We start from the raw sequence: 55,565 nt of genomic DNA, 5'->3' as shown, positions 1-55,565 counted from the left end.
TGCCCTGCTTCAGCATCGCGATGCGGTGGCAGAGCGCTTCGGCCTCTTCCAGATAGTGCGTGGTCAGGAGGACGGTGTGGCCTTCGCGGTTCAGGCGCGCGATGAACTGCCACAGCGTCTGGCGCAGTTCGACGTCGACGCCGGCGGTGGGCTCGTCCAGCACGATGACCGGCGGGCGGTGCACCAGCGCCTGGGCGACCAGCACCCGGCGCTTCATGCCGCCCGAGAGCTGGCGCATGTTGTTGTGGGCCTTGTCGGCCAGACCGAGGTTGAGCAGCAGCTCATCGATCCAGTCGTCGTTGTTGCGCACGCCGAAGTAGCCGGACTGGATGCGCAGCGTCTCGCGCACGCTGAAGAACGGGTCGAAGACCAGTTCCTGCGGCACGATGCCGAGCTTCTTGCGGGCCTCGGCATAGTCGTCGACGACGTCATGGCCGAGCACCGAGACCTGCCCCCCGCTGGCGCGCGAGAGGCCGGCGAGGATGCTGATCAGGCTGGTCTTGCCGGCGCCGTTGGGGCCGAGCAGACCGAAGAACTCGCCGGGCTGGATGTCGAAGCTGACGCCGTCCAGCGCGCGGAACTGGCCGTCGCGGTAGGTCTTGCTGACGTTGCTGAAACGCAGGGCGGGCGGACCGCCGGCCGGCGCGGGCATGGCGGCCGACTGTTGTGGGGGGCTTGCGGGCATGGGCGGCGATTGTAGGCAGCGGGCCCGGCCCGCGCTGGCCTGGGGTCATGACAGAATGGCCCACCTCCCCCACCCTCAACGCCCCTGGGCCCATGGCCACCAAGAAGCCGCGCCGCACCGCCGAACGCATCCTCGAAGTCACGCTGGACCTGTTCAACCGCTTCGGCGAGCCGAACGTGTCCACGACGCTGATCTCGGCGGAGCTCGGCATTTCGCCCGGCAACTTGTACTACCACTACCCGGCCAAGGACGAGCTGATCAACGCGCTCTTCAACCGCTACGACAAGGCCTTGTCGGAGCTGCTGGGGGCGGTGGGCAACGTGCGCAACGTGGAGGACGCCTGGCTGTTCTTCCACATGCTGTTCGAGCTGATCTGGCAGCACCGCTTCCTGTACCGCGACCTCAACGACCTGCTGTCGAAGAACCGCAAGCTGGAGACGCACTTCCAGCACGTGCTGGAGCAGAAGACGCAGGCGATGGTGGGGATGCTGGGGGGCCTGCAGGCCAGCGGCGCGCTGACGATGCAGGTCCGCGAGGCGGTGCCGACGGCCAACGCGATGGTGGTGCTGCTGAGCTACTGGCTGAGCTACGAATACGTGCGCGATCCGCGCAACGCGCTGGAGCCCGACCGCGCCGGCGAGGCGCTGATGCGCGGCGCCTTCCACGTGCTGGGACTGCTGCTGCCCTACCTGGAACCGACCTCGCGCGACCACCTGTTCCAGTTGGCGGGGAAGTACCAGCCGCAGGCGGGCGGCGGCACGGCCTGACCCCGGCTGGCGGACACGCCAAGGAACGCGTCAAGGAAGGCGCCGAAGTTCGCGCTGAAGAAGACGCCCGCTAACACCGCGACTGGTCGCGGTCCTCCGAACAAACCCTGGATTCGTGCGAAGCCGGACCCCCTGGTCGCGGTTGGCGGCGGAAAACGACACCCTATAAATTAGGGATATCGTATTCACCGACACCAAGGGACCGATTCCATGAAGCGCATCCTGACCACCGCCGCCCTGCTGGCCCTGATCGCCCCGATGGCCCACGCCGCCACCGCCGAGAACGCCGACGCCAAGGCCCTGCGCGCCGAGTGCGCCAGCCAGCACGCCGTGAAGTTCGAGCAGGCCGCCGCCGCCAACGAGTACCGCTTCGTCTACAACCGCGGCGAGTACCGCGGCGAAGCCACCAGCGGCCAGGCCGTCTCCTGCGGCCAGACCCAGTACGCCGAGTACCTGGCCAGCGCCGACCCGGTCCGCGTGATGTCCGCCTACCCGACCGCCGCGGGCCGTCCGCAGCCGGCCAAGAAGTCCTCCGCCGCCAAGTGATTTCGGAACGCCGGTTTCCGGAATGACGAACGCCGCCCTCGGGCGGCGTTTTGCATGGCGCGGTGTCCGTGGCCGCGGGCCGGGATCCGCTGCGCCGGGGTCAGTCCTTGACCTCCCACGGCAGCATCAGCGCGAGCGTGAGCAGCTGCTGAAACTCGGGCCCGAAGTGGGCCACGATGCGCTCCGGATCGGGGCACAGGCCGGCATCGGCGATCAGCCCGAACTGCACCTGGCCGGCGTAGGTCAGGATGCTGATGCCCAGGCTCATGTCACCCGCCTGCGGCGCCCAGAACATCACGCGCTCCACGGCGGAGCCGCACAGTTGCAGGGCCTGGGCCGGCCCCGGCACGTTGGTCATCAGCGCCGTCGCCTTGCGCGACAGCGTCTTCAGCATCGCGCGCTGGGCCGCCTTCTCCACCGACCCCGACGTCGCCATCAGGCCCATCGCCAAGGCCGGCTGCAGGCTGTTCTTCAGCGCCTGCGTCTGCGCATGCACGGCGTAGAGCCGCTTGACCGGATTCGTGATGCCGATCGGCAGCGGCAGTGGCACCATGCCGAAGCGGTTGCCCAACTGCCAGGCCGTCTCCAGCGGGCGTAGGTTCACCGGCACCAGCGCCCGGATCTCCTGGCCCTGGGTGTCGTCGCCGTGTTCGCGCAGGTAGAGCCCGAGCGCCCCGGCAACGCAGTTCAGCAGCACGTCGTTGACCGAGACGTTCATCGACTTGCCGACCGCCTTCACTGCATCGAGCGGCAGCGGCGCGCCCCAGGCGACGCGCTTGGCGCGACCGGCCTTGCCCTTGAGCCGCGTCTTCGCGTCGTCCGGCGCGTCGGTCAGCGCGGCGGCGTCCTTGAGGACCTGCTTGCCCAGGCGCTCCGCCGGCGAAGCCTCCGGTTGCCCGGATCCCGCGTGTTCCTGGATCTCACGCACGGTCCAGGCGTTGATCGGCTTGACCATTGCATCGGCGAGCCATTCGGGCTCGGCGGCGTCATCGACCGCCGCATTTGCGACCTTGCCCGTTCCAGCCCTTCCCGACTTGCCTGGCTTCGCTGTCGGCAAGGCCGGCGGCACGACGCCACCGTCGGTGATCGACAGCAGCACCGCGATCAGCGCGATGCCGTCGGCGATGCAGTGATGCACGCGCGCGATGAGCGCGCTGCTGCCGTCGTAATGCTCGATCAGATGCAGCTGCCAGAGCGGGCGCGCAGGGTCGAGCGGCTCGGCGGCGAGATCGGCCAGACGATCCTGCAACGCGCCTTCGAGCGGACGTCCGCGGCGGCGGTTCAGGGTCTCGGGCACGACATGGCGCGTGATGTCGACTTGGGCGTCCTCGACCCACCAGGCGCGGTCGCCGGCCTCGACGACGCGCTGCCGGAAGCGCGGGAAGCGCAGCAGCCGTTCGGCGACGCGCGCGCGCAAGTCATCGAGGGTGACATGCGGCTTCAGCAGCAGCACGCCGTGGATGATCATGCGGTTGGCTTCGGTGTCCAGGCGCAGCCAGGCGGTGTCGACCTTGGACATCGGCTCGGCGCCCTGCGGCAGGCCGTCAGGACGCTCGACGCCCCCGGTCTCCGTGCCCTTCCCGTTTCCTTTCCCATTCCCTTTTCCGTTCCCTTTTCCGTTCCCGGCAGCCTTGCCCACCGTCTTCGCGGCGGGCGCACGCGTTGCGGAGGCGGCCTCCGATGACTTGGGCTTGGCGCTACGCGGGGGAGCAGATCTGGACGCGGCGGGGGTGGGCAATGCGGTCTCCTGGACGGACTGTGCGAAGAGGAAGGCGATCGACGGAACGGGGGGACGGGATGAGTGACGGGGCGATGAAGCCGGATCATCCTTCATCTAGAGAGGCGACCCCAGTCCGAACGTGGGGGTGGGGTGGGTAACATCGCGGCCGTCCGTCCCGATTGTCGCCAACGGGACGCCCTGCTCACCGCCACGGGAGACACACCATGAGCCTGAAGGACCAATTCGACGCCGCCGTCGCCGATTCCAAGAATCTGCCCGAGCGCCCGGACAACCAGACGCTGCTGAAGCTGTACGCGCTGTTCAAGCAGGCCAGCGCCGGCGACGTCGAGGGCGACCGCCCCGGCATGACGGACTTCGTCAACCGCGCCAAGTGGGACGCGTGGAAGGCCCTCGAAGGCAAGACCAACGACGAGGCGATGCAGGACTACATCGATCTGGTCGAAGGCCTGAAGTAAGACCTCAAGTGCCGGCGCCCGCGCCGGTCAGCCCATGAGGCCGCCTCGCAAGGGCGGCTTTGTTGTTTCTGGCACCGGCTTTGCAAACCGCGATGCCGCGCGGCTCAGCGCGCCAACTCCGCCCTGCGCTCGTCCTTCGGCAGCTTCGCCAGCCGCTGCACTTCGGCATAGAAGCGCGGCCAGTCCGCGCCTTGCCGCTCAAAGAGCCGGACGAAGTCCGGGACCAGGTCCGTGTAGCTGCCCTGGATCGCCAGCGCCGGCGTGTTCAGGCCCAGCACCCAGCGATCGAACCGCGTGTCACCGCTCCAGCGGTCGCGCTTGATCGCCTCGTAATCCGCGCGCAGCTTCGCGAAGGCCGCGGCCTTGCCGGCGCGCTTCTCCTCGTCGCTCGCCGTGCTGCGGAACACCTCCTGCAGCTGGTCCCGCGTCGCCTTGAGCAAGACCTGGATCTCGTCCTGGCGGCGACGCGACTGCTCGTCGTCGCGCAGCGCCTCCGGCCGGTCCTTCAGCCAGCGCCCCACGCCGATCTGCTCGACGGCCGTCGCGAAACTTTCGTTGAACGCCGTGTCGTCGTTCGCGTACGCGACCTGATGAGCCAGCTCGTGGAAGATCATCCGCGCCAGCTGCGCCTCGGGGTAGCGGATGAAGGTGTTCAGCAGCGGATCGCCGCCCAGCCAGTTGCTCCAGCCCAGCGACGAATACGCCGGCACGCCGTAGACGTAGGGCTCGAAGCCCTCCTTGCGCAGCGCCTGCGCCAGCTCGCGCGCGTCGTTCGGGTCGAAGTAGCCGCGGTAGCCGGCGCAGCCCATGATCGGGTAGCACCAGGTCTTGAGCTGCAGGCTCAGTTCCGGCGTCGCGACGACGTTCCATACCGCCGAGCCGCGCTTCAGATCGGCGTAGCGGCGGTAGCTGTCGTTGTCCGGGAGCTTCAGCTCCGAGGAGGCGTAGTTGCGCAACGACTTGGACAGCTCCAGCTGCTTGCGCACCTCGGGGTCGAGGTCCTGCTGACCCAGCCAGTCGTCGACGGGCTTGGCCGAACGCACCAGCGACAGGTGCCCCGACAGAGACTGCCCGTAGTACGACAGCTGGGCGCAGCCGCCCAGCGCCGTCATCGCCAGCAGCAGCGGCGCGGCCAGCAGGATCAGCAGCAGTCGTCGCGCGCGCTTCGTCATGCCGCGCTCACCTCGACCAGGCAATCGTAGAAGCACGGTGCGCGGCCCAGGTCGGTGAGCCGCTGGTGGGTCACCTCGTTGACGTTGCGCCCGTCCGCGCCCAGCTTGCGCCACCAGATGCCCAGGCCGTGGACGACGCCCTCCCGCGCCCGCGGGCTCACGTCCAGCCGGCACGCGTAGCTGCCGCGGTCGTTGAACACGCGCACCCGTTGGCCGTCGGTCAGCCCGCGCGCAGCGGCGTCGCCGGCGCTCATTTCCAGCACCTGCTCGCCTTCGATGTCGCGCAGGCTCTTCACGTTCACGAAAGTGCTGTTCAGGTGGTTGCGCGCCGGCGGCGAGATCATCGCCAGCGGATAACGCGCCGCCAGCGCCGGGTCGCTGGTGCGGCTCTCGTAGTTGGGCACGTAGTCCGCACCGCGCGCATCGGCCTTGCCGTCGGCCGACGGGAAGCCACCCTCGGCGAACGGCGCCTCCGCCAGCGGCAGCTTGAACCAGCCGCGCTCGCGCAGCTGCGCCAGATCGACGTCGTCGCGGAAGGACTGGCGCAGCAGCGCCTCGTCATCGTCGTGGAAGGCGGGCTCGTCGAAGCCCATCGCCGCGGCGAGGTCCCGGAAGATCTGCGTGTTCGGGCGCGCCTCGCCGAGCGGCGCGATCGCCGGTTCGTTCAGCAGCACGTCCGTGTGGCCGTAGCTGGTGTGGATGTCGAGGTGCTCCATCTGCGTCGTCGCCGGCAGCACGTAGTCGGCCAGGTCGGCCGTGTCCGTCATGAAGTGCTCCAGCACCACCGTCAGCAGGTCCTCGCGCTCGAATCCCGCCACCACCTTCGGTGACTCCGGCGCCACCGCGACGGGGTTGCTGTTGTAGACGATCAGCGCTTCGACCTTCGGACCGAACGCGGGCGACGCCTCGCGCAGCAGGTCGTCGCCGATCGTGCTCATGTTGATGGTCCGCGAGGGGCGACCGCCGCGTAGGTCCGGGCGTTCCAGCGTCGGATTCTTGAAGGGCGCGAACCAGCCCGAGCTCGACAGCAGCAACCCGCCCGCGCGATGGCGCCAGGCGCCGGTCAGGCACGGCAGCAGCGCGATCAGACGCACCGCGTTGCCGCCGCCGCGTACGCGCTGCATGCCGTAGTTCAGCCGGATCGCGGCCGGGGCCAGCGTCCCGTAGTCCCGGGCCAGACCGCGGACCTCGTCCGCCGTCAGTCCGCATTCGGCCGCGGTGCGTTCCGGCGGCCACTCGAGCGCCCGCGTCCTCAATTCCTCCCAGCCGTCAACATGCCGGAAGAGGTAGTCGTGACCGAGCCAGTCGTTGGCGATCAACTCATGCATCAACCCCAGCGCCAGCGCGCCGTCCGTACCCGGCAGCAGCGCCAGGTGCTGGTGGCACTTGTCGGCGGTCTCCGTCTTGCGCGGATCGATGCAGACCAGCTTCGCGCCGGCGCGCTTGGCCTGGTTCGCGTAGGTCCAGAAATGCAGGTTGGAGGCGATCGAGTTGCTGCCCCAGATCACGATCAGCCGGGACTCCGCGAAATGCGGCAGGTGCATGCCGACCTTGTGCCCGTAGGTCGCCGCCAGCCCCGCGCCGCCCGCCGATGCGCAGATGGTGCGGTCCAGGCAGGACGCGCCCAATCGGTTGAAGAAGCGGCCCGCCATCGCCTCGCCCTGCAGCATCCCCATCGTGCCGGCATAGCTGTAGGGCAGGATGGCCTGCGGGTCGCGCGCCGCGATGGCGCTCAGCCGGCCGGCGATCTCGGCGATCGCCTGCTCCCAGCCGATGCGCTCGAAACGCGGCGGCTCATGCTTCGCGCTGACACGCTTGAGCGGATGCAGCACGCGCTCCTGGTGATAGGTCCGCTCCGGATAGCGCGACACCTTCGTGCACAGCGCGCCGTGTGTGCTCGGATGCTCGGGCTGGCCCTGGACCTTCACGACCCTGCCGTCCTCGACCGTGATGCGCAGCGCGCAGGTGTCCGGGCAATCGTGCGGGCAGGCGCCCTTGACGATTCGCGTGCCGCGGTCGGCGGCCTGTGGCGGGGAGTTCACGACGGGTTCAGAGAGCACGGACGACATGCGTCAACTATTGCACAGGCGCCACACCCTTGCGATTTCTTACCCGAGAGAGCGACAACGCTGGACACACGAACCGCTAAGCTCGCAGGCCAGGAGGCCGAAATAGGTCGTGTCGAGTCTCCTGGCGCGCTTGCCTTCCTCCGGCGGACGCCACAATATCAATTCGAACCCCCTCTGGGAGTCCCCTTTGGATCGCCGCCAACTTCTCGCCTCCGCCAGCGCCCTGGGCGCGCTCGCCACCCTGCCCATCCCGTCGGCCGTCCGCGCACAAGGCAAACGCCTGGTGCTGGGCCAGTCGGCACCGCTGACCGGCGCCGCCGCCCAGCTGGGCATCCAGATGCAGGCCGGCGCCAAGCTGTTCTTCGACGCCCAGAACGCCGCCGGCGGCATCAACGGCACCACCATCGAACTGCGCACGCTGGACGACGGCTACGAGCCCGACCGCTGCAAGGCCAACACCGAGAAGCTGATCGCCGACGATGTGTTCGCGCTGTTCGGCTACGTCGGCACGCCGACCTCGGTGGCCGCGCTGCCGCTGGTCAACCAGGCGAAGATCCCCTTCGTCGCCCCCTTCACCGGCGCCGAAGTGCTGCGCGACCCGTTCAGCCCGTGGGTCTACCACGTGCGGGCCTCGTACTACGACGAGACCGCCCTGATCGTGAAGCAGCTGACCCAGCTGGGCCTGATGCGCATCTCGGTCTTCCACCAGAACGACGCCTACGGCAAGGCCGGCCTGGACGGCGTGCTGCGCGCGATGAAGCCGCTGGCGCTGCAGCCGCAGGCCATGTCCACCGTCGAGCGCAACAGCATCGACGTGGCCAAGGCCGTCAAGGACCTGGTGCAGAGCGGCTCGCCGCCCGAAGCCATCGTCATGATCAGCGCCTACAAGAGCTGCGCCGCCTTCATCCGCGCGGCCCGCAAGGCCGGCTACGGCGGCGTGTTCTACAACGTGTCCTTCGTGGGCACGCAGTCGCTGCTGGACGAGCTCGGCAAGGACGCGATGGGCGTGGTCGTCAGCCAGGTCATGCCCTACCCGTTCGGCTCGCAGGTCGGCGTGGTCCACGAGTACCAGCAGGCCGCCACCAAGGCCGGCCAGAAGTTCAACTACACCGCCATCGAGGGCTACATCGGCGCCAAGGTCATCAGCGAAGGCATCCGCCGCATGACCCGCCCGACCCGCGACGGCCTGGTCGCGGCGCTCGACACCCTGTCGAACTACAACGTCGGCGGCTTCAACGTGAACTTCAAGCCCAACAAGCATGTCGGCTCCAGCTTCGTCGAGATGACGATGCTGACCAACGACGGGCGCGTGAAGCGCTGACCTGCCCTCCCCCGGGCAGACCCGGGCCCAGGATCGCACGCCGGCGGCGGCGGTCCTCCGGCCCCACGGGTACACTGGTCCGACCACAGCGGCGCCGCCCTGAGCGGCGCCGCGGCCTTTCTGGCCCGCGGCAAGCCCGACGCTGTCGCGACGACATCGGAGTGCCCGCACATGAAGCTGATCGAACCCATCCTGGCCGACGCCCCGGCCATCGCCAAGCTGCGACGCGACCTGCACGCGCATCCGGAGCTCTGCTTCCACGAGGACCGCACCGCCGACGTGGTCGCAAAAGCCCTGACCGACTGGGGCATCGAGATCCACCGCGGCCTGGGCAAGACCGGCGTGGTCGGCATCATCAAAGGCCGTGACGGCGGCGCCAGCGGCCGTACGCTGGGCCTGCGCGCCGACATCGACGCGCTCCCCATCACCGAGCACAACACCTTCGCCCACGCCAGCAAGCACCCCGGCAAGATGCACGCGTGCGGCCACGACGGCCATACCGCGATGCTGCTGGCCGGCGCCAAGCACCTGGCGGCGAATCGCGACTTCGACGGCACCGTCTACGTCGTCTTCCAGCCGGCGGAGGAAGGCGGCGGCGGCGCGCGCGAGATGATCAAGGACGGCCTGTTCACCAAGTTCCCGATGGAGGCCATGTTCGGCATCCACAACTGGCCGGGCATGGCGGCCGGGCAGTTCGCGCTCAAGAGCGGACCGGTCTTCGCGTCGAGCAACGAGTTCAAGGTCCGCATCAAGGGCAAGGGCGCGCACGGCGCGATGCCGCACCTGGGCACGGACCCGGTGGTGGTGGCGGCGCACCTGGTGCAGGCCTACCAGACCATCATCACCCGCAACAAGCGGCCGATCGACGCGGCCGTGATCTCGGTGACGATGATCCACGCCGGCGAGGCCACCAACGTCATTCCGGAAAGCTGCGAGCTGCAGGGCACCGTCCGCACCTTCACGCTGGAGACGCTGGACCTGATCGAGCGCCGCATGAAGCAGATCACCGCGGCCACGGGCGACGCCTTCGAGGTCGAGTGCGAGTTCTCCTTCCACCGCAACTACCCGCCGACGATCAACCACGCCGCCGAGACCGAGTTCGTGCGCGGCGTGCTGACCGAGATGCTGGGCGCGCCCAACGTGCAGGAGTTCGAGCCCACCATGGGCGCGGAAGACTTCAGCTACTACCTGCAGGCGGTGCCGGGCTGCTATTTCCTGATCGGCAACGGCGACGGCAGCCACCGCGAGGGCGGCCACGGCCTGGGCCCCTGCATGCTGCACAACCCGAGCTATGACTTCAACGACGAGCTGATCCCGCTGGGCGGCTCGATGTGGGCCCGGCTGGTCGACGCCTGGTTCAAGCAGCCCCGGCCCGCGAAGGCCTGAGCGCCGGGGCCATGGCCCCCTCCGTCCTTTCCAGCCAGACAACGTCCAGCCCCCCCGCCCGATGACCGCACCGATTGCGCCCGACCAGGAAAAGACCGTCCTCGACGACACCCACCGCTGGCTGCAGCGGGCGGTGATCGGCCTGAACCTGTGCCCCTTCGCCAAGAGCGTCGAGGTCAACCAACGGCTCCGTACCGTGGTCAGCGCGGCGCGCACGCCGGAAGACCTGCTCAAGGATCTGGCGCACGAGCTGCTGTCGCTCAACCGCGCAGATCCCGACGAGACCGAGACCACGCTGGTGGTCCATCCCTGGGTGCTGAACGACTTCCTGGACTTCAACGACTTCCTCGGCGCCGCGGATGCGCTGGTCGAGGACCTGGACCTGGACGGCGTGCTGCAGGTGGCGAGCTTCCATCCGGACTACCAGTTCGACGGCACCGACGCGGACGACGTCGACAACTTCAGCAACCGGTCGCCCTACCCCACGCTGCATCTGTTGCGCGAGGAGAGCATCGAACGCGCCGTCGAGACCATGCCGGACACGGACGCGATCTACGAGGCCAACATCGAGACGCTGCGCCGCATCGGCCGCAAGGGCTGGGACGCCCTGGACGTCGAGGCGAAGCTGCCGCTGGCGCAGCGCACCACGCGCGAGGACTGAGGACCGCGAGAGGCCGCTGGCCCTCACCCCTGCCCTCTCCCGCAAGCGGGAGAGGGAGTAAAAGGGGTGCCGCGCCTACAGGTGAGAGCGGGAACCATCGGGTAGTCTCGGTGCATTCTCACTCCCTCTCCCGCTTGCGGGAGAGGGCGGGGGTGAGGGCTGCGGTCGTGGCAGGACCGATGTCCTGATTTGACCGCGACTGGTCCAGCGGCGGCGCGACGGCGAGCGCACTCGCCGGCACGATGACAACCATCAACCCACCGATGGAGTCCTCGATGACCACCGCCCCGAACGCTGCCCCCACGACCGCCGTCCTGCTGATCGACGTCCAGGAGTCCTTCCGCCATCGCCCCTACTGGGACGAGGCCACCTGGCCCGCCTTCCAGGAACGCACCAACGCCCTGCTCGACGGCGCGGCCGCCCGCGGCCTGCCGATCATCCGCATCCTCCACAGCGACGGCCCGGAGACGGCGGACAACCCGTTCTCGATGGTCAGCGGCCATGTCCGTCCGCTGGACGGCCTCGCGCAGGTGCCCATCGCCGCCGAGTTCCTCAAGCATCGTCACAGCGCCCTGGTCGGCACCGGCCTGTCCATCTGGCTGACCGAGCACGGCATCCGCCGCCTGATCGTCGCCGGCATCCGCACCGAGCAGTGCTGCGAGACGACCACCCGCCACGCCAGCGACGAAGGCTGGACCGTCGACTACGTGACCGAGGCGACGCACACCTTCCCGATCCCGCACGCCAGCGGCGTCGTGGTGGGCGTGGCCGACCTCAAGCTGCGCACCGAGGTCGCCTTGCAGGGCCGCTTCGCCGACATCGTGACTGTCGAGCAGGCGCTGTCCCGCGCCGCCTGAGCGCATACTGCGGTGATGTCCGCGATGTCCTTTTCCGATGCTCCTCCGGCTTCCCGCACCAGGACCGACGCCGAGGCCGCCCTCATCGACGTCTGGATCCTGGTCGAGCGCCACACCCTGCTGCTGGACCTGGCCGGCGCCGCGGAGGCACTGCGGCTCGCGAACCAGGCGCTGCGTCGGCGCGGCGAGCCGGAGGCGTTCCGGCTGCGCTATTGCGCCGCGAGCGATTCGGCCTCGACCTCGGTGGGGTTGACGCTCGCCGCGCTGGAGCCGCTGCCGGTGCTCGGCCAGCGGGATTGGCTGATCCTGAGCGGCCGGCGGCATCCGCATCCGGACGATCCGCCGCCTGACACCGGCGATCGGGAAGAAGAACTGCGCATCGAGCGCTGGCTGCACCGCGAAGGCACGGCGCTGCTGGCCGGCGGCCAGGGCCGGCTGCTGAGCATCTGCGCCGGCGCGCTGCTGGCGGCGCGGGCCGGGCTGCTCGACGGCCGCCGCTGCACCACCCACCACGAGGCGCTGGACGCGCTGCGGGACGCCGCCCCGCGCGCCGACGTCCAGGCCAACCGCGTGTTCGTGCTCGACGGACCGCTGGCCAGCAGTGCCGGCATCACGGCCGGCATCGACCTGGTGCTGGCGCTGATCGCCGAACACTGCGGCGAGGCGATCGCCGCCTCGGTCGCGCAGGTGATGGTCGTCTACCTGCGCCGCGGCGCGCAGGATCCGGAGCTTTCGCCGATGCTGGCGAACCGCCACCACCTGCACCCCGGGCTGCACCGGGTGCAGGACGCGGTCTGCGGCGACCCGCGCGCCGACTGGAGCCTGGCCCGCATGGCCGAGGTCGCGCATGTCACGCCCCGGCACCTCACGCGGCTCTTCACCCAGCACGGCGGCACCACGCCGCTGGACTACCTGCGCGCGATCCGGCTCGAACTGGCGCGACGGGAACTCCAGCGCGGCGTGCGCCCGGCCCAGGCAGCGCTGGCCGCCGGTTTCAGCTCGGACCAGCAGCTCCGCCGAACCCGCCGGCGACTGGGCACTGCGGCTTAACATCCTCCCTGTCACCTCCGCTCATGGAGAACCCTTGCTGGACCGCCTTTTGCCCTACGCAGGGCTAGCACAAATCACATAAATCCAAGTCAAGCGGGTTTCGTGCACTTCTGGTAACTTGCGCGCCCACAGTGAACGAGGAGCGGCATTTGAACGATTGGTTGAAGCGACTGGAGGCCCTGGATCCGGCCCGTCTGGCGGGCATGCGCCGCGGCGTGGAGAAGGAAAGCCTGCGCGCGCAACCGAGCGGCGGCTCCCTGGCGCTGACGCCGCATCCGACGGCGCTCGGTTCCGCGCTGACGCATGAAACCGTCACGACCGACTTCAGCGAATCGCAGCTGGAGCTGATCACCGGCGTGCATCCGACCGCCGAGGACTGCGAACGCCAGCTCACCGAGATCCACCAGGCCGTCTACCGCTGTCTGGGCAACGAGTTGATGTGGGCGTCGAGCATGCCCTGCCTGCTGCCCGCCGACGAGACCATCCCGATCGGCCGTTACGGCGCCTCCAACATCGGCCGCGCCAAGAGCGTCTACCGCATGGGCCTGGGCCACCGCTACGGCCGGCGCATGCAGACGATTTCCGGCATCCACTACAACTGGTCGATGCCGGGTCTGGACAACGCGGACCACTTTGCGCTGATCCGCAACTTCCGCCGCCATTCCTTCCTGCTGCTGACGCTGTTCGGCGCCTCGCCGGCGCTGTGCGCGAGCTTCGTCGCCGGCCGCGAGCACGGCCTGCAGCCGCTGGTCGACGGCACGCTGCACATGCCCTACGGCACCTCGCTGCGCATGGGCCGGCTCGGCTACCAGAGCGACGCGCAGGCGTCGCTGGCGGTCAGCTACAACAGCATCGACGGTTATGCCGCCTCGCTGCAGGACGCGCTGACGCGGCCGTACGCCGCCTATGAGAAGGTCGGCGTCGTCAATCCGGGCGGCGAGTACAACCAGCTGTCGACCACGCTGCTGCAGATCGAGAACGAGTTCTACGGCACGATCCGCCCCAAGCGCACGATCCGCTCGGGCGAACGCCCGTTGCACGCGCTGCGCGAGCGCGGCGTCGAGTACATCGAGGTCCGCTGCATGGACCTGGACCCGTTCGAACCGGTCGGCATCGCGGCGAGCACGATGCGCTTCCTCGACCTCTTCCTGCTGCATTGCTGGCTGACCGACAGCCCGAACGACACGCCGGAAGAGCTGGGCGCGCTGGCGCGCAACCAGCATCGCACCGCCTCCGCAGGCCGCGAACCCGGCCTGAAGCTGGAGCGCCGCGGCGGCGAGGTCTCGCTGCGCGACTGGGGCCGCGAGCTGCTGGCCGAATTCGCACCGATCGCCCACAAGGTGGACGCGACGCTGGGCGGCTCCCTGTACCGCGAGGCGCTCGCGCAGGCGGTCGAACGCTGGGACGATCCGGATCAGCTGCCGTCGGCCCGCGTGCTGGCGGCGATGCGCGCGCAGCACGCGTCCTCGCACCTGGCCTTCGTCGCGGCGCAGTCCGAAGCCTCCCGCCGCCATGTGCTGGAGCAGCCGCTACCCGACGGCCTGATGACGCGCTTCGACCAGTCGGCGCGCGCCTCGCTGGAAGCGCAGGCCGCGATCGAGGCGGCGGACACCATCGACTTCGAGACCTTCCGGCAGCAGTACCTCGATCCCGCGCAACTGCGCGGATGACGGTATTGCCGGGAAGCGTACGGTTGCATCACGCCAGCGCACCGATGCGGTCCGCTTGACCACTGAGGGGGACTTTCCGATCCCTCTCAGCCATGCCGCCGATTCACACCACTGCCCCGTCATCGCCCTCGCCGATCTCCGACCCACCCGATGGAGATACTGAGTGCGGCGACTTCGTTCTTGTCGATGTCGAACCGACCGTCGACGACTTCGTCTGGGTGGACGACGGCCCTACCCCTCGACCGCTGGCGTTCCGCCCGCCGGAAGACCTCACGCCGGAGCAGCGCGAACAGCTCGGCGAGCAGTTCCGGGCGCAGGCGCTGGACCATGTCCGTCAGGATTGCGAACGCACGGTCGAGGCGGACTGGCGCGCGGCCTCACGCCGCCTTCGCGGCCGCGCCGGCGGCGCCGCGCAGGCCGAAGCGTTGCTGGACCGCGTGGTGTCCCGGCTGCAGGCGTCGCGCCTGACCATCAACTTCCGTGCGGAACGGCTCCTCGGGTCGGAGTGGTTCAAGCGGGGCGAGTATCTGAACTGCTTTGCCCTCGGCGAATCGCCCGGTCAGCCTCCGGGCTATTCGGTGGGTCGAGCGCAGATGGAGGAGCACGCGCTGGGCATGCGGCGCGCGTTGAACGGCAGTCCGCTCCGCCAGTACGGCCGCTTCGAATCGGACTCCGACGCCACACGGCGACAGCGCTGGTTCCAGCCCAGCAGCCGACCGCTGTACGCGGCGCTGGACTTCCTCGATGGCCCGCGTGGCGGTGCGCGGCACTATGGCGGGTCTTTCCTGGTCCTCGCCGATCACATGAAGGACATCGCCACCTTCACGCCGGTGGACAGCTTCGCCACCCGCTTCCTGCGCGATGCCGTCACGCCGGACAAGGTGTGCACCTCGAAGCACTTTCCCCGTCTGGTGGCCCACGCACAGGAAGACCGCATCGGCTACAACTGCCTGAAGCACCTGTGCAGGGCGGCGGACGGCCTGCCCGGACCGATCCCGGCGGGCTACGGCTCAGGCGGTGCGAACAACTACATCGAGGCCCAGATCTACGGACGCATCCGGTTCGATCGGGATGTGAAGGAGATCCATGTCAGTCGCGCCGAGTTGGACTCGCTTCCGCCCGCCCGCCGGGCAAGCCTCATCGAGACCCTGAAAGAGGCCAACCAGACGATGGGCCGGCGCTTCTACCTCATCGACTGAAGGACACGACCGGGACGGTCGACGCGACCGACGTTCACCCCGGCAGCGACGAACTGCGCAACTCGTCGTGGCGCTTCTGCAACTCCTGGCGCAGCTTCTTGCGCTCCAGCGCCGCTTCCCAGCGGCGCTTCTCGTCGGGCGTCGACGGCGTGCGCGGGGGCACCGGGACGGGGCGCCCGTCCTCGCCCACCGCCACCATCGTGAAGAAGCAGCTGTTGGCGTGGCGCACCACCTGGTCGCGGATGTTCTCGGTGACGACCTTGATGCCGATCTCCATCGACGAGGTGCCCGCGTAGTTCACCGACGCCAGGAAGCTGACCAGTTCCCCGACGTGGATCGGCTGGCGGAACATCACCTGGTCCACCGACAGCGTCACCGTATAGCGACCCGCGTACCGGCTGGCGCAGGCGTAGGCGACCTGGTCGAGCAGCTTCAGGATGGTGCCGCCGTGCACGTTGCCGGAGAAGTTGGCCATGTCCGGCGTCATCAGCACCGTCATGGTGAGTTGGTGGGAAGGCAGGTCCATGGCGCGGGATCCGGCGTCGGATCGTGGAGTGGGGAAGTGGCCGCCATGGTGCCAGAGTCCGGGGGATGAAGACGGGGGACCCGCAGGTCCCTCTTCCGGCGCTTGCCGCTGACACGGGCGTCGGTTAGGGTGCGCGCAAGGAGATTCCATGGTCCAGGTCCAGCAGCCCAGCATCGTCGACACGCGCGGTGCCCAGATGTTCCCCGCGCTCGGGGTCGCCGACATCGCGCGCGTCGCGCGATTCGGCCGGTTCCGGCGCTATGCCCAGGGCGAGTGGGTCGTGCGCGCCGGCGACAGCGGCATGGGCATGATCCTGATCCTCAGCGGCGAGATCACCGTGTCGCAGCGCGACAGCCTCGGCCACGTGACGCCCATCCACCGGCACGGGCCCGGCGGCTTCCTGGGCGAGGTCGGCCAGCTCAGCGGCCGGCCCTCCTTCATCGACGCGATCGCCGAGACCGAGGTCGAGGCCGTCGACGTCAGCCCGCCGCAGCTGCGCGCGCTGCTGATCGGCGAGGCCGACCTGGGCGAACGCCTGACGCGCGCCTTCATCCTGCGCCGCGTCGGCCTGATCGAGGCCGGCGCCAGCGGCGCGACGCTGATCGGCCGCGGCAAGTCCGCGCCGGTGATGCGCCTGCGCAGCTTCCTGGGCCGCAACGGCTACCCGCACCAGCAGCTGGAACCCGACCAGAACGAGGACGCCAAGGCGCTCGCCGACCAGTACATGACCGACGGCGTGCAGATGCTGGTCATCTGCCCCGGCGGCGAGGTGCTGGTCGATCCGACCGACGACGAGGTCGCGCGCTGCATGGGCATCGTCGACATGCGCGAGCGCACCGAGCTCTACGACGTCGCCATCATCGGCGCGGGCCCGGCGGGCCTGTCGTCGGCGGTGTACGCGGCCTCGGAAGGACTGTCGGTGCTGGTGCTGGACTGCCGCTCGTTCGGCGGCCAGGCCGGGGCCAGCTCGCGCATCGAGAACTACCTCGGCTTCCCGACCGGCATCTCCGGCCAGGCGCTGGCGGGCAGAGCCTTCGTCCAGGCCCAGAAGTTCGGCGCGGACATGCTGATCCCCGCCAAGGTCACCGAGATGAGCTGCGAGCGCCAGGGCATGGAGGACGAACTCCATCTGTCGCTGGAGGACGGCCGCAAGGTACGCGCCCGCACCGCGGTCATCGCCACCGGCGCGCGCTACCGCCGTCCGGAGATCGACGCGCTGACGCGCTTCGAAGGCCGCGGCGTCTGGTACTGGGCCTCGCCGATCGAGGCCCGCATCTGCAGCCGGCAGACGGTGGTCATCGTCGGCGGCGGGAACTCGGCGGGACAGGCGGCGGTGTTCCTCTCCAACCACGCGGCCAAGGTCATCATGCTGATCCGCGGTCCGGGACTGGCGGCGACGATGTCGCGCTACCTGATCGACCGCATCCAGGGCACGGCCAACATCGAACTGCAGCCGCACCAGGAGCTCAAGGAACTCGAAGGCGGCGACGCGCTCGAAGCGGTGACCTGGCGCGACCGTCGCAACGGCCAGGAGAAGCGCCTCGCGCTGCAGCACCTGTTCATGTTCATCGGCGCCGAGCCGGAAACCGGCGTGATCGCCGAATGCGGACTGGAACTCGACCAGGCCGGCTTCATCATCACGGGCCGCGCCTGCGCCTGCCCGCTGTCCGAGTACAAGCCGGAGCCGCTGGAATCCAGCATCCCCGGCGTGTTCGCGGTCGGCGACGTGCGGTCGGGCTCGGTGAAGCGCGTCGGCGGCGCGATCGGCGAAGGCGCGCAGGTCGTCGCCAGCATCCACCAGTACCTGGCCCGCCAGGACGCGGCGCGCGCCGAACGCCTCAACCCAGCCGCCGTGGCCCGCGCGACGGTGTAAGGCCCAAGGGGCGACGCCCCTCCCTCCGTTTTCCCTCGCCGCCCCGCCCCGCCGGGGCGGCAGCGCTTTCATTTCCTCCCCGATCCACGGTGGCGCCTGCCACGCCAAGCGGCGCTTCGCCATAGAATGCGAATCGTTGTTATTTGCAAACTGGACGCCGTCCGATGCTGTCTCCCGATTCCCGCCGTGAATCCCGCCGTGAATCCCGCCGTCTCTGGACCTGGCCGATCGCGCTGGGCGTGCTCAGCACCTCCGGCCTGCTGACCGCGCTGGTCTCCGACGAGTGGGGCGACGCCTGGTCCTGGGTCGGCCTGGGCGTGCCGGTGGCCGTCATCGCCTGGTACGCCTGGCGTCCGCAGAAGGCGCGCTGAGCGCCTCGCCTCGTCCCTTACCGCTTTTGCAGCCGCTCCCTGGCCGCTCCCCAGCCGTTTTCGCTCCCAAGAAGAACTCCCGCAAGGTCCCCGTCCCATGAATCACCTCTCCCTGCGCCCGTTGGCGCTCGCCATCGCCCTCGGTCTGTCCGGCCTCGCCGCCCCCGTCGCCTTCGCCCAGGAGGCCCAGCAGAAGGACGCCAGCAAGGACGAGAACAAGGACGGCGGCCCGTCCCAGCTGCCGGCCGTGACCGTCAGCGCCACCGCGGACAAGCAGGGCCTGTCCAAGGCCTACGCAGGCGGCCAGGTCGCGCGCGGCGGCCGCGCCGGCATCCTGGGCACCAAGGACAACATGGAGACGCCGTTCTCCATCACCGCCTACACCAACGAGCTGATCCAGGACCGCCAGGCCAAGAGCGTGGCCGAGGTGCTCCAGAACGACCCGGGCGTGCGCGCCGCCCGCGGCTTCGGCAACTTCCAGGAGGCCTACTTCATCCGCGGCTTCATCCTGAATTCGGACGACGTCGCCTACAACGGCCTCTACAGCCTGCTGCCGCGCCAGTACATCGCGTCGGAGCTGTTCGAGCGCGTCGAGGTGCTGCGCGGTGCGTCCGCCTTCCTGATGGGCGCGAGCCCCAGCGGCAGCGGCATCGGCGGCAACATCAGCCTGCTGCCCAAGCGGGCGCCGGTGGAACCGCTGACGCGCCTGACGGTGAACACGGGCAGCGGCGGCTCGGGCGGCGCGGCGGTGGACGTGGCGCGCCGTTTCGGTCCGGACAAGGCGACGGGCGTGCGCTTCAACGCCGCCTACCGCGACGGCGGCACCGCCGTCGATGACGAGAAGGCCAAGACCAGCGTGGTCGCCGTGGGCCTGGACTGGCGCAGCCGCGACGTCCGCCTGAGCGCCGACCTCGGCTGGCAGGACAACCAGCTCACCCGCACGCGCCCGAGCGTCACCGTCCAGGGTCTGTCGGCGATGCCGTCGGTGCCGGACAACAAGGCCAACTTCGCGCAGCCGTGGACCTTCTCCAACGAGCGCGACACCTTCGGCACGCTGCGCGGCGAGTGGGACCTGACCGACACCGTCACCGCCTGGGCCGCCTACGGTGCGCGCCGCAGCAAGGAAGAGAACCGCCTGGCCGGCCTGACCGTCACCAACGCCGCCACCGGCGCGGGCACCTACTACCGCTTCGACAACGGCCGCAAGGACAGCGTCGACACCGCCGAAGCCGGCGTGCGCGGCAAGTTCCGCACCGGTGCGGTCGGCCACGAGTGGGTGGTCTCCGCCTCGATCTTCTCGCTGGACACCAAGAACGGCTACGCGATGGACTTCGGCAACCTGCTGCCGACCAACCTCTACAGCCCGACCTCCGATCCGCTGCCGGTCTTCTCGCCCGGCGTCTACATCGGCAACAGCGTGGACGATCCGCGCCTGAACACGCGCGTGCGCAACCGCAGCGTCGCCGTCGGCGACACGCTGTCGATGTTCGACGACACCTTCCTGCTGACGCTCGGCCTGCGCCATCAGACGCTCAAGCAGGACAGCATCTCGCCGCGCGTGCAGTGGAACTTCAACGGCGCGGACTTCGGCACGCCGGGCGGCGTGGTCACGACCTACGACCAGAGCAAGACCAGCCCGGTCGTCGGCGCGGTCTACCGCTTCACGAAGCAGCTGTCGGTCTACGGCAACTACATCGAGGGCCTGAACAAGGGCGACAGCCTGGCCGCGCAGGACGGCCTGCCGGCCCGCGACCTGGCGCCCTACCAGTCCAAGCAGAAGGAAGTCGGCGTCAAGTACGACGGCGGCCGGCTGGGATTCGGCGCCGCGTACTTCACGACGGACAAGCCGCGCGCGGTGCTGGCGCAGAACGTCGCGCAGGGCGAGGACCGCCATCGCGGCATCGAGCTGAACGCCTTCGGCGAAGCCACGCGCGACGTGAAGGTCCTGGGCGGCCTGACCTGGCTGGACGCCAAGCAGCACGGCACCGGCCTGGCCGACACCGAGGGCAAGTACACGCTGGGCATCCCCCGCATCCAGGCCAACCTCGGCACGGAATGGGAAGTCCGCGCGTTGCAGGGCCTGGCGCTGGACGCCCGCGTGGTCCACACCGGCAAGGCCTACGCCGACAGCGCCAACCGGCTGACCGTGCCGGCCTGGACGCGCCTGGACGCCGGCGCGCGCTACCTGTTCGAGGTCCAGGGCACGCTGCTGACGCTGCGCGCGCGGATCGACAACGTCACCAACCGCAAGTACTGGGCCTCGGCCGGCGGCTATCCCGACCAGAGCTACCTGGTGGTCGGCCAGCCACGCAGCTTCAACCTGAGCCTGGCCGCGGACTTCTGAGGACACGACGATGCTGAGCTCGCGCGCCATCCGGGTCTGGACCTGGCTCCACAAGTGGACCAGCCTGGTCTGCACGCTGTTCATGCTGCTGCTGTGCCTGACCGGCCTGCCGCTGATCTTCCATCACGAGATCGGCCACCTGCTCGGCGACGAGATCGAGGCCCCGGAGCTGCCCGCCGCGATGGACAAGCAGCGCGTGTCGCTGGACGTGATGGCCAAGGCGGCCAACGCGGTGCATCCGACGATGGTGATCCAGTTCGCCGGCGAGAACGAGGACGATCCCCGCCTGTGGTGGTTCACGCTCGCGCCGACGCCGGCACCGACCGACCAGTTCAAGTCGGTCGCCGTCGACGCGCGCACCGGCCTGGCGGTGCGCGAGTACCGCATCGGCGAAGGCTTCATGGACCTGATGTTCCGGCTGCACGTGGACATGTTCGCGGGCCTGCCGGGCAAGCTCTTCCTCGGGCTGATGGGCCTGCTGCTGCTGATCGCGCTGGTCAGCGGCGTGGTGCTCTACGCGCCGTTCATGCGCAAGCTCGACTTCGGCGCGGTGCGCAAGGACCGCTCGACGCGCGTGAAGTGGCTGGACCTGCACAACCTGATCGGCATCGTCACGCTGGTGTGGTGCTTCGTCGTCGGCGCGACCGGGATGATCAACACCTGGGCGGAACTGCTGGTGCAGTACTGGCAGTACGACAAGGTCACCGCGCTGCTGGCGCCCTACAAGGACCAGCCGCTGCTGACCGCCGCCGAGCGCGCACCGCTGCAGGACTCGATGAACACGGCGATGCAGGTCGGCGCGCAGCGCAAGGTCTCGTTCATCGCCTTCCCGGGGACCTCGTTCTCCAGCCCGCATCACAACACCTTCTTCCTGAAGGGCACGACGCCGCTGACCTCCAAGCTGCTGCAGCCGCTGCTGATCGACGCGAAGACCTCGCAGCTGACGGCCGCGCCGGAACTGCCGTGGTACCTGACGGCGCTGCTGGTGTCGCAGCCGCTGCACTTCGGCGACTACGGCGGCATGCCGATGAAGATCCTCTGGGCGCTGCTGGACGTGGCGACCATCGTGATCCTCGGCAGCGGCCTCTACCTGTGGCTGCGCAAGCCGCAGGGGGCCAGGAAAGCCAGGAAGGGATCGAAGGGCGCGACCTCGGCCTCCGCGGATGCCGACGACGAGCCCGGCGACGCCAAGAATCCCGAAACCGCGGCCGCCTGATCGCCAGTCCGCACGATCACACTCACCGCACATGCCTGATTCGAACAAGCCCGACTCCCCCAAGCACCAGATCGAGAGCCTGCAATCCAGCGGCCTGAAGGCCACGCTGCCGCGCATCAAGGTGCTGCAGATCTTCGAGCAGTCGGACCAACGCCACCTCAGCGCCGAAGACGTCTACCGCCAGCTGCTGCTGGAGGGCGCGGACATCGGGCTGGCGACCGTGTACCGGGTGCTGATGCAGTTCGTGGAGGCGGGGCTGCTGGCGCGCCAGCATTTCGAATCCGGCAAGGCCGTGTTCGAGCTCAACTCCGCGCAGCACCATGACCACATGGTGTGCCTGGCCTGCGGCCGGGTGGAGGAGTTCTACGACGCCGGCATCGAGCAGCGCCAGAAGGAGATCGCCGAGGAGCGCGGCTACGAGCTGGTCGAGCATGCGCTCGCGCTGTACGGGCTGTGCTCGAACCCGGAGTGCCGGGCGAAGCGGAATCGCTGAGCAACCGTTGAGGGGAATCGCTGAACCCGAAGCGGCCGGTCAGCAGGCCGTGGCGGGACGCGCACAATCCGGCGCTTCCCGGTTGACTACTGTATGGGCATACAGTAAATTTCCATCCATCGCAGCCAACCCGGCTGTAGCAGGAGATGGTCATGCAGATGCTCAAGCAAACGGTCTGGTCTTCGTTGAACAACGCGGATGCCTGGGTGGTCTGCATCGGCGTGATGTCCTGCCTCGGACTGGCGACGGGCTTGCTCGGCTGAGAGCTTAGCTCAGCCTGGCGAATCCTTCGCCTCCAGCGTTCCGTTCGCGGAGCCAGGGTCCCCTCCCGAGGGGACCTTTGTTTTCAGTGCCTTTCAGTTCTCAAAGCTTTCGTCCGCTCGACTTGAGCAACGCCTGACCCCGGTCCTGGACGTTGCTCAAGCGGCGGACTTTTTTTGTCCGCTCGTTCCATCGTGTCCGGCGTCGACTTGCCCTTCCTTCACGAAGTCGACGAAGGCGCGCAGCGGCGCCGGCAGGTAGCGCCGGCCCGGATAGTAGAGGAAGGGGCCGCTGAAGGACACCCACCAGTCCTCGAGCACCGGGACGAGCGCGCCGCTCTCCAGGTGCGGACGCACCCAATCCTCGAAGGTCTGGATGACGCCGCAGCCGTGAACCGCCGCGTCGATCGCCAGGTCCAGGCCGCCGCCGAGGCGCACGATCATCGGACCGTCGGGATCGACGGTGACGGCCTCGCCGTCGCGTTGGAACTCATACGCCGGCATCGTGCCGCTCGGGAAGCGCCCCCGCAGGCAGCGGTGCGCGAGCAGGTCACGCGGATGCGCCGGCTGGCCATGTTCGGCGAGATAGCCCGGGGAGGCCGCCGTGGCCAGACGCTGCGTCCGCGGGCCGATCGGCACGGCGATCATGTCCTGCTCCAGGCGCTCCTCGTAGCGGATGCCGGCGTCGCAGCCCGCGGCGAGCACGTCGACGAAGCTCTCCTCGACGGTGATGTCGAGCTTGATGTCCGGGTACGCCTTCAAGAAGGCGGGAACGATCTGCGGCAGCACGAGCCGCGCGGCGCTCGCCGGCACGTTGAGCCGCAGCGTCCCGGCCGGGCGCTCGCGAAAGCCGTTGACGACATCGAGCGCGGCTTCGACTTCGCCCAGCGCTGGCCCGAGCCGGTCCAACAGCCGGGCGCCGGCTTCGGTCGGCGCGACGCTGCGGGTGCTCCGGTGCAGCAGCCGGACGCCCAGCTTCGCCTCCAGCCGCCGCACCGCCTCGCTCAGCCCGGAAGGGCTCAGGCCGGACTGCCGCGAGGCCTCCCGGAAGCCGCCGGATCGCGCCACGGCGAGGAAGGCCGAGAGATCGCCAAGTTCCATCCCACTGTCCTTGATTCCGCACAGCCCGTGCAGATTCGATCCACTTATCGTACGACGGCCCGCTGCCTACAGTCCTTTCACGACGTCGCCGACCTCGCCGACCTCCCCGCCATCACATCGAAGGACACCCCATGAGCAGCACTTCCTCCCGCCCCCTGGCGCAAGCCGGTTCATTCAAGCTGGGCACCCGCACGGTGACGCGCATCGGCTACGGCGCGATGCAGCTGGCCGGACCGGGCGTCTTCGGTCCGCCGAAGGACCGCGCCGCCGCCGTCGCCGTGTTGCGTGAAGCCGTCGCGCTGGGCGTCGACCACATCGACACCAGCGACTTCTACGGCCCGCACGTGACCAACCAGATCATTCGCGAAGCGCTCCATCCGTACCGGGACGACCTCACGATCGTCACCAAGGTCGGCGCCCGGCGCGGCGACGACGCGTCCTGGCTGCCCGCCCAGTCGGAGGAGGCGCTGACGCAGCAGGTCCACGACAACCTGCGCCACCTGGGGCTGGACGTCCTCGATGTGGTGAACCTGCGCAGCATGATCGACGTCCACGGACCGGCCGAAGGCTCCCTGGAACCCCAGCTGACCGCGCTGGCGAAACTGCAGGGGTCAGGTCTGATCCGCCACATCGGGTTGAGCAACGTGACGGCGCGTCAGGTGGCCGATGCTCGCAAGATCGTCGACATCGTCTGCGTGCAGAACCAGTACAACCTCGCGCACCGCAACGACGACGCGCTCCTCGACCAGTTGGCCGGCCAAGGCATCGCCTACGTCCCGTTCTTCCCGCTCGGCGGCTTCTCGCCGCTGCAGTCGGAAACGCTGTCGGCCGTCGCCGCCGAACTGGGCGCAACATCGATGCAGGTGGCGCTCGCCTGGCTGCTGCAGCGGTCGACCAACCTGGTGCTCATCCCGGGCACCTCGTCCGTCGACCATCTGCGGCAGAACCTTCAAGCCGCTTCACTGACGCTGCCGGCCGACGCCGTGCGCCAGCTCGATGCAATGACGTCCGTCGACAGCCATTGAGACTGCCATCGCCAAGCGCGGGCTCTCCGCACCGCAAGGGGCATCCCTCCGGGAACCCCTAGCAGTACTCCGGCCCCACGGAGAGCCGGGCGCTCGCATTTGCTCAGAGCGGCGTCAGCACCGGCTCACCAGCTTCCCAGCGGCGGGCGTTCTCGAGGAACAGGTCGACCGTGGCCTGGACCGACTCCGGCGACCAGCCGGCGATGTGCGGCGTGAGGATCACGTTCGGGAAGGCGAGCAGCGCCTCCGGCGGCTTGGGCTCGGATTCATAGACATCCAGCGCGGCGCCGCCGAGCTCGCCAGCGGCGAGCGCTGCCGCCAGCGCGGCCGTGTCGACCAGACTGCCCCGGGCGATGTTGACGACGTGGCCCTGCGGGCCAAGCGCCTTCAGCACTTCGGCATTGACGATGTGCTTGGTGGCAGGACCGCCGGGTGCCGCGACGATGAGGAAGTCCGCCCAGTGGGCCAGGTCGAGCGCCGAGCCGAAATACTGGCAGCCCTGCGAGTCGTTGCGCTCGCGGCGGTTGTGATAACCGACCTCCATGTCGAAGGCCAGCGCGCGCCTGGCGATGCGCAGACCGATCGTGCCCATGCCGAGGATGCCGAGCTTGCGTCCGTTGACGCTGGGGCGCAGCGGCAGCACGTCGCGCCAGAGCCCGGCGCGCAGCGCCTGCTCCTGCTGCGGCAGCGCGCGCACGGAAGCGAGCAGCAGCGCCATCGCATGGTCGGCGACGCACGAATCGTTGGTGCCCGCGCCGTTCCACAGCGTGAGGCCGCGCGCCTTGGCGGCGGCGAGGTCGATCGCCTCGTAGCCCGCACCCTGCGCGGCAGCGGCGCGCAGCTTCGGCATCGCGTCGATCTCGTCGGCGCGCAGGCCGACGGCGCCGATGGTCAGGACGATCTCGATGTCGGCGCCGTGTTCGGCGACGGCCTTCGCGCGGGCCTCGGGCGTCGGCGCGTAGATCACGTCATACCGCGCGCGGAACTGCGACAGATGCTCTTCCGCCGTCGGCATCAGGACGAGGAGTCGGCGCGGAGCACCGGACGAGGGACTGGCGGACGAAGGGTTGGCGGACACGGCGACCTCATGAGGCTGGGAGTTCGCCGTCGATGATAGGAGCGCGCCTCTACGCAGACCCCAGAGCGCGAACGCGCTTCGCACGACGTCAAGTCCTTCTTCGGCCGCTGGCCCTCACCCCCACCCTCTCCCGCAAGCGGGAGAGGGAGCCACCCCAGTGCTCCTGCTCCGACGGGCTCGGTGCATTTTCACTCCCTCTCCCGCTTGCGGGAGAGGGTGGGGGTGAGGGCCAGCGGCGATGGGAGTCACTCGTCGTCAAGCGGGAAACGCACCGCCCAGAAGTCCTGCAGTCGCGGGTCCGCATCGACACGTCGCACGACAGGCGACATCGTCGGCGCGACTTCGTAGAAGCGTTCGCGCCAGGGCCCGAAACGCGACACGACCGCCACATACAGGTCCAGTACCGACAGCTCGTCACCCAGCAGGTATTGGCCGGGCGTCATCTGCGCGTCCATGACGCCCCAGCAGAACGCGATGCGGTCGTGGACCGCGTCCACCACCTGGTCACGCTGATCGGGCCGGGCGCCGATGCGGGTCACGTCCGGCTTGATCCAATGCAGCGAGTAGATCGCCGACGACACGAACACCATCCAGCGCAGGAACTCCGCCCGCCGCGGATCGTCGACCGGAGGGGCCAGCCGCGCCTGCGGATGAGTGTCGGCGAGGTGGATCAAGATCGCGGCACTTTCGGTCATCACGCGCCCCGCGTCGTCGACCAGCGTCGGGATCTGCCGCATCGGGTTGGCCGCGCCGACGCGCACGCGGGCGGCCTCGGCCTCCCAGGTCGCACCCTCGATCAGGTCGACCTCGATGCCGAGCAGCGTCAACGCCGCCTCCACCGCCGTCGAGCCGGAGGCGGCCGATCCGAAAAGAGTCCAACCCATGCGCATGTCCCGAAGTGGTCAGCGCATTGAACCACTCACGGACGCTCGCCGCGCGCCATCCTCGCGTCGATCTCGAGGAGCGCCTTCGGCAGCTGCGCCACCGAATCGATCACCAGATGCGCGCCTGCCGCGTTCAGCCGCTGCGCGGCGATGGCGCGCTTCGCCTCGACCTCGGCGTCCGGCAACGCCTGAAGCTGCGCAAGCGTCAGACCCGTCTCGTTGCCCGACAGGCTCAGTCCGATGGTCCACATGCCGGCGCGGCGGCCTTCCTCGATGCCGGGTGTCGTGTCGTCCACCTTCACGCAGGCGCGCACGTCGCCGATACCGAGCGCCAGCACGTTCGCCAGCGCCATGAACGGCCCCGGACGGCCGCCGGCGGCGAGCTCGTCGCCCGCGACGACGTGGTCCGCCGCGATGCCGTCGGCCTTCGCTTGCGGCAGCAGCACATCCAGCACCTGCCGCGGATACCCGGAGCACGAGCCGATCTTCAGCCCCGCACGACGCAGCGCGGCCAGCATCTCGACCGCACCGGGAATCGGCTGCGAGTACTGGCCGACCTTCTCGATCTGCATCGGCATGAAGCGCTCGTAGATCGCGTCGACGTCGGCGTCGGTCGACGGACGTCCGAAGCGCGCCCGCCATTGCGCCTGCAGCGATGCGTCCTCCAGCAGCGTGCGGATGTGATCGCGCTTGGACAGGCCCATCGGACCGCGCGCCTCGTCCAGCGTCAGCGCGATGCCGAAGGTTGCGAACGCGTCGACGAAGATCTGTGTCGGCGCCAGCGATCCGTGGTCGACCAGCGTGCCGGCCCAGTCGAAGATGACGGCCTGGAGATGCGGGACCCGGAGTTCAGGAGTGGACGTGTTCATGCGTAGGCCTTGATGAAGTTGCGACCGCGCGGACCGCGCAGCGCCTGCTCGACGCGGGCGTCCCAGTCGGCGGGCGGGATGCCGTAGTCGGCGGGATCGGTTGAGACGCCGAGCGCGGCGAGGAAGCGCTCCAGCGCGGCGACCGCGCCGTCGGCATCGGTCGCTTCGAAGATGGCCAACAGCTGCGCGTCGAGCGCCGCATCGCGGCCGAAGGCCAGCCGCATCACGCGCGGGAGGCTGAACGAGCAGGCGATGCCGTGCGCGGTGCCGTGCGTCAGCGTGATGTCGTAGGACAGCGAATGGGCCAGCGCCGTTTTCGTGTTGGAGAACGCCATGCCCGCCTGCAGCGCGGCGACGGCGAGCGCCTCGCGCAGGTCGAGCCGGCGCGGCTCCCGCAACAGCGCGGGCAGGGTCGCGACGATGGCGCGCGCGGCGTCCGCCGCGAGGCTGGACGACACCGGGTTGCGATGCACGTTCCACAACGACTCCAGCGCGTGGGACAGCGCGTCCAGGCCGCTCGCCAGCGTGGCGCCCGCTGGCAGGCTGACCATCAGCGACGGATCGACGATCGCCGCTTCCGGCCAGGTCCACGGCAGATGCAGCGAATGCTTGCGGGAGCGTTCCGCATCCCACAGCGTGGCCCAGGGCGTGACCTCGCTGCCGGTGCCTGCGGTCGTCGGGATCGCGATCAGCGCGCGATGTGGACCGTCGGCCGGCAGCGGCGCCGCCTTCGGATCGATGAGATGGTCGAGCAGTTCGTCGAAGCGGCCCGACGGCGTCGCGGTGAGCATCGCCTTCGCCGCGTCGATGCTGCTGCCGCCGCCCAGCGCGATCACGCAACGCGCGCCGCCGTGCTCGCGCCAGAGGCGCTCGTACATGGGCGCCAGCCAGCGGACATCAGGGTTCGGGCGGATGTCGGTCTCCACCGCCACGAGACGGTCGCCGAGCATCGCCCTCACCCGCCCGACCATCCCCAGCGGCTCCGCTTCCGGGAAGGCGACCAGCAGCGCATCGCGTTGACCGACCAGTTCGGGCAGCCGCTCCAGCGCGCCGATGCCGGCCCGCACGTCGACCGGGTTGTGAAACTTCCAGACGTTCACGTCGTTGTCCTCGTTCTCAATGCCGACCACTGTCTTGAATCGCACGACGAAGCCGGCTCGACACGAAGTCCGCGGCGACCACCATGACGGTGATGACGATGATGCAGGTGGCCGTCTCGGGGTACTTGAACAGCTTGAGGCTGCCCACGAGCTCGAAACCCAGTCCGCCCGCGCCCACCATGCCGAGCACCGTCGCCGAGCGCAGGTTGACCTCGAAGCGGTACAGCACGACAGCGATCCACGCGGTGACCACCTGCGGCAGCACGCCGAAGACGATCACCTGCAGCGGCCGGGCGCCGGTGGCGCGCAGCGCCTCCAGCGGGCCCTGGTCGATCTCCTCGATCGCTTCGGCGAAGAACTTGCCGAGCATCCCCGCGCCGTGCACGGCGAGCGCCAGCACGCCGGGGAACGGCCCCAGCCCCACCGCCGACACGAACACCAGCGCGAGGATCAGCTCGTTGATGCTGCGCGTGACGTTCAGACCCTGGCGCGTCAGCTGGTACAGCCAGCGCGGCCCCTGCAGGTTGCGCGCCGCGAGGAAGGACACCGGCACCGCCGCCAGCGCGCCCAGCAGCGTGCCCCAGACCGCGATCTGGATCGTCTCCAGCGCCGGCGCCCACAGCCGGTCGAGGATGCGCCAGTCCGGCGGCCAGGTGCGGCCCAGGAAGTCGGCGATCTGCGGCAGGCCGTTCGCGAGCTCCGTCGGGCTGAGCTGCGCGCCGGCGGCGCTCCATTGCAGCGCCCAGAGGCCCAGCACCATTGCGGCCAGCAGCCTGGTCCAGCCGCCCGGCGTCGTCGGCAGGCCGACCAGCCAGCGGAAACGGTCGGCCGCACGGTCGGCCGCGGCGCGGTCGACGGCATTCATCGTTGGCATGCGGATTTCCTTTTGTCCTCGACGATCACGGGCTCGATGAGCTGCAGTCCGGCGTGGCCGGGACGGCCGGCGCCGCCGGCGTACAGCTCGTTGAGCTCGGCCTCGGTGAGCTCGCCCGGCAGCCGGTCGAACAGGACCCGACCCTGCGACAGGCCCACGATGCGGTCGCCGAATTCCTTCGCGTAGTCGACCTGGTGGAGGTTGCAGACGACGGTGATGCCGAGCTCGCGGCAGGCCTGCTTCAGGTAGCCGAGCGCCTGCCGCGCGGTGTGCGGATCCAGGCTCGCGACCGGCTCGTCGGCGAGGATCACCTGCGGGCGCTGCGCCAGCGCGCGGGCGATGCCCACGCGCTGCATCTGGCCGCCGGACAGCGAGTCGGTGCGCGCGTCCGCCTTGTCGGCGAGGCCGACGCGGTCCAGGCACTCCAGCGCCAGCGCGACGTCCGCGGCGCGGAACAGCTGCAGCACCGAACTCCATGTCGACACGGCGCCGAGCCGGCCCGTCAGCACGTTCTTCACCACGCTCAGACGCGGCACCACGTGGTGATGCTGGAACACCATCGCGACGCGGCGTCGCAGCTCGCGCAGGTCCGCCGCGCGCGTCCCGGCGATCACATCCAGCCCGGCGATCGTCATCGCGCCGGCGTCGGGTTGGGCCAGCCGGTTCATGCAACGCAGCAGCGTGGACTTGCCCGCGCCGGACGGCCCGAGCACGACGAGGAACTCGCCCGCCTTCGCCTCCAGGTCCACGCCGCGCAGCACGGCGTTGTCGCCGAAGCGCTTGGTGACGCCGCGCAGCGCGATCACTTCATGCTCCGCAGGTCGAGCTTGAGCACCTTGGCCGTGTCGCGCACGACGTCGTAAGCGGCGTCGCTGGTCGGCTGGAAGCCGTTGAGCACGCCCTGGTCGCCCCACTTCACGTCCTTGAGGTTGGCCAGCGCCTTGGCGATCTTCTCCTTCAACACGGGATCGAGGTCCTTGCGCCAGACCATCGGCGACTCGGGAATCGGCTTGGACGACCACAGCACGACGAAGTCGTCCTGCTTCACCGTGCCCTTGGCGACGGCGCTGGCGAAGATGCGGTCCGCGACGGCGGCCGCGTCCACCTTCCTGTTGGCGACGGCCAGGATGCTGGCGTCATGCGAGCCCGAGAACAGCACGCGGCCGAACAGCGCGTCCGGGTCGTAACCCGCCTGCTGCAGACCGGCCTTGGGGAACAGATGGCCGGAGGCGGAGCTCGGATCGACGAACGCGAAGTTCTTGCCCTTGAGCTCGGCGACCGTGTGCACGCCGCTGTCCTTGCGGGCGAGGATCACGCTCTTGTAAGCGCTCTGGCCGGTCTTCTTGGTGACAGCGACGGAGAAGGCCTCGACGTTCGCGACCGAGCTGGCCAGCACGTACGAGAACGGACCGAGGTAGGCCACGTCCAGCTTCTTCGATCGCAGCGCCTCGATGACGCCGTTGTAGTCGGTGGCGACGAAGGGCTTCACCGTCATGCCGAGCTGCTGCTGCAGCGCGTCCAGCACCTGGCGGCTGGATTCGATCATCGCCTGCGAGTCCTCGGCCGGGATCAGGCCGATCGTCAGCGTCTGCTGCTGGGCGGACGAGACCGCCGGCAGCCCCGCCGCCGCAGCGACGACGGCGGTCAGGACGGCGCGGCGGAGAACGGAGGAGCGGAGGACCTTGGGGGCGTGGGGCACGTGGCGCATGGCGGCATCCAGGGGGAGTGGTGAGCGGATGCCGTCACTCTATGAATCCAACATGACAGGACGTCCATCGACGCCATGTTGAATTCACGACCCAACCATTCATTCGATCTATGAATTGGACGGCCGCCGGCACGCCTCCGGCGGCGCGCGCTCACCGCCGTCCGCAGGCGGGGTGCTTCGTCCCCGCGGTGTCGTTCGGCAAGCCCAGGAAGTCGAGCACATGCGGTGTGAGCGCGTCGGTCTGCGGCATCGGCGCGCCGGTCAGATCACCTTGGCAATAGGCCGGCTTGGACGGATTGCGATAGCGGTTGGTGAGGACCAGCGCGGCGTCGCGTTCGCCCGCGCTCTGGCCGCCGTGACCGCTGCCGGTGCCGCCGTGGTCGGAGACCACGACGATCAGCCACTCTTCCTCGGCGTAGGTCGGCCGGGCCGCGAGCGCGTCCAGCACCTGCTGGATCTGGGCGTCCTCGCCCGCGATCTTGGACTGGTAGTTGGCGTTGAGCGGCTCGTAGCTGGCGGCGTGGATGTCGACGTTGTGCAGGTAGGAGAAGATCGCCGTGGGCGGATTCGTCCAGGACAGCCAGCCCTTGACGGCGTCGGTCGCCTGCTGCGAGTTCTTGGCCGCGTTCGCCACCACAAAGTCGGCCCCCGCGGGCTTCAGGTTGCCGGTGATGTTGGCCCAATCGCCCACGACCGCGACGGTGGCCGTCGGATAGGCCGACTTGATGCGGTCGAACAGATGCGGCTTGCGCAGTGGCAAGGCGATGTCGTTGCTGGTGACGCCGTGCTGGTCGGCCCAGAAGCCGGTGAACAGCGTGCCCCAGCCCGGACCGCTGAGCGTCGCCTGCGAGCCGCCCGCGAGCACGTTGCCGTGGAAGGCGCCGCTGCCGGCCAGCGCGCTCAGGGCGGGCGTCGTGGCGCACCCGGCGCAGAACAGCGCATCGCCGCGCAGGCCGTCCATCCCGATCACGAGCACATGACGGCGGCCGTAGGGTCCGGTGATCGGGTTGGGCACGCCCGGGCCCGGGACCAGCGAGTAATGGTCATAGGGATTGCCGGCGTAGTCGGTCTTCAGGCCGCCGACGTCGGCCGCGCGCTTGTCGCTGAGGTCGCACTGCTGGGCGTTCTTGTAAAAGTCGAAACTCACGCACCAGGTCTTGCGCGCGTCGTCCAGGCACGCGGCGGCGCAGGCTTGCGGCGTGACGCCGGTGAGGTGCTCGCGGTTGTGGCCCGAGATCGCGGCGTTGATCGTGCGGGTGAACGACGCCAGCGGCGACGGCGCGGTCTGGGCGCCGGCGGCGGGCCAGGCGGCCAGGCCGGCCAGACAGGCGAGGGCCGCGACCGCGCGTTTCATGGCGTGAAGGAACGATGTCATGGGGTTGTCTCCAGGCTCGACGAGCCGATTGATGGAAGGGCCCCGGCAGCGTAGGAATGTCACGTGACCGTCACTCGATCGAATCAATATCGCAAACCGCACGAAATCATCGAGAGTCTCTATACATGTCCGCTGCCAAGCTCCGCGCGTTCCTGGCCGTCGCCCGCCACGGCAGCTTCAGCGCCGCGGCGCGGGCGCTCGGGCTGTCGCAGCCGACGCTGACCACCCAGGTGCAGGGACTGGAGCAGCAGCACAAGGTGGAGCTCTTCCACCGCCGGGGTCACCGCATCGAGCTGACCAGCGTCGGCCATCAATTGCTGCCGATCGCGCGACAGCTGGCCGCGCTGGAGGTCGAGGCCTACAACCTGCTGCATGACTGCGGCGAGCTCACGCGCGGCCAGCTCAAGCTCGGCGCGGTCGGACCGTTCCACGTCATCGAGATGGTGGACGCCTATCGCCAGCGCTATCCGAAGGTGGACGTCTCGATCCGGCTGGGCAACTCGGCGCAGGTGTTCGGGGACCTGGAGAACTATGTGATCGACGTCGGCGTGCTGGCGCGATTCCACGACGCGCCGGGTTTCGAGACCATGGCTTACGCGCGGCACGCCATCATCCTGTTCGTCCATCTCGAACACCCGTTCGCGAAGCACGAGAGCGTGCCCTTGCAGGCGTTGGAGAACCAGCCGCTGCTGCAGCGCGAGGACGGGTCGAGCACGCGCCGCGCGCTCGAATCGGCGCTGCGCCAGGCGGGCATCGCGCCGCGTGTCGCGATGGAGATCGGCAGCCGCGAGGCGCTGCGGGAGGCGGCCGCGCGCGGCATCGGCATCGGGGTCGTCTCCGAGGCGGAGTTCATTCCCGACGCCCGGTTCCGCCCGGTGCGTATCGACGGCGATCCGGCCTACACCGAGACGCACATCTACTGCCTCAAGGAGCGTCGGGACAGCCTGCTGCTGAACTCGTTCTTCGACGTGGCGCAGACGCTCAGAGCCTGACAGACTCGGGCCAGAAACCGGACAGGTTTCTGAAGGCCCTTGCAGGCATCCTGCGCACCTTCGCGCGGGGGGCCTCTGGAGGCCGTCTGTCCTCTGGAATCCATGCAGAACGAGAAAGCCAAGCTCATGGACCGCCGCCAATTCTTCCCCCGTCCTGTCGTCGAGGCGGGCACCAACCGCTGGGACTGGGCGCTGCTGCCGCTGGTGCTGGCCCTGCTGGTGCTGCTGGCCTACGGCGCCGCGCAGATGGCGCGTCCGTTCGCGCTGGGCGATCCGTTGCCGCTGTCGCTGGATCCGTCCCACCTGCCCTACTACCTGCTGCGCACCAACCTGCGCATGCTGGCGGCGATGCTGCTGGCGCTGCTGTTCAGCGCGGTCTTCGCCGTGCTCGCCGCGAAGGTACGAGCTGCCGAGAAGGTCCTGGTGCCGATGCTCGACATCCTCCAGTCGATCCCCATCCTCGGGTTCCTGTCGATCACGGTGACCGGTTTCATCGCGCTCTTCCCCGGCAACCTGCTGGGTGTCGAGTGCGCGGCGATCTTCGCCATCTTCACCTCGCAGGCCTGGAACATGGCCTTCAGCCTGTACCAGTCGCTGCGCACCGTGCCGTCGGAGCTCGACGAGGCGGCTCGCGTGTTCCAGCTCTCCGGCTGGCAGCGTTTCTGGCGCCTGGAGCTGCCCTACGCGATGCCGGGCCTGCTGTGGAACATGATGATGTCGATGTCCGGCGGCTGGTTCTTCGTCGTGGCGTCGGAGGCGATCTCGGTCTCCGACCAGAGCATCAAGCTGCCCGGCGTCGGCTCCTACATCGCCATGGCGATCGAAGCCCGGGACCTCGGCGCCATCGGCTGGGCGATCGTCGCGATGCTCGTGGGCATCCTGCTCTACGACCAGCTCGTGTTCCGGCCGCTGGTCGCGTGGGCGGACAAGTTCCGCTTCGAGGACAGCGGCTCGGATGCCGCACCCAACTCTTGGATGCTCAACTGGCTGCGGCGCACTTCGTTCACGCGACGTTCGGCGGCCTGGCTGGTGGACCGGCTCGAAGGCAGCCTGGTGTGGTTCCGCCGGCACCACGACGGCACCTCGATCCGCGCAAGGCCGCGCATCGCCAGCGCCACGTGGACGCGCGCCTGGGACGCTGTGATCGCCGCGGCGGTGATGGTGGCGCTGTATCACCTGGTCCGCTTCGTCCACACCGAGGTCGGCTGGTCGGAGGCAGGCCATGTCTTCGGGCTCGGCCTGCTGACGCTGGTCCGCGTGCTCGTGCTGATCGCGCTGGCCGCGCTGGTTTGGGTGCCGGTGGGCATCTGGATCGGCATGAATCCGCGCTGGTCCGGCCGGCTGCAAGCGGTGGCGCAGTTCCTGGCGGCGTTCCCGGCGAACCTGCTGTTCCCGGTGGCCGTCGTGCTGATCGTGCGCTGGAAGCTCAACCCCGACGTGTGGCTGTCGCCGCTGATGATCTTCGGCACGCAGTGGTACCTGCTGTTCAACGTCATCGCGGGCGCGTCCAACATCCCCGCCGAGCTGCGCCATGCGGCCCGCAACCTGGGACTGAGCGGCTGGCTCAAGTGGCGGCGCTACCTGCTGCCGGCGGTGTTCCCCAGCTTCGTCACCGGCGCCATCACCGCCAGCGGCGGGTCCTGGAACGCCAGCATCGTCGCGGAGTACGTCTCCTGGGGCGACACCACGCTCAAGGCCCACGGCCTGGGCAGCTACATCGCGGAGATGACCGCGCGGGGCGACTTCCCGCGGATCGCGCTGGGCATCGGCGTGATGTGCATCTTCGTGATGGGCTTGAACCACTTCGTCTGGCGCCGCCTGTACCGGCTGGCCGAAGACCGCATGCACCTTTGAAGCATGCACCCAAGAAACATGCATCTGTGAACTGCGATCTGTGAGGAGAACGGCATGACCGCATCCATCATCGAACTCCACGGCGTGGGCAAGCGCTTCCGCTCGGCCGATGGTCATCCTCGTCCTGTGCTGGCGGACGTCGACTTCAATCTGCGCGAAGGCGAGATCGTCGCGCTGCTGGGCCAATCGGGCTCGGGCAAGAGCACGCTGCTGCGGATCATGGCCGGGCTGGTGCCGGCCGACGCGGGTCAGGTGCGGTATCGCGGCCAGCCGCTGTCCGGACCGGCGCGCGGCATCAGCATGGTGTTCCAGTCCTTCGCGCTGTTCCCGTGGCTGACGGTGCAGCAGAACGTCGAGATCGGGCTGGAGGCACGCGGCGTCGGCAAGGCCGAGCGCGAGGCCAAGGCGGAAGCGGCGATCGCGCTGATCGGCCTGAGCGGCTTCGAGGGCGCGTTGCCGCGCGAGCTGTCGGGCGGCATGCGGCAGCGGGTCGGCATCGCGCGGGCCCTGGTGACGGAGCCGGACGTGCTGCTGATGGACGAGGCGTTCTCCGCGCTGGATGTGCTGACCGGCGAGCGGCTGCGCGAGGACATCCTGGAGCTGTGGGACGGCGGGCACATGCCGACACGGGCGATGCTGGTGGTGTCGCACAACATCGAGGAGGCCGTGATGATGGCCGACCGGGTGCTGATCTTTGCGAGCGATCCGGGGAGGATCCGCTGCCAGTTGGCGGTGCAGCTGCCGCGGCCGCGTGACCCGGAGAGCGCAGATGTGCGCGCGTTGATCGATGAGGTCTATGCGCTGATGACGGCGGGCGCGGCGCGACCGTCGCGGGTTGCGGGTACGGTCGACGCGGCCGCGACGCCGGCGCCGCTGGCCGAGCGTCTGCCGGCGGCGGACGTGGCGCGGATGGATGGATTACTGGAGCTGCTCGCCGAGCCGCCTTTCGACGGCCGTGCGGACCTGCCGCAGCTGTGCGAAGAGGCGGGGCTGCCGGACTCGGAGCTGCTGCCGGTGGCGCATGCGCTGGCGCTGCTGGGGCTGGCGCAGCTCGACAGCGGGGATCTGCAGCTGACGCCGCTGGGGCGGCGGTATGTCGAAGGCACGCACGGGTTGCGGCGCGATCTCTTCGGCCAGCAGTTGATTGCGCACGTGCCGCTGATCGCGCACATCCGGCACAGCCTGGAGCAGGAGCCCAGCGGCGAGATGCCGGACAAGCCGGTGCTCAGATTGCTGAGCGAGCACCTCGACGACACCGAGGCGGATGCCGTCCTGCAGACGGCGGTGACGTGGGCGCGGCATGGCGAGGTGTTCGAGTACGACTACAACACCGGGGCGCTGCGGCTGCCGACGGGCGACGAGGAAACGGCGACGCGCTGAAGAGCGCTTCCGCACTGCCACCGCCGCTGGCCCTCACCCCTGCCCTCTCCCGCAGTGCGGGAGAGGGGGCCACCCCAGTGCTCCTGCCACGGATGGCTCGGTGCATTCTCACTCCCTCTCCCGCTTGCGGGAGAGGGCGGGGGTGAGGGCCAGCAGCCGCGGCAGTCAACAATCCTGCACTCTGGATCGAGGACAGGTCCTACCGAAGGGTGACCGACCGTTGTGGGTAGAGTCGGACATCGCGTCTTCGAGTGCCACGCCGATGAAACGCCTTGCACGCAACCGCTTGAAGTCCTTCAGCGTCGATCGCCTGCTGCGCCACGCGCTGCGGCATTGGCATGCGCAGGAAGGGTGGCGTGCGGTCGAGGTCCTGCAGCGACGAGGATCTCCCGCGCTGCTGGCCCGTATCGAAGCGATGAGCGACAGCCCGCGCGTCCGTCGGCGCGCGGTCGGGATGTCGATCGCCGCGCAGCTGATGCGGCGGGAGCACGGCCGCGACGTCGTCTTCGCCGAGCAGCAGACCCAGCAGCTCCTGCTGCGAGGTCTGTCCGATCCGCATCACGACGTCGTCCGTGCCGCGGTCGCCGGACTCGGGCAACGGCCGCATGGCGCGAGCGTCAAGGGGCTGCTCCGCTTGTCGACCCATGCGGACAGCAAGATGCGCTGGCAGGTCGCCGTGGCACTCGGCTCCTATGAGGAACCGGAGGCGATCGAAGGCCTGATCCGTCTCGCGACGGACACGTCCGCCGAAGTTCGCGACTGGGCCACCTTCGGGCTGGGATCGCTGCGCGACGACGACACGCCGGAGATCCGCGGAGCGCTGCGAACGAACCTGCAGGACAGCGACGAGGATGTCCGCGGCGAGGCGCTGGTGGGGCTCGCACGGCGTGGCGATCACGACATCGTCGATGTCCTGATCACGCAGCTCACGCCCGAGTGCCACCTGTATGAGCTGGACGCAGCCGAAGCGCTCGCCGATCCGCGCCTGGTCGAACCACTGCAGGCGCTTTCCCGATCCGCGCCGCCTTCGTGGACCGCGATCTGGCAATCCCACCTGGATGAGGCGCTGGCCGCCTGCTCGAATCAATCCGTGCCGGTGGGCACCGAACGCAGCAGCGCTTCCTGAACGTCCGCAGCCGCAGTTCTCGGCGGTTCGTCCTTCGAGATCTTCGCGAGGTTCGCACCCTCGTACGGCTCGTGAATCGGGCCGAGGACGAAGCGAGCCTGGAGCTCGCGCAGCATCACGTGCGGTTCGATGCAGCGCACGCCGACTGCTGCGCAGACGTCCGGGATCTTGATCTTCTTCTTCGAGCCCCGAGCCGACTTTTCCAAAGTCACGACCGTGTCACCACGCGCGAGCCCATGAACCACGAGGTACATGTCCGCGGAGTCCATGAACTCAAAGAGCACGGGATCCAGCAAGCCCTGCTTGTTGACCCATTCCACGACGGCGTGGATGGCCATGGCCACCGTGTCATCCGCGTCGAGCCAGAAGCCTGGCGACTGCGCGGCAACCCACGGCACGATCACCTCGTCGGTCAGTTCGTCGCGTACCTGGGTCACGCTGAAGACTTGACCATCCGCCTGGCTGACCGTCAGCCATCGCCAGAAGGCAGGACAGAAGTCCATGCCGTAGTAGGTCTTCCGGGCTTCCAGGAACACGTTCGCGTCCAGCAGATAGGCCATCTCACACCTCCAGATCAAGGGATCGGCCGATCGCGTCAAACACGTCGGTGGACTTGATGCCCAGCATCCGGAACGCCGACATGAAGGTCGTCGACGTGCCGCCCGTGTTGCAGATCAGGGCGCGGGTGAACGTGCGGCTTGACCGCGTGGCGACGGCCAACCAGCCATCGATGGACGGCATCGACGGGACGACCAGCTTGTTCGCGGCAACATGCCGATGAAGCCGGGCCACGACCTCCCTCGCAACGGCGTCGCAGAATCGCGGCATGCTTGCGTCGCTGCGGACCGGAGCCGCCGCAGTACTGACACCCGACTGCCCGAGCCACACCAAGGCGAGGTGCCTGGCGAGCGTCAGGAGTTGATCGTCCTTCCCCTGCCGCTCGTTGAGAACGATCACGGGCGCCAGCTCGTGAGTGAGGGTGAGACCAAGCACCTCCTCCGCGTCGAACGGACCGGCGCCGCCCTCCATGCCCCAGGGGCTCGTCATCACGAGAATGCCGGCGGCCTCCGCCATGTCGACGACAACGTCGAAGAGATGGTTCCGCGGTTCGGGCCAGAGGCAGGTCCTTCCGCGACTCCCGAGGAAGGCGACGATGGACGCCGCCGCAATGTGCGGGATGCCGTTCACCGTCACGCTGCCGACGAACGGGAGCGGATCCTCTCCGAGTTCGACCAGGTAGTCCCGGTACCACTCCTGACGCACTTCGAACGGGTGAACCACGGAATCCCAGCAACGCGGACTGGGCGGCCAGGGTGTCGGGATCTCCGGGTCCGGAAACAGGCGCGGCGGGTTGACCAGGTGTTCGAGGGCCACCCGCTGCGGCTGGCCCTTCAGATGTGCTTGTTGCATGGGCTCATTGCACTGCGCCTCGCCCCGCAACGCGATCCTCAATTCGTTGGTAGATACGGGCGCAACACCAACCGCAGATGAAGGTCGGTGCGCCTCCATCGATGCCTGATTTGAGCGATCTCCGATCCCTGGAATCGGTCGGTCACGATGGTCCTCGGGGTGTTCGCCGCAGAGACTGTTGATCGCCGTCAGGCGATCGCGGGCGATCCGCCCCTACGCAAATCTGTAGCCAGCCTTCGACCAACGAACGGCGGACGCTATTCCGCGCATCGGCGACGGTCGCACCGGCCTCGCGGACACATCCGCTATAGCGTTTTTTTCGACAAAGTGCTTTTCTCTAGCAAAATGAACGCCCCTATAGCGATTTTCACGTGATGGCCGACGTCCATATTGGCTTTCAGCGACTGGTGGAGCTCCACCAACTCCAGCTGGTGCAACCGCTATTCACGCGTAGCCGCATCGGCACGCGCCTGCAGCGGGAAGAAGCTTCGGGACGGGAGATCAAGACCTGGACCCCCTCCTATCAGCCGGAGGACAGCTTGCGCGGACATTTCGAGTTCGGCCTGAAGTACGAGCGCATCAATCTGGAGTTCTTCTCGCGACTCTTCACGACGATCGATCCGGAGGAGGTTGCCGGCTGGGTCCGTCAAGAACCGACCGGCATCTACGCCCGGCGCACGGCCTTCTACTTCGAGTGGATCACCGGCAAGCAGTTGTCGGTGGCCGACTGCAAGTCGACTGTGGGGTACGTCGATGCACTGCCTTCGGACCTCTACCTGACCGCAGCACGCGCCGAACGCAATCGCCGCTGGCGGGTCAACAACAACATGCCGGGAACGCCCGCCTTCTGCCCGCTGGTGCATCTCGGTCCGGCAGACCAGCGCGATTGGGTCTACGACGTCGCGGCAGGCGTGAAGGAGCTCGACGAGCGCTATGGCGCGGAGATTCTCTTGCGGAGCGCGGCGTGGTTGACCTTCAAGGAATCGCGCGCCAGCTTCGCGATCGAACACGAAGCGGATCAGGAAGACCGCGTGAAGCGGTTTGCGGCGGTGATCCAGGAATACAGCGGGCATCTCGAAGACGCGATGGCGCCGGCCAACCTCGACATGCTGCAGAGGGCGGTGCTGGGCGACGCCGCGCTGAGGACGGGCGTGCGGCAGTCTCCCGTGTTCGTCGGTGAAAGCACGTTCCGAGGGCAGATCGTCCACTACGTTGCACCCGCCGAGCCCGCCGTCGAGCCGATGCTGGACGCGCTTCGTGAACTGGAAGTTCGCACGCGCGAGATGCCCGGCGTCGCCCGCATCGCGGCGATCTCGTTCGGATTCGTCTATCTGCATCCGCTGGCGGACGGCAACGGCCGTATCCACCGCTTCCTGATCAACCATCTGCTCGCCGGCGACGGTCTGGTCCCGCCCACCATCATCGTGCCAGTCTCCGCCACGATCGCGGGCACAGCCCGGGCGCGGGCTGAATACGATCAGGTGCTGGAAGCAATCTCCAAGCCGTTCATGAAGCGTTACGCCGACGCCTATCGATTCGGCGAACTGCGGAAATGCCCGGACGGCGTCACGACCGATTTCGAATTCCTCCAGATCGAGGATGCCGGACATGTCTGGCGTTTCCTCGACCTCACCGAACACACGCGATACCTCAGCGCCGTGCTGCGGCAGACCGTCGAGCACGAGATGGCGGAGGAGGCCCAATTGCTGCGCCAGAACGATCGAGCCCGCGCTGCCATCAAGCGCGTGGTCGAGATGCCGGATCACGACGCCGATCGCATCATCCGATCGCTGAAGGAGAGCAACTGGATGGTCAGCAACAAGCTGCGCAAGACCCTGCCCGAGATCTTCCAGGATGACGGCAAGCTGCACTCGCGTCAGGATCGGATCATTGCCGCGGTGAAGACCGCATTCGAGGACACATGATGCTCCCCCGCATCAGCGAAGAGATCACCTTCCGCAAGCTCGAGATCCTGATCACGTTCCTTGAGAGCGGCAGCCTCGCGCGCGCCGCGGAGCGGCTGGGCACGAGCGCCGTCAGCGTGCACCGCGCGCTGCATTCGCTCGAGGCCGGCACGCGCTGCGCGCTGTTCCGGCTCGAAGGCCGCAACCTGCAGCCCACCGACGCCGCCCACGCCCTCGCCGACGTCGCCCGCGAGATCCTCCAGCGCATGGACGAAGGCATCAGCGCCACCCGCGCCATCGCCGGCTACGGCGCCGAACGCATCCGCATCGGCTCGCTGTACTCGCTGACCAGCGGCACCGTGCCGTCGATGATCATGGCGCTCAAGGCCCGCAAGCCCGACGTCCAGGCCGAGCTCATCCTCGGTTCCAACTCCGACCTCACCCAGCGCCTGCGCGACGGCACCATCGACGCCGCCGTCATGGGCCTGCCCGAGGCCGCCCCGGAACTCGAGACCCACGCCCTCTTCGAGGACGACATCTTCTTCGCCGCCCCCGCCCAGTCGCCCTACGCCGAGCTTGCGAGCATCGACCTGCGCGACTGCGTCGAGGAACGCTTCGTCAGCCTGCAGGAAGGCTTCGTCACCTACAACCGCTTCGTCGACGCCTTCCGCATCGCCGGGTTCGAGCCGCAGATCGTCATGAAGACCAACGACATCTTCTCGCTCATGAACCTGGTGGGCGGCGGCATCGGCTGCACCCTGCTGCCCGGTCGCGTGCGCGGCGTGCTGCCGCCCAGCGTGCGGCTCATCCCGCTTCAGGAGCGCTACGCCGTGCGCCAGACCATCGCGCTGTGTTTCCTGCGCACCCGCGAGCGCGATCCCAACCTGCTCGCGCTGCTCGCGGCCAGCCGCACGCTGAAACTCGGCGGCCACTGAAGCGCTGCGCTCACTGACGCCGATCGACGGATCGGCGGGTCCGACTCCGGGTATCCCCTGAAGGGCAGGACGACGATCCGTCGCCCCCTCGCGGCAACCGTTCCGCTCCCCGTAATCGTCCCGCGTGCCGGTTGATTGATCGGGCGGCCCCCGGCCCGTAACTTCCGTCTCCATGGACCGCATCCCCATGGACACCAAGGCCCGCGACCGCGCCGCCCGGCTCGCCGCGGCCCGCGAGGCGCTCGGCACGCGACTGGCCGCACGACACGTCGAGACCGACGCGATCGTCGACCTGCTGCACGCCGTGCTCAAGCCCGGCGACCGCGTCTGCCTGGAGGGCAACAACCAGAAGCAGGCCGACTTCCTGGCCAAGGCGCTGGTCCGCCTCGACCCCGCGCGCGTCCACGACCTGCACATGGTCCAGTCCGTGCTCGCGCTGCCCGAACACCTGGACGTCTTCGAGCGCGGCATCGCCGGCCTGCTCGACTTCAGCTTCTCCGGGCCGCAGGGCGCGCGACTCGCCAAGCTGCTGTCCGCCGGCCGCCTGAAGATCGGCGCGATCCACACCTACCTGGAGCTCTTCGCCCGCTACTTCGTCGACCTGACGCCCAAGGTCTCGCTGATCGCCGCGCAGGCCGCCGACGTCCACGGCAACCTCTACACCGGCCCCAACACCGAGGACACGCCCGCGATCGTCGAGGCGACGGCGTTCTCCGGCGGCATCGTCATCGCGCAGGTCAACGAGCTGCTGCCCGAAGGCACCGCCCTGCCCCGCGTCGACGTGCCCGCGGACTGGGTCGACTTCGTCGTGCGCGCGCCCACGCCCAACGTCATCGAACCGCTGTTCACCCGCGACCCCGCGCAGATCAGCGAGATCCAGGTGCTGATGGCGATGATGGCCATCAAGGGCATCTACGCCGAGTACGGCGTGCAGCGCCTCAACCACGGCATCGGCTTCGACACCGCCGCGATCGAGCTGCTGCTGCCGACCTACGGCGAGTCGCTCGGCCTGAAGGGCAAGATCTGCCGCCACTGGGCGCTGAATCCGCATCCGGCGCTGATCCCGGCGATCGAGGCGGGCTGGGTGGAATCCATCCATTCGTTCGGCTCCGAGCTCGGCATGGAGGACTACATCCGCGCCCGCTCGGACGTGTTCTTCACGGGCCCCGACGGCAGCCTGCGCAGCAACCGCGCGTTCAGCCAGGCGGCGGGGCATTACGCCTGCGACCTGTTCATCGGCTCGACGCTGCAGATGGACCTGGCGGGCAACAGCTCGACGGCGACGCTGGGCCGCATCGCCGGCTTCGGCGGCGCGCCCAACATGGGCGCCGACGCGCGCGGCCGCCGTCACGCCAGCCCCGCCTGGCTGAAGGCGGGCGAGGAGGCGCGCGGCCACCTGACCGGCGCCGCCGCGACACCGCGCGGACGCAAGCTGGTCGTGCAGATGGTGGAGACTTTCCGGGAGCACATGCAGCCCGCGTTCGTCGAACACCTCGACGCGTGGGAACTGCAGCGCCAGGCCGGGATGGACCTGCCGCCCATCATGATCTACGGCGATGACGTCACGCACGTCCTCACCGAGGAAGGCATCGCCAACCTGCTGCTGTGCCGCAGCGACGAGGAACGCGAACAGGCGATCCGCGGCGTCGCCGGCTACACGGCGGTGGGACTCGGGCGCGACCGCCGCGCCGTGGAGAACCTGCGCGACCGCGGCGTGATCAAGCGCCCGGAGGACCTCGGCATCGACCCGCGCGACGCCACCCGCAACCTGCTGGCCGCGCGCGGCATGCGCGACCTGGTGCGCGCCTCCGGCGGGCTGTACCAGCCGCCGAAGCGCTTCCGCAACTGGTGAGCCGCCTCGACAGCCATCTTGAGCCAGCACGAAACAAGCACGACGAGTCCACACGAGACAACACGAGAGAGATGCCATGACGCCCGTTCCGCCCGGTCTCGAAACCCTGGACTTCCGCTTCGCCGGCTCCCACGCGCTGAGCGGCTTCGCGCCGGTGCTGGTCGGCGTCGTCGGCTCCGGCAACCTGGAGGTGATGCTCGAACCGGAGACAGGCGGCGACTGCGCCGTCCGCGTCCAGACCTCCGCACGCGGCTTCGCGGCCATCTGGCAAGCGGTGCTGGACGACTTCCATCGCCGTCACGACCTGGCCGGCGTGCGCGTGTCCATCAACGACATGGGCGCCACGCCGGCGGTCGTCAGCCTGCGGCTCGACCAGGCGGTGCAGGAGCTGCGGCCATGACGGCGCTCTCCTACGCGGAATGCTCGGCGCGCGAGCGGCTGGCGCTGCTGCTCGATCCGGACAGCTTCCACGAATGGCTGCCGCCGCAGGAGCGCGTGATGAGCCCGCACCTGGCGCAGCTCGGCGTGCCCTCGGCCTTCGACGACGGCGTCGCGGTCGGACGCGCGGCGCTCGACGGCCGGGCGATCTTCGTGGCCGCGCAGGAAGGCGCCTTCATGGGCGGCGGCGTGGGCGAGGTCCACGGCGCCAAGCTCGTCGGCCTGCTGCGCCGCGCGCTGCGCGACCGGCCTGCCGCCGTGCTGCTGCTGCTCGATTCGGGCGGCGTCCGTCTGCATGAGGCCAACGCCGGCCTGATCGCGGTGTCCGAGGTCATGCGCGCGGTGCTGGATGTCCGCGACGCCGGCATCCCGGTGATCGCGCTGATCGGCGCGGCGAACGGCTGCTTCGGCGGCATGGGCATCGTGGCGCGCTGCACCGACTTCGTCGTCATGAGCGATCTCGGCCGGCTCGCGATGTCGGGGCCCGAGGTCATCGAGGCGTCCAACGGCGTCGAGGAATTCGACGCCCGCGACCGCGCGCTGGTCTGGCGCACCACCGGCGGCAAGCACCGCTGGCTGAGCGGCGACTGCGACGCCCTGGTCGAGGACGACGTCGCCGCCTTCCGCCGCGCGGCGATCGCGGCCATGGACACGTTACCGACATCGCGACCGGTCACGATCGACGCGTTGGAAGCGGAACATGCGCTGATCGCGCATCGGCTGTCGTTGCTCGACGAACCGGTCGACGGTGACGACGCGCAGGCGCTGTGGACGCGGCTCGGCGTCGCGCAGGCCACGCGCATTCCGGACCTGGACGTCGCCGCCGTCGTGCCGCTGCGTCCTTCGACCTCCGCGTCGTCGAACGACCGAACCCGGTAGGAGACACGAACATGGATTGGAAGACTTTGGCCACGACGCTGTTCGGCTCGGACCGCGGGCTGACGCTGGACGGCGACTTCCTGCACGGTGCGGTCGAACTCGACGGCGAGCCGCTGACCGTCGTCGGCACGACGAACCACGCACCGATCGGCGTGAAGCTCGCGCTGGCGCAGGCGCGCGTGGTGCTGGACACCCTTGCCCGCCATCCGGGTCGGCCTATCCTCCTGCTGATCGACACGCAGGGGCAGCAGCTTCGTCGACGCGATGAGCTGCTCGGCATCAACCGCGCGATGGCGCATCTGGGCATGACGATCGACCTCGCGCGCCGACGCGGGCATCGCGTGTTGGGGCTGGTCTACGACCAGGCGCTGTCGGGCGGCTTCATCACCTCGGGCCTCATCGCCGACGCCTGCGACGCGCTGCCCGAGGCAGAGATCCGCGTCATGCGCATCCCGGCGATGTCACGCGTGACGAAGCTGCCGGAAGAGATGCTCACGGCGCTGTCCGAAACGAATCCCGTGTTCGCGCCGGGCGTCGACAACTACGTGGCGATGGGCGGCGTGCGCCGGCTGTGGTCCGGCGACCTGCAGGCGGCACTGCGCCAGGCGCTGGCCGATGCGCCGACGGAGGACCGCCGCGCCATCGACGGCGCCGGGCGCGGCGGACGCCGGCTCGCGGCCGAAGTCACGCAGCGCGTGCTTGACGCGGCCTGACGCGGATCGACGCCATGGCCCGCCTTCACCGCCATCAACTCGTGCACCTGACGCCGGCAGCATGGGAACGCTTGCGCACGGGCGCGCGCGACGCGGTCGAGCGCGAATGCCTCACGCTGTGGGCCTCCCGCGGGCTGCCGCTGGTGGTGACGCAGCAGCGCTGCGATGCGGGCGCCGAGCCGGCCTCGATCGCGATGGGCTTGTCGGCGCCGCTGCGCTGGGAGTCGCGCCGCATCGGCGTCAGCGCCGCGCGCAGCGAGGTGATGTTCTTCGACGAATTCCCCGCCGCGCGGGCCGTCTCGAAGCTGCTGCCCGCGTCGGCCCGCGCCGCCTGGGACGACCTGTGCCGCGCAGCATTCGCCTGCGGCGTCCAGCCGCGCGTGTACGGCAGCTACGGCTGGCAGGCGCTGTCGACGATGGTCCACGTGCGCGCCGACTCGGATGCGGACCTGTGGGTCGGCGTGACCGACGCCGGGCAGGCCGACCAGGTCGCCGCGCTGCTGGCGGGCGCGGAGATCCCCGGACTCCGGCTGGACGGCGAGCTGGTCTTCGACGGCGACAACGCGGTGTCCTGGCGCGAATGGCTCACCTGGCGCGCGGGCGGCGTGCGATCCATCCTGGTCAAGTCCATGGGCGGCAGCCGGCTCGTGACCGAGCTCGGCGAGATCGTCCGCGACGTCAAGGCGGCGGCATGAACGCCGACGACGCATGACACCCGACGCCATCGGCCGCGCCGCCGCCGCCGCGCTGTACGACGAACTGGCGCTGTCGCCCAAGCCCGGCCTGGTCACCTTCACCAGCAACGGCAGTCACAGCGACATGGATGCGCGGACCTTCATGCGCAGCCTCTCGTCGCTGCGTCCGTACTTCGTCCGCATCGCCGGCCTCGGCGCGACGGGCGCGGAGTTCCCCGAACTCGAACGCGCCGGCATCGAGGCGGAAGCCCGGATGCTCGCAGCGACCGGCGGCGTCAACACGCATCGCGGCGCGATCTTCCTGCTGGGATTGCTCTGCGCGTCCGCCGGTGCCGTCGTCGCCACGCGTCGGCAACTGACGCCGGAGGTCCTGCGCACGATGCTCATCGAGCGGTGGGGCGACGCACTGCAACGCCGTTCGTCCCGGCCCTCCCACCTGCCAGGCGGTATCGCCGCTCGCCAGCTGAAGCTGCGCAGCGCATCCGAAGAGGCCGCACTCGGATTCCCTGCCGTGTTCGAAACGGCGATTCCGGCGATGTGTTCGGCCCTCCGGCGCGGGCTGTCGCGCGAACGCGCGCAGCTCGACACCCTCTTCCATCTCATGGCGACGCTGGACGACAGCAACCTCGCGCATCGCGGCGGTCTCGACGGGCTGCGCTTCGCGCAGCGCGCGGCACGTGGGTTCATCGACCAAGGCGGCGCCGCGACGCCTGACGCCCAGGATCGCGCCGCGGCGATCGCAGCCGACTTCGAAGCCCGCCGGCTCTCGCCCGGCGGTTCCGCCGACATGCTGGCCGCCGTGTGCTGGATGCGACGGATCGGCGCCCTCGACGCGATCGATGGAGTCGATGGAGTCGATGGAGTCGATGGGGTTGGTGGGGTCGGTGTGGTGCCAACACGCCTCGCACTGTCGTGAGCGTCGCGGTCGTCTTCAGCGGTCAGGGAAACCAGCATCCCGCGATGCTGCCGTGGCTGGGCGACGACGCCTCGATGGCGACCTTGAGTTCGCGACTCGGCGTCCCCGACTGGCGTGAGGCGCTCGCCGATCCCGGATGGGCGCGCACGAACGCGCACGCGCAGGTGCTGATCACGACGACCGGCCTCGCGGCGTGGTCGCGGATCGCATCGCGCTTGACGTCCGCATCGATCGAGATCATCGGCGTCGCTGGCTACAGCGTCGGCGAGCTCGCCGCGAGTGCGGCGGCGGGCGTCATCGATGCAGAGCATGCCATCCGTCTCGCGGCTCAGCGCGCGAGCTTCATGGACGAAGCGAGCCGGTCGCTCGCGGGCGGACTCTGCGGTGTGACCGGCCTTGCAGCGACGGAGGTTGAAGCCGTTCTGCTCGGAACGCCCGTGAGCATCGCCATCCGCAACGGCGACGACTCCGTCGTCATCGGCGGACCGCTCGGCGAGGATGCGCTCGATGCCGTCGAAGCGACGCTGGCCGCGCGCGGCGCGCGTTGCACGCGGCTCGCCGTCTCCGTCGCGTCGCATACGCCGCTGATGCGTTCCGCGGCGGAGGCATTCAGTCTTGCGCTATCGACCTCGGACCTGCGCGCTCCGATGCTCGCGCTGTTCGACAGCGACGCCAATCGCGTCTGGACCGCGGACCAGGCGCGCGCCGGACTCGCGCGCCAGATCGACCACACGGTGCGATGGGACGAGGTCATGGATCAGCTCGCCGCACGCGGGCCGTCCTGCGTGCTGGAGATCGGCGGCGGTCAGGCGCTCGCACGGCTCTGGCAACAGCGGCATCCGTCGATTCCCGCGCGCTCCGCGGACGAATTCCGCACGCTGGACGGCGTGCTCGCGTGGATCGAACGCAGCGCGCCGTGAGGCGCGCGGAACGGGTTCTCCCTCGATCGTTGCGTCGCGCGTAAAGGTCCCGTCATGAGCTTGATTGAAGCTCGCCCGCGCGCTCGATACCGTGCATGCCATCGAGAAACGATGCGGCCGGCGTTCGACGCGCCGGACCGTCACAACAGGAGACGGCGATGAACATTCACTGGATATCCATCCTTCCACTGGCGGCCATGTTCGTCGTGGCCACGGCGCTGCCGATCAACATGGGCGTGCTGGCCTTCGTCGGCGCGTTCCTCGTCGGCACGCTGGCGGCAGGCATGAGCGCCAAGGCCATCATGGCCGGCTTCCCCGCCGAGCTGTTCCTGACGCTGGCGGGCATCACCTATCTCTTCGCACTCGCGCAGAACAACGGCACCATCGACTGGCTGGTGCGGCTCGCCGTGCGCGCGGTGCGGGGCCGCATCGCGGCGATCCCGTGGATCATGTTCATGATCGCGGCGCTGCTGACCTCGTTCGGCGCGGTCAGTCCGGCGGCGGTCGCGATCATCGCGCCCATCGCGCTCGGCTTCGCCGCGCGGCACGGCATCAATCCGCTGATGATGGGGTTGATGGTGATCCACGGTGCGCAGGCGGGCGGCTTCTCGCCGATGAGCATCTACGGCGGCATCACCAACAAGATCGTCGCCAAGGCGGGCCTACCGCTCAGCGAGATCACGACCATGCTGGCGAGCTTCGGCGTCAACTTCGCGGTGTCGCTGGGGCTCTTCCTCGCACTCGGCGGGCTGCAGCTGATGCGATGCGGGCGTGTCGCGGACGACGGGGAGCTTGCGCCTATCCCGCCGGTCGCGCGGGCACAAGGCGGTCCGCAGGTCTTCGGCGATGCGGAAGCGGCTTCATACGGCGAAGGCCGCCGTGTCGCGGCGAGCAAGTCCTCCATGATGGGCCAGGTCCAGACGCAGACCTTCCAGAACACCGGTCCGCACCAGGTGATCACGGCGCTGGGCCTGCTGCTGCTGGCGGTGCTGACCCTGGTCTACAAGCTGGACATCGGTTTCGTGTCGATCACGATCGGCCTGGTGCTGAGCCTGATGCAGCCGCGGCTGCAGAAGAGCGCGCTGGGTCAGGTCTCGTGGCCGGAGATCATGCTGATCGTCGGCGTGAGCACGTACGTGGGCGTGATGGAGAAGATGGGCACGATCGACTACGTCGGCCACAGCGTCGCGAATCTCACGTCGCCGCTGATGGCGGCGCTGCTGCTGTGCTTCGTCGGCGCGGTGGTGTCGGCCTTCGCGTCGTCGACGGCGGTGCTGGGATCGCTGATCCCGTTGGGCGTACCGTTCCTGACGGGCGACAACTCGACGATGGCGATCGGCTTCATCGCGGCGATGGCGGTCTCGTCGACGATCGTGGACGTGAGTCCGTTCTCGACCAACGGGGCCTTGGTGCTGGCCAATGCCAAGGGCATGGACCGCGACCGCTTCTTCCGGCTGCTGCTGCTTTACGGTGTCGCGGTGACGGTGATTGCGCCGGTGGTGGTGTGGGGGCTCTTCGTGGTGCTGTGACGTGACGGAGGGCTTGGCCGGTGCCGGCGGCGAAGCCGAGCGTTCAAGACTGACTTGAGCGCCGTCTGTCTGAGTGCAGTGAGCCGCAGGCGAACGGAACGAGTTGGCGCGACCTCGCGAGGCGTGAGCCGCCGGTGCCGGCCAAGCTCGCGCGCTCGTTCTTCAGGCGTCGACGAACGCTGCTGCGATCATTTCTCCGGCGTTGATGGGCGAGGATTCATCGACGCGCGGGGTGTAGATCATTTCGCCGGCGCGGATGGCGGATCCGGTGAGCACGCAGATGCCGTCGCGTTTGGACGGGACCATGTCCCAGATCTGATAGCCGTAGTGGCAGGCGCCGGGGTCTGACCAGGAGATGGCGGCTGTGCGCGGCGTGGGGCGGTCGAGCACGTGGATGGTCGGTGCGGTCTTGAATTGACGAGCGGAGGGGGCTGGGGGCGTATCGGGCACGCCGCCGTTGCCGAGCCACGCGACTGTGCGCAGCCAACCGTCCCGGGACGGATCGCTTGCGAGATCCCTGTACATGCGACACCGCCTTTCTCATCCGCCGGACAATCCGGCGTCAAAGCCTGAAATAATTCAACGCGTGATGAATATAACAAAGGCGGGGCGAACGATGAACAAGACCCCGAAGACTGGCGGGGCGCCGCGAAGGCGCGGGCGGCCGAGCGCGGACTGTGCGCAAGGCGCGGACAACCTGCTGCGCACCGCGCGGCGGATCTTCGCGCTGCGCGGTTATGAAGCTGCGAGCGTGCGCGAGATCGCGCGCCAGGCCGGCCTCGATCCGGCGTTGATCGCGCATCACTTCGGGTCGAAGGAAGCGCTCTGGCTGGCGGTGGTCGAGCAGATCCGGGTGCTGATGGACCCGATGCTGCAGATCGCCGAGGAGCTGGGCGGCGACGCCTCGCTGGGTCCGCGCCAGCGCGTCGAGCGCTGCATGCTGTCCTTCATCGACCGCGTCTTCGAGCACCCGGACATCGGCATCTTCTTCTCCACCGCCGCGACCGAGGAAGGCGAGCGGCTCAACGTGCTGGTCGACACCATCGTGCGGCCCTTCCACGATGTCTGCCTGCCGCTGTTCAGCGACGCGATGGACGCCGGCGAACTGCACCGCTGCGATACGGCGCTGCTGTTCTCGGTGCTGATGAACGGCATCAGCAAGACGGTGGCCTACGCGCATGTGATGCGGGCGGTGTCGACGCTGCCGGACGATCCCGCGCGATTCAAGCGCGAGCTCACGGACATCACGCTGCATCTGTTGCGCTGAGCATCGGATCGTCTTTCCTTCCCGGGCGGGATACACAGGCATACGAAAGCCGTATCGCGGATCGGGCGGTTTTCGAAGAATCCGCTCCATCGCAGCAACCCGCTGCAGGCCTGGAAAGGATTCCCCATGTCGCAGACCACCCGCCGCCCCCTCACCGGACGCTCCTTCTTTCCGCTGCTGATCGCCGGCGCTTCGGCCGTCGCGGCGGTGGCGCTGTCGTTGCCGCCGATGGCGTCCGATGCGGTCGCCGCGTCGCTCTTCGGCAACATCGGCAGCACCGGCATGGCCGGCAAGCCGGCGCCGGCCTTCACCGGCATCGACAACTGGATCAACAGCCCGCCGCTGAAGATCGACGAACTGCGCGGCAAGGTCGTGCTGGTGGACTTCTGGACCTACACCTGCGTCAACTGCCTGAACCAGCTGCCGTATGTGAAAGCCTGGCACGAGAAGTACAAGGACCAGGGGCTGGTGGTCGTCGGCGTGCATTCGCCGGAGTACGACGAGGAGCGCTCCACCGCCGGACTGAAGGACGCGATCGCGCGCCTGGGCATCCGCCACGCCGTCGCACAGGACAACGACTTCAAGACGTGGAAGAGCTACGGCAACCGCTACTGGCCGGCGATCTACCTCGTCGACAAGCAGGGGAAGATCGTCTACTCCCACTTCGGCGAAGGGGCGTACCAGCAGACCGAGGCGCAGATCCAGACGCTGCTGAAGCAGCAGGGTTGAGCAACTGGACTGAACGACCAGGAGGGCGCGACGATCAGTCGCGGCCCTCAACAGCCATCGACAGCACGTAGCCTTCGCTGCGGACGGTCTTCAGGTACTTCGGCTCGCGCGCGTCGTCGCGCAGGCGCTGGCGGATGCGGCTCACAAGCAGGTCGATCGAACGCTCGAAGAGCTCGGCCTCGCGGCCCTGCGTGAGGCTCAGCAACTGATCCCGGCTCAGCACCCGCTGTGGATGGTCGAGGAACACGCGCATCAGGCGGTACTCCGCGCCGCTGAGCGGCACCACCGTGCCCTGCTGGTCGATGAGGTGACGCTCGACCGTGTCGAGCACCCATTCGCCGAAGGCCAGCCGCGGCGACTCGTCGGTCGAGCGCATGTTGGGCGGCAGCATCCGAGCGCGACGCAGCACCGACTTGATCCGCGCCAGCAACTCGCGCGCCGCGAAAGGCTTGGCGAGGTAGTCGTCGGCGCCCATCTCCAGGCCGAGGATGCGATCCGCCTCGTCGCCGCGCGCCGTCAGCATGATCACCGGCGTCGCCTTGTGCTTGCCCGCGCGCAGGTCGCGACACAGCGACAGGCCGTCCTCGCCCGGCAGCATCAGGTCCAGGATCACCAGATCCACCGGCGTGCCGGTCTCCAGCGAGATGCGCATGTGGCGCCCGGTCGGCACGGCCGTCACCTTCAGGCCGTTGCGGGTCAGGTAGGTGGTGAGCAATTCGCGGATCTCGCGGTCGTCGTCGACGATCAGCACATGATCCTGGGTGGGCGCGGTGGTCTGCATGGGCGCAATGTACCGGCGACGCCCCCGCCAGGGGTACGGACAGGCAATGTTGTGTCTCCGGTGCGGGACACGGATACACGCCAATACAAAGGCGCCCACAAGTGCGGCGCCCGGGCCTATAAACCGGCCTGCGGGATTCAGCACTGCCACGGCCGCTGGCCCTCACCCCTGCCCTCTCCCGCAAGCGGGAGAGGGAGTAAGAAGGGCGTCCTGCCTTCATCGCTTCCCCGACGCTTCGGAGTTGCTGGTGATTGCCGATCGCCCAACGCCTTGGAGACCCTCGTGAGCCGCGTCATCGATTACTTTTTCGCCCCGATCAGCCCCTGGACCTACCTCGGTCACGAGCGCTTCGCCGCCATCGCGCGCGACGCCGGCGCCACCGTGCGGTTGATCCCGATCGACCTGATCAAGCTGTTCGCCGTCTCCGGCGGGCTGCCGCTGGCGCAGCGACCCGCGCAGCGTCAGGCCTATCGACTGCTGGAGCTGCGGCGCTTCTCGAAGCACCTCGGGCTGCCGATGAACGTCGAGCCGGCCTGCTTCCCGGTCCAGCCGCACAAGGCCGCGCGATTGATCATCGCGGTCGACCAGGCCGACGGCGCGGACGCCGCGATGCGCGTGACCGGCGCGCTGCTGCGCGCGGTCTGGGAGCAGCAGCGCGACATCGCCGACGACGCCACGCTGACCGCGATCCTCGGCGAGCAGGGACTGGCCGCCGAGCGTCTGGTCCGTTCCACCGACGACGACATCGGCGCGCAGTACGACGCCAACACGCAGCGCGCGATCGACGCCGCCCTGTTCGGCGCGCCGAGCTATGTCCTCGACGGCGAACTGTTCTGGGGCCAGGACCGCCTGGACTTCCTGCAGCGCGCGCTGAAGTCCGAAGGCGACGAGGGCCTGGGCGAAGGCGCATGAGCACCGCGTCCGCCTCGACCGCCGCGCGTCCGGGAACGACGAGGTCCGCGCAGGAACCGAAGCGCCGCTTCGGCCCGCGCACGCTCTTCGCGCGCGTGTTCTGGCTGATGGTGTTCGGCATCGCGATCGCGCAGGCGATGGCCTACGTCGCGATCCGGCAGGAGCGCTCGATGGCGTTGCGCACGCTGATGATGTCGGGCGTGGAGCGCGACATCGCCACCGGCATCGCCGTGCTGGACCGTCTGCCGGTCGCCGAACGCCCCGACTGGCTGAAGCGCCTGGAGCGCCCGAACTACCGCTTCGCGCTCGCCGACGAGATCGATCCCAAGGCCGGACCGGTGCAGCGGACCGACTTCAACGGCCCCTTCGTCGACGCGCTGACGCAGGCGATGCAACCCTTCCACATCGAGCGCGCGGTGCAGCTCGGCGTCAAGCGGTACCAACTGCTGGTGCGCCTCAACGACGGCTCGGCGGTGACGGTCCACGCGCAACGCGTCGACATGCCCATCCCCGAGTGGGTGATGTGGGTGCTGGGCGCACAGCTCATCGTGCTGGCGGTGTGCAGCTGGATGGTGGTGCGGCTGGTGACGCGTCCGCTGAAGACGCTCGCCGCCGCGGCGGACGACCTCGGTCCGGACCTGTCGCCCACGCTGATCCCCGAGGAAGGTCCGGCCGAAGTCGCCCACGCCGCGCGCGCCTTCAACGCGATGCAGCAGCGCATCGCCGGCTACACGGCGGAACGGGTGGAGATCCTGGCCGCGATCTCGCACGACCTGCAGACGCCGATCACCCGCATGCGCCTGCGCGCCGACCTGATGAGCGACGAGGAACTGCGCGGCAAGTTCCACCACGACCTCAACGCGATGCATGTCCTGGTCCGCGAAGGCGTGACCTACGCGCGCACGCTGCACGGCACCTCGGAAGTGCCGGCCCGGCTGGACGCCGACGCGCTGCTGGCGAGCATCGTCGGCGACTACGAGGACGCCGGCGAGGCGGTGACGCTCCACGGCGAGGCCGGCTCGCCGATCATGGCGCAGCCGCAGGCGCTCAAGCGCATCCTGGTCAACCTGATCGACAACGCGTTGGCGTTCGGCGGCCAGGCCGGGATCCAGGTGACGCGCAGCGTCGCGCAGGATCTGCAGGATCGGCAAGACCCGACCCCTCGCCTGACGATTGCGGTGCTGGATCGCGGGCCGGGCATTCCCGAAGAACAGCTGCAGGCCGTCTTCAAACCCTTCCACCGGCTGGAGACCTCGCGCAACCGCGACACCGGCGGCACCGGCCTGGGTCTGGCGATCGCACTGCAACTCGCTACCGCCATGGGGGGAAGCCTGTCCCTCCACAACAGGACCGATGGGGGACTCGAAGCCCGGCTCACCCTCCCCGCCCCGCTGCCCTGACACTGTCCACGGCTTCTGTGGACAACTCTGTTGGCTCAACGGGCAGGGATTCCGCAAGCCGTTGATTCCTCACGGAATTCATTGCAGTGCTGCGAAATGAGGCAGCGATCCGAACGGGCTATCCGACACCCGTTTCGCGCACAGTCGGATTGTCCCTGCGAACTGTGGACAAGTCTGTTGGCTGCCTCTGCAGGGTCTGTTCAACCCGTTGTTTCACAAGGGAAAAACTTCCAGTGCTTCAAAAAAAGGCAGTCCCG

The 55,565-nt window shown here is 68.9% G+C and carries 52 protein-coding genes (1 of these 52 running past the window's edge); 34 read left to right on the top strand and 18 right to left on the bottom strand.

Going from position 1 to position 55,565, the window contains the following annotated elements; translation table 11 throughout:
* A protein-coding gene (locus ACQZ13_RS06630) for an ABC transporter ATP-binding protein (RefSeq protein ID WP_431050415.1) crosses the window boundary here: on the bottom strand, positions 1-685 show its 5' portion. 272 nt of this gene lie to the left of the window's left edge; the window shows 685 of its 957 coding nt (coding positions 1-685); its start codon is at positions 683-685; its stop codon lies off the left edge, out of view.
* A gap of 92 nt (positions 686-777) precedes the next feature.
* Here ACQZ13_RS06630 and ACQZ13_RS06625 point away from each other — a divergent pair, with 92 nt between their 5' ends.
* Positions 778-1,452: a TetR/AcrR family transcriptional regulator gene (locus ACQZ13_RS06625; RefSeq protein WP_431050414.1), complete on the top strand. Its 675-nt coding sequence runs from the start codon at positions 778-780 to the stop codon at positions 1,450-1,452.
* 210 nt (positions 1,453-1,662) lie between these two features.
* A complete protein-coding gene (locus ACQZ13_RS06620; RefSeq protein ID WP_431050413.1) occupies positions 1,663-1,998 on the top strand; it encodes a hypothetical protein in 336 nt (111 codons plus the stop codon).
* A 100-nt stretch (positions 1,999-2,098) separates the two neighbouring features.
* On the opposite strand, the gene ACQZ13_RS06615 is transcribed toward ACQZ13_RS06620, so the two are convergent.
* Positions 2,099-3,517 carry a wax ester/triacylglycerol synthase family O-acyltransferase gene (locus tag ACQZ13_RS06615; protein WP_431050412.1) on the bottom strand — a complete coding sequence of 473 codons (1,419 nt, stop codon included), beginning with the start codon at positions 3,515-3,517 and terminating at the stop codon, positions 2,099-2,101.
* 425 nt (positions 3,518-3,942) lie between these two features.
* Here ACQZ13_RS06615 and ACQZ13_RS06610 point away from each other — a divergent pair, with 425 nt between their 5' ends.
* Positions 3,943-4,194 carry an acyl-CoA-binding protein gene (locus ACQZ13_RS06610; RefSeq protein ID WP_088408435.1) on the top strand — a complete coding sequence of 84 codons (252 nt, stop codon included), beginning with the start codon at positions 3,943-3,945 and terminating at the stop codon, positions 4,192-4,194.
* 104 nt (positions 4,195-4,298) lie between these two features.
* On the opposite strand, the gene ACQZ13_RS06605 is transcribed toward ACQZ13_RS06610, so the two are convergent.
* The gene (locus ACQZ13_RS06605; RefSeq protein ID WP_431050411.1) at positions 4,299-5,366 is read right to left on the bottom strand and encodes an aminopeptidase; all 1,068 of its coding nucleotides are present in this window, start codon (positions 5,364-5,366) and stop codon (positions 4,299-4,301) included.
* The gene (locus ACQZ13_RS06600; protein WP_431050410.1) at positions 5,363-7,435 is read right to left on the bottom strand and encodes a molybdopterin-containing oxidoreductase family protein; all 2,073 of its coding nucleotides are present in this window, start codon (positions 7,433-7,435) and stop codon (positions 5,363-5,365) included. The genes ACQZ13_RS06605 and ACQZ13_RS06600 overlap by 4 nt, the downstream gene beginning before the upstream one ends.
* 187 nt (positions 7,436-7,622) lie before the next feature.
* Between ACQZ13_RS06600 and ACQZ13_RS06595 the strand changes: the two genes are divergently transcribed.
* The 7 genes from ACQZ13_RS06595 to ACQZ13_RS06565 all read left to right on the top strand — a co-directional run bounded on the left by ACQZ13_RS06595 (position 7,623) and on the right by ACQZ13_RS06565 (position 15,579).
* Complete coding sequence (locus ACQZ13_RS06595; RefSeq protein WP_431050409.1) at positions 7,623-8,756, top strand: ABC transporter substrate-binding protein; 1,134 nt, start codon at positions 7,623-7,625, stop codon at positions 8,754-8,756.
* Positions 8,757-8,927: 171 nt separating this feature from the next.
* Positions 8,928-10,142, top strand: coding sequence for a M20 aminoacylase family protein (locus ACQZ13_RS06590; RefSeq protein WP_431050408.1), 1,215 nt, complete (start codon positions 8,928-8,930; stop codon positions 10,140-10,142).
* A gap of 61 nt (positions 10,143-10,203) precedes the next feature.
* Complete coding sequence (locus ACQZ13_RS06585) at positions 10,204-10,803, top strand: DUF1415 domain-containing protein (RefSeq protein ID WP_431050407.1); 600 nt, start codon at positions 10,204-10,206, stop codon at positions 10,801-10,803.
* Positions 10,804-11,078: 275 nt separating this feature from the next.
* Positions 11,079-11,660 carry a cysteine hydrolase family protein gene (locus ACQZ13_RS06580; RefSeq protein WP_431050406.1) on the top strand — a complete coding sequence of 194 codons (582 nt, stop codon included), beginning with the start codon at positions 11,079-11,081 and terminating at the stop codon, positions 11,658-11,660.
* Positions 11,661-11,684: 24 nt separating this feature from the next.
* A complete protein-coding gene (locus ACQZ13_RS06575) occupies positions 11,685-12,710 on the top strand; it encodes a GlxA family transcriptional regulator (RefSeq protein ID WP_431050405.1) in 1,026 nt (341 codons plus the stop codon).
* 203 nt (positions 12,711-12,913) lie between these two features.
* Positions 12,914-14,380, top strand: a complete 1,467-nt coding sequence (gshA, locus tag ACQZ13_RS06570) for a glutamate--cysteine ligase (protein ID WP_431053151.1) — start codon at positions 12,914-12,916, stop codon at positions 14,378-14,380.
* 92 nt (positions 14,381-14,472) lie between these two features.
* Positions 14,473-15,579: a DUF3626 domain-containing protein gene (locus ACQZ13_RS06565; protein WP_431050404.1), complete on the top strand. Its 1,107-nt coding sequence runs from the start codon at positions 14,473-14,475 to the stop codon at positions 15,577-15,579.
* Positions 15,580-15,613: 34 nt separating this feature from the next.
* On the opposite strand, the gene ACQZ13_RS06560 is transcribed toward ACQZ13_RS06565, so the two are convergent.
* Positions 15,614-16,105 (bottom strand): acyl-CoA thioesterase, encoded by a 492-nt coding sequence (locus ACQZ13_RS06560; RefSeq protein WP_088408444.1) that lies wholly within the window; start codon positions 16,103-16,105, stop codon positions 15,614-15,616.
* Between the two features lie 148 nt (positions 16,106-16,253).
* Here ACQZ13_RS06560 and ACQZ13_RS06555 point away from each other — a divergent pair, with 148 nt between their 5' ends.
* The 5 genes from ACQZ13_RS06555 (at position 16,254) to fur (ending at position 22,402) form a co-directional block, all read left to right on the top strand.
* Positions 16,254-17,978, top strand: coding sequence for an FAD-dependent oxidoreductase (locus ACQZ13_RS06555; RefSeq protein WP_431050403.1), 1,725 nt, complete (start codon positions 16,254-16,256; stop codon positions 17,976-17,978).
* Between the two features lie 164 nt (positions 17,979-18,142).
* A complete protein-coding gene (locus ACQZ13_RS06550) occupies positions 18,143-18,349 on the top strand; it encodes a hypothetical protein (protein ID WP_431050402.1) in 207 nt (68 codons plus the stop codon).
* Positions 18,350-18,446: 97 nt separating this feature from the next.
* Positions 18,447-20,693 (top strand): TonB-dependent receptor, encoded by a 2,247-nt coding sequence (locus ACQZ13_RS06545; protein ID WP_431050401.1) that lies wholly within the window; start codon positions 18,447-18,449, stop codon positions 20,691-20,693.
* Positions 20,694-20,706: 13 nt separating this feature from the next.
* A complete protein-coding gene (locus ACQZ13_RS06540) occupies positions 20,707-21,909 on the top strand; it encodes a PepSY-associated TM helix domain-containing protein (RefSeq protein ID WP_431053149.1) in 1,203 nt (400 codons plus the stop codon).
* A gap of 31 nt (positions 21,910-21,940) precedes the next feature.
* Entirely contained in the window at positions 21,941-22,402 is a 462-nt protein-coding gene (gene fur, locus ACQZ13_RS06535) for a ferric iron uptake transcriptional regulator (protein WP_088408448.1), read from the top strand.
* A 419-nt stretch (positions 22,403-22,821) separates the two neighbouring features.
* Here the strand turns inward: fur and ACQZ13_RS06530 are convergent, their stop codons facing one another.
* Positions 22,822-23,763 (bottom strand): LysR family transcriptional regulator, encoded by a 942-nt coding sequence (locus tag ACQZ13_RS06530; RefSeq protein WP_431050400.1) that lies wholly within the window; start codon positions 23,761-23,763, stop codon positions 22,822-22,824.
* Between the two features lie 131 nt (positions 23,764-23,894).
* On the opposite strand from ACQZ13_RS06530, the gene ACQZ13_RS06525 reads away from it, so the two are divergent.
* Positions 23,895-24,788 (top strand): aldo/keto reductase family oxidoreductase, encoded by an 894-nt coding sequence (locus tag ACQZ13_RS06525; RefSeq protein ID WP_431050399.1) that lies wholly within the window; start codon positions 23,895-23,897, stop codon positions 24,786-24,788.
* A 103-nt stretch (positions 24,789-24,891) separates the two neighbouring features.
* Here ACQZ13_RS06525 and ACQZ13_RS06520 read toward each other — a convergent pair whose 3' ends face one another.
* The 8 genes from ACQZ13_RS06520 to ACQZ13_RS06485 form a co-directional block, all read right to left on the bottom strand.
* The gene (locus tag ACQZ13_RS06520) at positions 24,892-25,803 is read right to left on the bottom strand and encodes an NAD(P)-dependent oxidoreductase (RefSeq protein WP_431053147.1); all 912 of its coding nucleotides are present in this window, start codon (positions 25,801-25,803) and stop codon (positions 24,892-24,894) included.
* 308 nt (positions 25,804-26,111) lie between these two features.
* Positions 26,112-26,750 carry a glutathione S-transferase family protein gene (locus tag ACQZ13_RS06515; protein WP_431050398.1) on the bottom strand — a complete coding sequence of 213 codons (639 nt, stop codon included), beginning with the start codon at positions 26,748-26,750 and terminating at the stop codon, positions 26,112-26,114.
* Positions 26,751-26,785: 35 nt separating this feature from the next.
* The gene (gene phnX, locus ACQZ13_RS06510; RefSeq protein WP_431050397.1) at positions 26,786-27,619 is read right to left on the bottom strand and encodes a phosphonoacetaldehyde hydrolase; all 834 of its coding nucleotides are present in this window, start codon (positions 27,617-27,619) and stop codon (positions 26,786-26,788) included.
* Entirely contained in the window at positions 27,616-28,764 is a 1,149-nt protein-coding gene (psrA, locus tag ACQZ13_RS06505; protein ID WP_431050396.1) for an iron-containing alcohol dehydrogenase PsrA, read from the bottom strand. The genes phnX and psrA overlap by 4 nt, the downstream gene beginning before the upstream one ends.
* Positions 28,736-29,593 carry a phosphonate ABC transporter, permease protein PhnE gene (phnE, locus tag ACQZ13_RS06500; RefSeq protein ID WP_431050395.1) on the bottom strand — a complete coding sequence of 286 codons (858 nt, stop codon included), beginning with the start codon at positions 29,591-29,593 and terminating at the stop codon, positions 28,736-28,738. Before phnE ends, psrA begins: the two co-directional genes overlap by 29 nt.
* Entirely contained in the window at positions 29,581-30,399 is an 819-nt protein-coding gene (gene phnC, locus ACQZ13_RS06495; protein ID WP_431050394.1) for a phosphonate ABC transporter ATP-binding protein, read from the bottom strand. The genes phnE and phnC overlap by 13 nt, the downstream gene beginning before the upstream one ends.
* Positions 30,396-31,301 (bottom strand): phosphonate ABC transporter substrate-binding protein, encoded by a 906-nt coding sequence (gene phnD / locus ACQZ13_RS06490; protein WP_431050393.1) that lies wholly within the window; start codon positions 31,299-31,301, stop codon positions 30,396-30,398. The genes phnC and phnD overlap by 4 nt, the downstream gene beginning before the upstream one ends.
* Positions 31,302-31,452: 151 nt before the next feature.
* The gene (locus tag ACQZ13_RS06485) at positions 31,453-32,676 is read right to left on the bottom strand and encodes an alkaline phosphatase family protein (protein WP_431050392.1); all 1,224 of its coding nucleotides are present in this window, start codon (positions 32,674-32,676) and stop codon (positions 31,453-31,455) included.
* A 125-nt stretch (positions 32,677-32,801) separates the two neighbouring features.
* On the opposite strand from ACQZ13_RS06485, the gene ACQZ13_RS06480 reads away from it, so the two are divergent.
* From ACQZ13_RS06480 to ACQZ13_RS06465, 4 genes are all read left to right on the top strand, one after another.
* A complete protein-coding gene (locus ACQZ13_RS06480) occupies positions 32,802-33,668 on the top strand; it encodes a LysR substrate-binding domain-containing protein (RefSeq protein WP_431050391.1) in 867 nt (288 codons plus the stop codon).
* Positions 33,669-33,794: 126 nt separating this feature from the next.
* Entirely contained in the window at positions 33,795-35,522 is a 1,728-nt protein-coding gene (locus tag ACQZ13_RS06475) for an ABC transporter permease (protein WP_088408458.1), read from the top strand.
* A 54-nt stretch (positions 35,523-35,576) separates the two neighbouring features.
* Positions 35,577-36,902: a nitrate/sulfonate/bicarbonate ABC transporter ATP-binding protein gene (locus tag ACQZ13_RS06470; RefSeq protein WP_431050390.1), complete on the top strand. Its 1,326-nt coding sequence runs from the start codon at positions 35,577-35,579 to the stop codon at positions 36,900-36,902.
* Between the two features lie 262 nt (positions 36,903-37,164).
* Entirely contained in the window at positions 37,165-38,028 is an 864-nt protein-coding gene (locus tag ACQZ13_RS06465) for a HEAT repeat domain-containing protein (RefSeq protein ID WP_431050389.1), read from the top strand.
* Here the strand turns inward: ACQZ13_RS06465 and ACQZ13_RS06460 are convergent.
* Both ACQZ13_RS06460 and ACQZ13_RS06455 read right to left on the bottom strand, forming a co-directional pair.
* Complete coding sequence (locus ACQZ13_RS06460; RefSeq protein WP_431050388.1) at positions 37,986-38,588, bottom strand: DUF4411 family protein; 603 nt, start codon at positions 38,586-38,588, stop codon at positions 37,986-37,988. The genes ACQZ13_RS06465 and ACQZ13_RS06460 overlap by 43 nt on opposite strands.
* Position 38,589: 1 nt before the next feature.
* Positions 38,590-39,438: a hypothetical protein gene (locus ACQZ13_RS06455; protein WP_431050387.1), complete on the bottom strand. Its 849-nt coding sequence runs from the start codon at positions 39,436-39,438 to the stop codon at positions 38,590-38,592.
* Positions 39,439-39,812: 374 nt separating this feature from the next.
* Between ACQZ13_RS06455 and ACQZ13_RS06450 the strand changes: the two genes are divergently transcribed.
* The 10 genes from ACQZ13_RS06450 to ACQZ13_RS06405 all read left to right on the top strand — a co-directional run bounded on the left by ACQZ13_RS06450 (position 39,813) and on the right by ACQZ13_RS06405 (position 50,219).
* Positions 39,813-41,363: a Fic family protein gene (locus tag ACQZ13_RS06450; protein ID WP_431050386.1), complete on the top strand. Its 1,551-nt coding sequence runs from the start codon at positions 39,813-39,815 to the stop codon at positions 41,361-41,363.
* Positions 41,363-42,277, top strand: coding sequence for a LysR substrate-binding domain-containing protein (locus ACQZ13_RS06445; protein WP_431053145.1), 915 nt, complete (start codon positions 41,363-41,365; stop codon positions 42,275-42,277). Before ACQZ13_RS06450 ends, ACQZ13_RS06445 begins: the two co-directional genes overlap by 1 nt.
* A 172-nt stretch (positions 42,278-42,449) precedes the next feature.
* Positions 42,450-44,129 (top strand): malonate decarboxylase subunit alpha, encoded by a 1,680-nt coding sequence (mdcA, locus tag ACQZ13_RS06440; protein WP_431050385.1) that lies wholly within the window; start codon positions 42,450-42,452, stop codon positions 44,127-44,129.
* Between the two features lie 76 nt (positions 44,130-44,205).
* Positions 44,206-44,529: a malonate decarboxylase acyl carrier protein gene (mdcC, locus tag ACQZ13_RS06435; RefSeq protein WP_431050384.1), complete on the top strand. Its 324-nt coding sequence runs from the start codon at positions 44,206-44,208 to the stop codon at positions 44,527-44,529.
* Positions 44,526-45,446 (top strand): biotin-independent malonate decarboxylase subunit beta, encoded by a 921-nt coding sequence (locus tag ACQZ13_RS06430; RefSeq protein WP_431050383.1) that lies wholly within the window; start codon positions 44,526-44,528, stop codon positions 45,444-45,446. The genes mdcC and ACQZ13_RS06430 overlap by 4 nt, the downstream gene beginning before the upstream one ends.
* Before the next feature lie 11 nt (positions 45,447-45,457).
* Positions 45,458-46,159 carry a biotin-independent malonate decarboxylase subunit gamma gene (locus tag ACQZ13_RS06425; RefSeq protein ID WP_431050382.1) on the top strand — a complete coding sequence of 234 codons (702 nt, stop codon included), beginning with the start codon at positions 45,458-45,460 and terminating at the stop codon, positions 46,157-46,159.
* 14 nt (positions 46,160-46,173) lie between these two features.
* Positions 46,174-46,854, top strand: coding sequence for a malonate decarboxylase holo-[acyl-carrier-protein] synthase (gene mdcG, locus ACQZ13_RS06420; RefSeq protein ID WP_431050381.1), 681 nt, complete (start codon positions 46,174-46,176; stop codon positions 46,852-46,854).
* A 13-nt stretch (positions 46,855-46,867) separates the two neighbouring features.
* A complete protein-coding gene (mdcB, locus tag ACQZ13_RS06415; protein WP_431050380.1) occupies positions 46,868-47,770 on the top strand; it encodes a triphosphoribosyl-dephospho-CoA synthase MdcB in 903 nt (300 codons plus the stop codon).
* Positions 47,771-47,814: 44 nt separating this feature from the next.
* Positions 47,815-48,690, top strand: coding sequence for an ACP S-malonyltransferase (locus ACQZ13_RS06410; protein ID WP_431050379.1), 876 nt, complete (start codon positions 47,815-47,817; stop codon positions 48,688-48,690).
* Between the two features lie 158 nt (positions 48,691-48,848).
* Positions 48,849-50,219 (top strand): SLC13 family permease, encoded by a 1,371-nt coding sequence (locus tag ACQZ13_RS06405; protein ID WP_431050378.1) that lies wholly within the window; start codon positions 48,849-48,851, stop codon positions 50,217-50,219.
* 162 nt (positions 50,220-50,381) lie between these two features.
* On the opposite strand, the gene ACQZ13_RS06400 is transcribed toward ACQZ13_RS06405, so the two are convergent.
* Complete coding sequence (locus ACQZ13_RS06400; RefSeq protein ID WP_431050377.1) at positions 50,382-50,744, bottom strand: DUF3331 domain-containing protein; 363 nt, start codon at positions 50,742-50,744, stop codon at positions 50,382-50,384.
* 91 nt (positions 50,745-50,835) lie between these two features.
* Here ACQZ13_RS06400 and ACQZ13_RS06395 point away from each other — a divergent pair, with 91 nt between their 5' ends.
* Together ACQZ13_RS06395 and ACQZ13_RS06390 are read left to right on the top strand one after the other, a co-directional pair.
* A complete protein-coding gene (locus ACQZ13_RS06395; protein ID WP_431050376.1) occupies positions 50,836-51,486 on the top strand; it encodes a TetR/AcrR family transcriptional regulator in 651 nt (216 codons plus the stop codon).
* A 228-nt stretch (positions 51,487-51,714) separates the two neighbouring features.
* Positions 51,715-52,215 (top strand): thioredoxin family protein, encoded by a 501-nt coding sequence (locus ACQZ13_RS06390; protein WP_431053143.1) that lies wholly within the window; start codon positions 51,715-51,717, stop codon positions 52,213-52,215.
* Between the two features lie 34 nt (positions 52,216-52,249).
* On the opposite strand, the gene ACQZ13_RS06385 is transcribed toward ACQZ13_RS06390, so the two are convergent.
* Positions 52,250-52,996, bottom strand: a complete 747-nt coding sequence (locus ACQZ13_RS06385) for a response regulator (RefSeq protein WP_431050375.1) — start codon at positions 52,994-52,996, stop codon at positions 52,250-52,252.
* Positions 52,997-53,278: 282 nt separating this feature from the next.
* On the opposite strand from ACQZ13_RS06385, the gene ACQZ13_RS06380 reads away from it, so the two are divergent.
* Positions 53,279-53,908, top strand: a complete 630-nt coding sequence (locus tag ACQZ13_RS06380; protein ID WP_088408475.1) for a 2-hydroxychromene-2-carboxylate isomerase — start codon at positions 53,279-53,281, stop codon at positions 53,906-53,908.
* Complete coding sequence (locus tag ACQZ13_RS06375) at positions 53,905-55,308, top strand: ATP-binding protein (RefSeq protein WP_431050374.1); 1,404 nt, start codon at positions 53,905-53,907, stop codon at positions 55,306-55,308. The genes ACQZ13_RS06380 and ACQZ13_RS06375 overlap by 4 nt, the downstream gene beginning before the upstream one ends.
* The last annotated feature ends 257 nt before the right edge of the window (positions 55,309-55,565 follow it).

The sequence above is a fragment of the Roseateles sp. L2-2 genome, from assembly GCF_050613215.1.
In the GTDB taxonomy this organism is placed as follows: Bacteria; Pseudomonadota; Gammaproteobacteria; order Burkholderiales; family Burkholderiaceae_C; genus Roseateles; species Roseateles noduli.
The sequence above is the reverse complement of the archived record's forward strand: the minus strand, read 5'-3'. Positions and strand labels throughout refer to the sequence as shown.

What these genes read in the sequence shown, in the direction of transcription:
- ACQZ13_RS06585 (WP_431050407.1), top strand. Translation starts at nt 10,204, where the DNA reads ATGACCGCACCGATTGCGCCCGACCAGGAAAAGACCGTCCTCGACGAC.
- ACQZ13_RS06445 (WP_431053145.1), top strand. Translation starts at nt 41,363, where the DNA reads ATGCTCCCCCGCATCAGCGAAGAGATCACCTTCCGCAAGCTCGAGATC.
- ACQZ13_RS06375 (WP_431050374.1), top strand. Translation starts at nt 53,905, where the DNA reads ATGAGCACCGCGTCCGCCTCGACCGCCGCGCGTCCGGGAACGACGAGG.
- mdcG (WP_431050381.1), top strand. Translation starts at nt 46,174, where the DNA reads ATGGCCCGCCTTCACCGCCATCAACTCGTGCACCTGACGCCGGCAGCA.
- ACQZ13_RS06615 (WP_431050412.1), bottom strand. Translation starts at nt 3,517, where the DNA reads ATGTCCAAGGTCGACACCGCCTGGCTGCGCCTGGACACCGAAGCCAAC.
- ACQZ13_RS06620 (WP_431050413.1), top strand. Translation starts at nt 1,663, where the DNA reads ATGAAGCGCATCCTGACCACCGCCGCCCTGCTGGCCCTGATCGCCCCG.
- ACQZ13_RS06470 (WP_431050390.1), top strand. Translation starts at nt 35,577, where the DNA reads ATGACCGCATCCATCATCGAACTCCACGGCGTGGGCAAGCGCTTCCGC.
- ACQZ13_RS06405 (WP_431050378.1), top strand. Translation starts at nt 48,849, where the DNA reads ATGAACATTCACTGGATATCCATCCTTCCACTGGCGGCCATGTTCGTC.
- phnX (WP_431050397.1), bottom strand. Translation starts at nt 27,619, where the DNA reads ATGAACACGTCCACTCCTGAACTCCGGGTCCCGCATCTCCAGGCCGTC.
- ACQZ13_RS06395 (WP_431050376.1), top strand. Translation starts at nt 50,836, where the DNA reads ATGAACAAGACCCCGAAGACTGGCGGGGCGCCGCGAAGGCGCGGGCGG.
- ACQZ13_RS06610 (WP_088408435.1), top strand. Translation starts at nt 3,943, where the DNA reads ATGAGCCTGAAGGACCAATTCGACGCCGCCGTCGCCGATTCCAAGAAT.
- ACQZ13_RS06480 (WP_431050391.1), top strand. Translation starts at nt 32,802, where the DNA reads ATGTCCGCTGCCAAGCTCCGCGCGTTCCTGGCCGTCGCCCGCCACGGC.
- ACQZ13_RS06590 (WP_431050408.1), top strand. Translation starts at nt 8,928, where the DNA reads ATGAAGCTGATCGAACCCATCCTGGCCGACGCCCCGGCCATCGCCAAG.
- ACQZ13_RS06400 (WP_431050377.1), bottom strand. Translation starts at nt 50,744, where the DNA reads ATGTACAGGGATCTCGCAAGCGATCCGTCCCGGGACGGTTGGCTGCGC.
- ACQZ13_RS06410 (WP_431050379.1), top strand. Translation starts at nt 47,815, where the DNA reads ATGCTGCCGTGGCTGGGCGACGACGCCTCGATGGCGACCTTGAGTTCG.
- ACQZ13_RS06565 (WP_431050404.1), top strand. Translation starts at nt 14,473, where the DNA reads ATGCCGCCGATTCACACCACTGCCCCGTCATCGCCCTCGCCGATCTCC.
- mdcB (WP_431050380.1), top strand. Translation starts at nt 46,868, where the DNA reads ATGACACCCGACGCCATCGGCCGCGCCGCCGCCGCCGCGCTGTACGAC.
- ACQZ13_RS06390 (WP_431053143.1), top strand. Translation starts at nt 51,715, where the DNA reads ATGGCGTCCGATGCGGTCGCCGCGTCGCTCTTCGGCAACATCGGCAGC.
- ACQZ13_RS06600 (WP_431050410.1), bottom strand. Translation starts at nt 7,435, where the DNA reads ATGTCGTCCGTGCTCTCTGAACCCGTCGTGAACTCCCCGCCACAGGCC.
- ACQZ13_RS06430 (WP_431050383.1), top strand. Translation starts at nt 44,526, where the DNA reads ATGACGGCGCTCTCCTACGCGGAATGCTCGGCGCGCGAGCGGCTGGCG.
- ACQZ13_RS06485 (WP_431050392.1), bottom strand. Translation starts at nt 32,676, where the DNA reads ATGACATCGTTCCTTCACGCCATGAAACGCGCGGTCGCGGCCCTCGCC.
- mdcC (WP_431050384.1), top strand. Translation starts at nt 44,206, where the DNA reads ATGACGCCCGTTCCGCCCGGTCTCGAAACCCTGGACTTCCGCTTCGCC.
- fur (WP_088408448.1), top strand. Translation starts at nt 21,941, where the DNA reads ATGCCTGATTCGAACAAGCCCGACTCCCCCAAGCACCAGATCGAGAGC.
- ACQZ13_RS06515 (WP_431050398.1), bottom strand. Translation starts at nt 26,750, where the DNA reads ATGGGTTGGACTCTTTTCGGATCGGCCGCCTCCGGCTCGACGGCGGTG.
- ACQZ13_RS06425 (WP_431050382.1), top strand. Translation starts at nt 45,458, where the DNA reads ATGGATTGGAAGACTTTGGCCACGACGCTGTTCGGCTCGGACCGCGGG.
- phnD (WP_431050393.1), bottom strand. Translation starts at nt 31,301, where the DNA reads ATGCGCCACGTGCCCCACGCCCCCAAGGTCCTCCGCTCCTCCGTTCTC.
- ACQZ13_RS06460 (WP_431050388.1), bottom strand. Translation starts at nt 38,588, where the DNA reads ATGGCCTATCTGCTGGACGCGAACGTGTTCCTGGAAGCCCGGAAGACC.
- ACQZ13_RS06560 (WP_088408444.1), bottom strand. Translation starts at nt 16,105, where the DNA reads ATGGACCTGCCTTCCCACCAACTCACCATGACGGTGCTGATGACGCCG.
- ACQZ13_RS06530 (WP_431050400.1), bottom strand. Translation starts at nt 23,763, where the DNA reads ATGGAACTTGGCGATCTCTCGGCCTTCCTCGCCGTGGCGCGATCCGGC.
- ACQZ13_RS06580 (WP_431050406.1), top strand. Translation starts at nt 11,079, where the DNA reads ATGACCACCGCCCCGAACGCTGCCCCCACGACCGCCGTCCTGCTGATC.
- ACQZ13_RS06605 (WP_431050411.1), bottom strand. Translation starts at nt 5,366, where the DNA reads ATGACGAAGCGCGCGCGACGACTGCTGCTGATCCTGCTGGCCGCGCCG.
- phnE (WP_431050395.1), bottom strand. Translation starts at nt 29,593, where the DNA reads ATGCCAACGATGAATGCCGTCGACCGCGCCGCGGCCGACCGTGCGGCC.
- ACQZ13_RS06550 (WP_431050402.1), top strand. Translation starts at nt 18,143, where the DNA reads ATGCTGTCTCCCGATTCCCGCCGTGAATCCCGCCGTGAATCCCGCCGT.
- ACQZ13_RS06545 (WP_431050401.1), top strand. Translation starts at nt 18,447, where the DNA reads ATGAATCACCTCTCCCTGCGCCCGTTGGCGCTCGCCATCGCCCTCGGT.
- ACQZ13_RS06475 (WP_088408458.1), top strand. Translation starts at nt 33,795, where the DNA reads ATGGACCGCCGCCAATTCTTCCCCCGTCCTGTCGTCGAGGCGGGCACC.
- ACQZ13_RS06625 (WP_431050414.1), top strand. Translation starts at nt 778, where the DNA reads ATGGCCACCAAGAAGCCGCGCCGCACCGCCGAACGCATCCTCGAAGTC.
- gshA (WP_431053151.1), top strand. Translation starts at nt 12,914, where the DNA reads ATGCGCCGCGGCGTGGAGAAGGAAAGCCTGCGCGCGCAACCGAGCGGC.
- ACQZ13_RS06450 (WP_431050386.1), top strand. Translation starts at nt 39,813, where the DNA reads ATGGCCGACGTCCATATTGGCTTTCAGCGACTGGTGGAGCTCCACCAA.
- ACQZ13_RS06385 (WP_431050375.1), bottom strand. Translation starts at nt 52,996, where the DNA reads ATGCAGACCACCGCGCCCACCCAGGATCATGTGCTGATCGTCGACGAC.
- ACQZ13_RS06555 (WP_431050403.1), top strand. Translation starts at nt 16,254, where the DNA reads ATGGTCCAGGTCCAGCAGCCCAGCATCGTCGACACGCGCGGTGCCCAG.
- ACQZ13_RS06455 (WP_431050387.1), bottom strand. Translation starts at nt 39,438, where the DNA reads ATGCAACAAGCACATCTGAAGGGCCAGCCGCAGCGGGTGGCCCTCGAA.
- ACQZ13_RS06575 (WP_431050405.1), top strand. Translation starts at nt 11,685, where the DNA reads ATGTCCTTTTCCGATGCTCCTCCGGCTTCCCGCACCAGGACCGACGCC.
- mdcA (WP_431050385.1), top strand. Translation starts at nt 42,450, where the DNA reads ATGGACCGCATCCCCATGGACACCAAGGCCCGCGACCGCGCCGCCCGG.
- ACQZ13_RS06520 (WP_431053147.1), bottom strand. Translation starts at nt 25,803, where the DNA reads ATGCCGACGGCGGAAGAGCATCTGTCGCAGTTCCGCGCGCGGTATGAC.
- ACQZ13_RS06525 (WP_431050399.1), top strand. Translation starts at nt 23,895, where the DNA reads ATGAGCAGCACTTCCTCCCGCCCCCTGGCGCAAGCCGGTTCATTCAAG.
- ACQZ13_RS06465 (WP_431050389.1), top strand. Translation starts at nt 37,165, where the DNA reads ATGAAACGCCTTGCACGCAACCGCTTGAAGTCCTTCAGCGTCGATCGC.